The 57671-nt window shown below is 56.3% G+C and carries 44 protein-coding genes, 5 pseudogenes and 1 other annotated feature (1 of these 50 only partly in view); of the genes and pseudogenes, 25 read left to right on the forward strand and 24 right to left on the reverse strand.

Annotation, left to right across the window (positions count from 1 at the left end):
- From FLP30_RS12960 to FLP30_RS12980, 5 genes and pseudogenes are all read right to left on the reverse strand, one after another.
- Window positions 1-1807 carry the 5' portion of an ATP-dependent helicase gene (locus tag FLP30_RS12960; protein ID WP_149280444.1) on the reverse strand. The gene continues 170 nt to the left of window position 1, outside the view, so the window shows 1807 of its 1977 coding nt (coding positions 1-1807); the start codon lies at window positions 1805-1807; its stop codon lies beyond the left edge, outside the window.
- Window positions 1785-2513: a hypothetical protein gene (locus tag FLP30_RS12965; RefSeq protein WP_149280445.1), complete on the reverse strand. Its 729-nt coding sequence runs from the start codon at window positions 2511-2513 to the stop codon at window positions 1785-1787. Before FLP30_RS12965 ends, FLP30_RS12960 begins: the two co-directional genes overlap by 23 nt.
- A 12-nt stretch (window positions 2514-2525) precedes the next feature.
- The gene (locus FLP30_RS12970) at window positions 2526-3497 is read right to left on the reverse strand and encodes a DUF3991 and TOPRIM domain-containing protein (RefSeq protein ID WP_149280446.1); all 972 of its coding nucleotides are present in this window, start codon (window positions 3495-3497) and stop codon (window positions 2526-2528) included.
- 425 nt (window positions 3498-3922) lie between these two features.
- Window positions 3923-4197 (reverse strand): annotated as a pseudogene (locus FLP30_RS14305) (hypothetical protein); the annotation flags it as partial.
- A gap of 1157 nt (window positions 4198-5354) precedes the next feature.
- Complete coding sequence (locus tag FLP30_RS12980) at window positions 5355-5702, reverse strand: hypothetical protein (RefSeq protein WP_149280448.1); 348 nt, start codon at window positions 5700-5702, stop codon at window positions 5355-5357.
- Window positions 5703-6279: 577 nt separating this feature from the next.
- Here FLP30_RS12980 and FLP30_RS12985 point away from each other — a divergent pair.
- Window positions 6280-6825 carry a recombinase family protein gene (locus tag FLP30_RS12985; RefSeq protein WP_246856673.1) on the forward strand — a complete coding sequence of 182 codons (546 nt, stop codon included), beginning with the start codon at window positions 6280-6282 and terminating at the stop codon, window positions 6823-6825.
- A 5-nt stretch (window positions 6826-6830) separates the two neighbouring features.
- On the forward strand, window positions 6831-7007 hold the full coding sequence (locus FLP30_RS14155; protein ID WP_168200136.1) for a hypothetical protein: 177 nt from the start codon (window positions 6831-6833) through the stop codon (window positions 7005-7007).
- Window positions 7008-7376: 369 nt separating this feature from the next.
- Here the strand turns inward: FLP30_RS14155 and FLP30_RS12990 are convergent, their stop codons facing one another.
- From FLP30_RS12990 to FLP30_RS14160, 6 genes and pseudogenes are all read right to left on the reverse strand, one after another.
- Window positions 7377-7646 carry a hypothetical protein gene (locus tag FLP30_RS12990; RefSeq protein ID WP_246856674.1) on the reverse strand — a complete coding sequence of 90 codons (270 nt, stop codon included), beginning with the start codon at window positions 7644-7646 and terminating at the stop codon, window positions 7377-7379.
- Complete coding sequence (locus FLP30_RS12995) at window positions 7643-8566, reverse strand: DNA/RNA non-specific endonuclease (protein WP_149280450.1); 924 nt, start codon at window positions 8564-8566, stop codon at window positions 7643-7645. Before FLP30_RS12995 ends, FLP30_RS12990 begins: the two co-directional genes overlap by 4 nt.
- A 53-nt stretch (window positions 8567-8619) precedes the next feature.
- Window positions 8620-8835, reverse strand: coding sequence for a hypothetical protein (locus FLP30_RS13000; RefSeq protein ID WP_149280451.1), 216 nt, complete (start codon window positions 8833-8835; stop codon window positions 8620-8622).
- 43 nt (window positions 8836-8878) lie between these two features.
- Entirely contained in the window at window positions 8879-9379 is a 501-nt protein-coding gene (locus tag FLP30_RS13005) for a thioredoxin domain-containing protein (protein ID WP_149280452.1), read from the reverse strand.
- Between the two features lie 289 nt (window positions 9380-9668).
- Window positions 9669-10592 (reverse strand): annotated as a pseudogene (locus tag FLP30_RS13010) (IS5 family transposase); the annotation flags it as partial.
- A gap of 36 nt (window positions 10593-10628) precedes the next feature.
- Complete coding sequence (locus FLP30_RS14160) at window positions 10629-10805, reverse strand: hypothetical protein (RefSeq protein WP_168200137.1); 177 nt, start codon at window positions 10803-10805, stop codon at window positions 10629-10631.
- Between the two features lie 224 nt (window positions 10806-11029).
- Here FLP30_RS14160 and FLP30_RS13015 point away from each other — a divergent pair, with 224 nt between their 5' ends.
- The 7 genes from FLP30_RS13015 to FLP30_RS13045 all read left to right on the forward strand — a co-directional run bounded on the left by FLP30_RS13015 (window position 11030) and on the right by FLP30_RS13045 (window position 20719).
- Window positions 11030-11251, forward strand: a complete 222-nt coding sequence (locus tag FLP30_RS13015) for a helix-turn-helix domain-containing protein (RefSeq protein WP_149280453.1) — start codon at window positions 11030-11032, stop codon at window positions 11249-11251.
- Window positions 11248-13425 (forward strand): N-6 DNA methylase, encoded by a 2178-nt coding sequence (locus FLP30_RS13020; protein WP_149280454.1) that lies wholly within the window; start codon window positions 11248-11250, stop codon window positions 13423-13425. Before FLP30_RS13015 ends, FLP30_RS13020 begins: the two co-directional genes overlap by 4 nt.
- Complete coding sequence (locus FLP30_RS13025) at window positions 13422-14651, forward strand: restriction endonuclease subunit S (RefSeq protein WP_149280455.1); 1230 nt, start codon at window positions 13422-13424, stop codon at window positions 14649-14651. Before FLP30_RS13020 ends, FLP30_RS13025 begins: the two co-directional genes overlap by 4 nt.
- Window positions 14648-15799 (forward strand): ImmA/IrrE family metallo-endopeptidase, encoded by a 1152-nt coding sequence (locus FLP30_RS13030; RefSeq protein WP_149280456.1) that lies wholly within the window; start codon window positions 14648-14650, stop codon window positions 15797-15799. Before FLP30_RS13025 ends, FLP30_RS13030 begins: the two co-directional genes overlap by 4 nt.
- Window positions 15796-16293, forward strand: coding sequence for a DUF4411 family protein (locus FLP30_RS13035; protein WP_149280457.1), 498 nt, complete (start codon window positions 15796-15798; stop codon window positions 16291-16293). The genes FLP30_RS13030 and FLP30_RS13035 overlap by 4 nt, the downstream gene beginning before the upstream one ends.
- A 202-nt stretch (window positions 16294-16495) precedes the next feature.
- A complete protein-coding gene (locus tag FLP30_RS13040) occupies window positions 16496-17407 on the forward strand; it encodes an Abi family protein (RefSeq protein WP_149280458.1) in 912 nt (303 codons plus the stop codon).
- 18 nt (window positions 17408-17425) lie between these two features.
- Window positions 17426-20719, forward strand: coding sequence for a type I restriction endonuclease subunit R (locus FLP30_RS13045; protein WP_149280459.1), 3294 nt, complete (start codon window positions 17426-17428; stop codon window positions 20717-20719).
- A 217-nt stretch (window positions 20720-20936) separates the two neighbouring features.
- Here FLP30_RS13045 and FLP30_RS13050 read toward each other — a convergent pair whose 3' ends face one another.
- From FLP30_RS13050 to FLP30_RS13065, 5 genes and pseudogenes are all read right to left on the reverse strand, one after another.
- Window positions 20937-22016 (reverse strand): IS5 family transposase, encoded by a 1080-nt coding sequence (locus FLP30_RS13050; protein ID WP_149280460.1) that lies wholly within the window; start codon window positions 22014-22016, stop codon window positions 20937-20939.
- Between the two features lie 39 nt (window positions 22017-22055).
- Window positions 22056-23693: a hypothetical protein gene (locus FLP30_RS13055; protein WP_456304226.1), complete on the reverse strand. Its 1638-nt coding sequence runs from the start codon at window positions 23691-23693 to the stop codon at window positions 22056-22058.
- Between the two features lie 56 nt (window positions 23694-23749).
- Window positions 23750-24691, reverse strand: a pseudogene (locus tag FLP30_RS14410) (lactate dehydrogenase); the annotation flags it as partial.
- A gap of 38 nt (window positions 24692-24729) precedes the next feature.
- Window positions 24730-25940, reverse strand: a protein-coding gene (locus FLP30_RS13060; RefSeq protein ID WP_149280461.1) for an IS3 family transposase whose coding sequence is annotated in 2 segments (ribosomal slippage) — window positions 24730-25655 and window positions 25655-25940 — 1212 coding nt in all. Because the reading frame shifts where the segments join, the coding sequence is not laid out codon by codon here.
- Window positions 25546-25662: a sequence feature (AL1L pseudoknot), on the reverse strand. (Overlaps the previous gene by 117 nt.)
- A 14-nt stretch (window positions 25941-25954) precedes the next feature.
- Window positions 25955-27409, reverse strand: a complete 1455-nt coding sequence (locus tag FLP30_RS13065) for a class I SAM-dependent methyltransferase (RefSeq protein WP_149280462.1) — start codon at window positions 27407-27409, stop codon at window positions 25955-25957.
- 261 nt (window positions 27410-27670) lie between these two features.
- On the opposite strand from FLP30_RS13065, the gene FLP30_RS13070 reads away from it, so the two are divergent.
- Together FLP30_RS13070 and FLP30_RS13075 are read left to right on the forward strand one after the other, a co-directional pair.
- Window positions 27671-28318, forward strand: coding sequence for a ParA family protein (locus FLP30_RS13070; RefSeq protein WP_149280463.1), 648 nt, complete (start codon window positions 27671-27673; stop codon window positions 28316-28318).
- The gene (locus FLP30_RS13075; RefSeq protein ID WP_149280464.1) at window positions 28311-29018 is read left to right on the forward strand and encodes a hypothetical protein; all 708 of its coding nucleotides are present in this window, start codon (window positions 28311-28313) and stop codon (window positions 29016-29018) included. The genes FLP30_RS13070 and FLP30_RS13075 overlap by 8 nt, the downstream gene beginning before the upstream one ends.
- Window positions 29019-29068: 50 nt before the next feature.
- Here FLP30_RS13075 and FLP30_RS13080 read toward each other — a convergent pair whose 3' ends face one another.
- Entirely contained in the window at window positions 29069-29992 is a 924-nt protein-coding gene (locus tag FLP30_RS13080) for a replication protein RepA (protein WP_149280465.1), read from the reverse strand.
- A gap of 827 nt (window positions 29993-30819) precedes the next feature.
- Between FLP30_RS13080 and FLP30_RS13085 the strand changes: the two genes are divergently transcribed.
- From FLP30_RS13085 to FLP30_RS13090, 3 genes and pseudogenes are all read left to right on the forward strand, one after another.
- On the forward strand, window positions 30820-31062 hold the full coding sequence (locus FLP30_RS13085) for a type II toxin-antitoxin system RelB/DinJ family antitoxin (protein WP_149280466.1): 243 nt from the start codon (window positions 30820-30822) through the stop codon (window positions 31060-31062).
- Window positions 31059-31238 (forward strand): annotated as a pseudogene (locus FLP30_RS14310) (type II toxin-antitoxin system RelE family toxin); the annotation flags it as partial. The gene FLP30_RS13085 and the pseudogene FLP30_RS14310, both read left to right, overlap by 4 nt.
- A gap of 69 nt (window positions 31239-31307) precedes the next feature.
- Window positions 31308-32387 carry an IS5 family transposase gene (locus FLP30_RS13090; protein ID WP_149279216.1) on the forward strand — a complete coding sequence of 360 codons (1080 nt, stop codon included), beginning with the start codon at window positions 31308-31310 and terminating at the stop codon, window positions 32385-32387.
- Between the two features lie 703 nt (window positions 32388-33090).
- Here the strand turns inward: FLP30_RS13090 and FLP30_RS13095 are convergent.
- The gene (locus FLP30_RS13095) at window positions 33091-33498 is read right to left on the reverse strand and encodes a hypothetical protein (protein ID WP_149280467.1); all 408 of its coding nucleotides are present in this window, start codon (window positions 33496-33498) and stop codon (window positions 33091-33093) included.
- Window positions 33491-34312 (reverse strand): hypothetical protein, encoded by an 822-nt coding sequence (locus tag FLP30_RS13100; RefSeq protein WP_149280468.1) that lies wholly within the window; start codon window positions 34310-34312, stop codon window positions 33491-33493. Before FLP30_RS13100 ends, FLP30_RS13095 begins: the two co-directional genes overlap by 8 nt.
- A gap of 365 nt (window positions 34313-34677) precedes the next feature.
- Here FLP30_RS13100 and FLP30_RS13110 point away from each other — a divergent pair, with 365 nt between their 5' ends.
- The 9 genes from FLP30_RS13110 (at window position 34678) to FLP30_RS13150 (ending at window position 46784) form a co-directional block, all read left to right on the forward strand.
- Complete coding sequence (locus tag FLP30_RS13110) at window positions 34678-35655, forward strand: helix-turn-helix transcriptional regulator (protein WP_149280469.1); 978 nt, start codon at window positions 34678-34680, stop codon at window positions 35653-35655.
- A 338-nt stretch (window positions 35656-35993) separates the two neighbouring features.
- Complete coding sequence (locus tag FLP30_RS13115) at window positions 35994-37013, forward strand: tyrosine-type recombinase/integrase (protein ID WP_246856661.1); 1020 nt, start codon at window positions 35994-35996, stop codon at window positions 37011-37013.
- A gap of 123 nt (window positions 37014-37136) precedes the next feature.
- On the forward strand, window positions 37137-37706 hold the full coding sequence (locus FLP30_RS13120) for a hypothetical protein (RefSeq protein ID WP_149280470.1): 570 nt from the start codon (window positions 37137-37139) through the stop codon (window positions 37704-37706).
- Between the two features lie 44 nt (window positions 37707-37750).
- Complete coding sequence (locus FLP30_RS13125; protein WP_149280471.1) at window positions 37751-38512, forward strand: hypothetical protein; 762 nt, start codon at window positions 37751-37753, stop codon at window positions 38510-38512.
- A 429-nt stretch (window positions 38513-38941) separates the two neighbouring features.
- Window positions 38942-39514, forward strand: a complete 573-nt coding sequence (locus FLP30_RS13130; RefSeq protein ID WP_149280472.1) for a recombinase family protein — start codon at window positions 38942-38944, stop codon at window positions 39512-39514.
- Between the two features lie 43 nt (window positions 39515-39557).
- Complete coding sequence (hsdR, locus tag FLP30_RS13135; protein WP_149280473.1) at window positions 39558-42935, forward strand: type I restriction-modification system endonuclease; 3378 nt, start codon at window positions 39558-39560, stop codon at window positions 42933-42935.
- Window positions 42936-44402, forward strand: coding sequence for a class I SAM-dependent DNA methyltransferase (locus tag FLP30_RS13140; RefSeq protein ID WP_149280474.1), 1467 nt, complete (start codon window positions 42936-42938; stop codon window positions 44400-44402). It begins immediately after the preceding gene.
- A complete protein-coding gene (locus tag FLP30_RS13145; RefSeq protein ID WP_149280475.1) occupies window positions 44399-45862 on the forward strand; it encodes a restriction endonuclease subunit S in 1464 nt (487 codons plus the stop codon). Before FLP30_RS13140 ends, FLP30_RS13145 begins: the two co-directional genes overlap by 4 nt.
- A 4-nt stretch (window positions 45863-45866) precedes the next feature.
- A complete protein-coding gene (locus FLP30_RS13150; RefSeq protein ID WP_149280476.1) occupies window positions 45867-46784 on the forward strand; it encodes a restriction endonuclease in 918 nt (305 codons plus the stop codon).
- A 302-nt stretch (window positions 46785-47086) separates the two neighbouring features.
- Here the strand turns inward: FLP30_RS13150 and FLP30_RS13155 are convergent, their stop codons facing one another.
- The gene (locus FLP30_RS13155) at window positions 47087-48463 is read right to left on the reverse strand and encodes an IS1182-like element ISGdi16 family transposase (protein WP_149280477.1); all 1377 of its coding nucleotides are present in this window, start codon (window positions 48461-48463) and stop codon (window positions 47087-47089) included.
- A gap of 320 nt (window positions 48464-48783) precedes the next feature.
- Window positions 48784-49632 (reverse strand): hypothetical protein, encoded by an 849-nt coding sequence (locus FLP30_RS13160; protein WP_149280478.1) that lies wholly within the window; start codon window positions 49630-49632, stop codon window positions 48784-48786.
- A 483-nt stretch (window positions 49633-50115) separates the two neighbouring features.
- On the opposite strand from FLP30_RS13160, the gene FLP30_RS13165 reads away from it, so the two are divergent.
- The gene (locus tag FLP30_RS13165; RefSeq protein ID WP_149280479.1) at window positions 50116-54153 is read left to right on the forward strand and encodes a helix-turn-helix domain-containing protein; all 4038 of its coding nucleotides are present in this window, start codon (window positions 50116-50118) and stop codon (window positions 54151-54153) included.
- Between the two features lie 447 nt (window positions 54154-54600).
- Here the strand turns inward: FLP30_RS13165 and FLP30_RS13170 are convergent.
- The 3 genes and pseudogenes from FLP30_RS13170 to FLP30_RS13180 all read right to left on the reverse strand — a co-directional run.
- Window positions 54601-54876: pseudogene (locus tag FLP30_RS13170) on the reverse strand (transposase); the annotation flags it as partial.
- A 65-nt stretch (window positions 54877-54941) separates the two neighbouring features.
- Window positions 54942-55634, reverse strand: coding sequence for a hypothetical protein (locus FLP30_RS13175; protein ID WP_149280480.1), 693 nt, complete (start codon window positions 55632-55634; stop codon window positions 54942-54944).
- A gap of 683 nt (window positions 55635-56317) precedes the next feature.
- Complete coding sequence (locus tag FLP30_RS13180; RefSeq protein WP_149280481.1) at window positions 56318-56680, reverse strand: winged helix-turn-helix transcriptional regulator; 363 nt, start codon at window positions 56678-56680, stop codon at window positions 56318-56320.
- A 115-nt stretch (window positions 56681-56795) separates the two neighbouring features.
- Here FLP30_RS13180 and FLP30_RS13185 point away from each other — a divergent pair, with 115 nt between their 5' ends.
- Window positions 56796-57662, forward strand: coding sequence for an NAD(P)H-binding protein (locus FLP30_RS13185; protein ID WP_149280482.1), 867 nt, complete (start codon window positions 56796-56798; stop codon window positions 57660-57662).
- Window positions 57663-57671: the final 9 nt, after the last annotated feature.

Here is a 57671-nt window from a genome sequence, read left to right on the forward strand (position 1 = left end):
CTTCCGGATTGGCTGTCCCCGGTGCGGGGAAAAGCGTCTCCTCCCAGCCCATCAGAAAGACATGGGCATATTCCAGCCCCTTGGCGGCATGGATGGTCATCAGCCTGACCCGCCCGACCTCCTGATCACCGGCCGGGGCGGAGCCCAGGGCCGCATGGTCCATAAGGTCTTCCACCGTACTGAAGCCATCGGCCAGACCGTACAGTTCTTCAAGGTTCTCAAGGCCGGTGCTGCCGTCCTCTGCAGCCAGGCGCAACATCGGCAGGTAGCCTGAACGTTCGCCAAGCCCCCGCAGCCGCGCCCCCAGGCTCGGCTCACCCCCCAGCCCTTCCCGGCGGATCAGCATCAGGAACGCCCGCACCCCCTGAGCCACCTGCCCGGTCGCCTGTATGTACAGATCCTCGGCCGCGGCAAACAGGGACAGGGCCCGCGCCTGTGCCAGGGCTTCGATTTTCGCGAGCGTCTTCGCACCAACGCCCCGGGCAGGAACATTGATAACACGCCGGAACGCCTCATCACTCTGCGGATCATCCGGGCTTTCCGCCAGGCGCAGCAGGGCCAGTGCGTCACGAATGCACGCCCGTTGCCAGAAGCCGGTATCGTTGACCAGTTCGTAGGGGATTTTCAGGCGGAGCAGCTGTTCTTCAAGCTGGCGGGAGAGAAAATTGTAGCGATAGAGAATGGCGATCTCCTGGGGAGGCACGCCCGCCAGAAGGCGACGACCGATCTCAAGAGCAATGCCCTGAGCCTCATCCTGCGCCCCGGTAAAGGCCACCACCTCGACAGGCTCCCCAGCGCCGGCACGGGTAAACAGGGTTTTCTCCAGACGTTCGGGATCACGCGCTATCACCGCATTCGCAGCCGCCAGAATATGCCCCGTGGAACGGAAATTCTCTTCCAGGGCAATCAGCCGCGCACCGGGAAACTCCCGACTGAAATGGCGGATGAAGCCCACATGCGCCCCACGCCAGGAGTAAATGCTCTGCGCGTCATCGCCAACAGACAGGATCTGGCCGTGGTCACGGCTGAGGAGTTTGAGCCACAGGAACTGCAGACGGTTCACATCCTGGAATTCATCGGCCAGCAGGGCATCGAACCGGGCGGCCCAGTCACGACGGTAGGCCTCATCGCGCATCATGGCCACTGTCGGGTAGAACAGCAGGTCACCGAAATCCGCACGGTTGGTTTCGCGCAGAACCGCCTGATACGGTGCGTAGAGGGCGGCGGCCATCTGCCACAGGCTCTGATCCTCGGCATCTGCCTGCCCGTAGCGCGCCACAAATGTCTGCACCACGCCCATGGCCTGTTCGGGCAGCACCAGATCGTCCTTGAACAACGCAATCCGGGTTGTAATCCCCTTGATGCGTTTGCGCAGTTCGTCGCCCCCACCCGCCTCCAGCGCGCCTGCCTGCATGGCCTCGCCCAACAGGCGTTTGATGATACGCCGACTGTCCTCGGCGTCACAGATGTCGAAACCTGCACGCAACCCTGCGATCTCGGGATCCTGCCGCAGCTGGCGCCTGCCATGACCGTGGAAGGTGCCGATCCACGACGGGGTCTGCTCCGCACCCAGAGCCTGGGCAATCCGGACACGCATTTCGTCCGCGGCACGGTTCGTAAACGTCACCGCCAGGATACGGGATGGGGGAAGACCTCGACGTCGTATCCGGTCAACGACACCGGCGACCAGTGTCCGGGTCTTGCCCGTACCAGCACCCGCCAGAACCACGACCGCCCCGTCCTGTCGGGCTGCGGCCTGTTGCACGGCCGTCAGCCCGGTAATGTCAGTGTCGGCGGCTAAGCTCATCGGCCCTGTCCCCCTCCACCAGCATCTCGATATGGCTGGCCTGGCCGGCATCGAGGTCCACCAGACGACCGTCAGTGCGCAGGAGGGTGATCACGGTGGAGAAATCCCAGGCTCCGTCCTCGTCCAGTGTACCGTCAACCACCAGACCCCGCTGGACGTCACCCCTGAAGTTCAGGGACACAAACGTATCCGGGAAAGCCTCTTCACCCCGGACCGCCGCAAAACGCGCCCAATGCGCCACCAGGGCAGGATTACGAGCCCAGAGCCCCGTCAGATGGCTCAGTTCGCGCAGGAGTTCGCGGGCATCAGGCCGTCCCTCACCCAGGCCCGGGCAGAAGCAGCTGATCCGCATGGCGGTGGTCGCCCCATCAAGGGTGAAGAACATCTCCCCTGCGGGCCTGTCCGGGGCAAACAGCATCAGCGTGCCCTTTAGATTCCAGTTACGGCCATCATGAGCGCCCCCGACGACCAGAGCCGCATGATACTCAGCCCCCTGCCGGTAGCTGACCGAGGTCCAGGGCAGGGTATAGCCAAGCGCGGGGGTGCGGTTCTGCCAGATCCCGTAATCGGGGTGGGACAGGAAACTCTCGATCAGCGCTTCTAGAGCTTCTCCCGCGTTGGTGAGCAGGGACATTTCATACTCCGCCCGTTTGCGGCGGGCCTGGTCATCCTCATGCGGGGTCGGGGTTGGTGATGCTGTCGTCATGGGTGAATCCTTTCAGGCGGCCTGTGCGGCCATGTTCTTGAGTGTCTGGTTGAAATCTTTTGCCCGATCGGGAGGCAGGCGGCGCAGAACCGCCACCCCGGCCTCATCGGCGAGGTCGTAGAGGATGTCAGCGAAACCATCGCCACCCTCGTCATCATCAGTGCCGATCTCCAGCACCGCACCGGGCACCTGGCTGAGGGCGGCCAGTGTGCTTTTCAGGGCGGCCAGCGTTTCCGGACCCATCCCCCCGGCTGTGGACACGTAGAGCGCGTCCAGCCCACGTCGGCCGTCCAGAGCAGCGCAGGACAGCGCGTCAATGGCGGCTTCACATACCACCAGCCTGCGCACAGTCCGTTCACTGCCGGGCTGGAAACGGAACAGGGTCTTGGTGCTGCCTCCCAGGCAGATATGTGTCTCCGGGCCACGCAGTTCGACCCCGCAGACCTGCCCCTGGGCATCCGTATGGGCAAACCAGGCGGCATGATACCCGTCTCGCACGCACCCCGTGGACATGGCCCGGCGCACGATCCAGTCGGGCAGGCACCGTTCCTGCGTCAGATACGTCCACACCTTGCCATTGCGATAAAGCGGCTTCTTCTCGGCCCAGCGTTCAGCCGGACTGCGCATGTCGTCACGCGGGGCACGCTCCTTGACGAACTCAGCCCCTGCCGGTTCCACACCCACGTAACGCCCCAGTGTCTGGCAGACTTCAAACCACCTCAGGTCGGGCTTCAGAAACCGCAGCAGGGTAAACGCATCACCACTGCCTTCAGGGGTGCCGCGTGACGCCTGGGGGTTCCACCAGCCCTTGCCCTGATGGGTGATGATGATGTGAGTATTGTCCTTGCGATACTTCAGGCTGTTGCGGGTGCTTTTCTCCTTCACCAGGAGAAACCCGTGATCTTCGAGAAGGCTGGCACAGGACACGCCCCCCAGAATGGTCTGGCGATCCTGCTCTGTCAGTTCGAAACGCTGGTAGGCCATGGTGGTGTCTCCTGAATACTTCAAGTCATACCCATGTCTTCTGTCTTTACTTGTAGCACAGACCGCCAATACATCAAAGAAAAACTTTGTATTTATAGCAATAAAAACACGATATTTATTGCACCGCACAGAACGAATATTGCATTGACGCACAAGGAAGACCCTGCACCCTCTCCCGTCCTGAGCAGAAAGGCCCTGTCCCGGCACAAGGGCCGTCCCCACGACAGAGCGAGCGCAGAGCGGGAGCCGCGTAGCGCGCCGAAGGCGTCTGGCGTCAGCGCACAGGCTCACGGCTGCGTCGTCCCCGCTTTGTATCAAGGGCTGATTTCTAACGTTCGCATTCGGGCCGGGCGGCCTCGATCAACTTCCGGGCCTTCGCTTCCAGCCATGTACAGGCTTCATCCAGCTCGGGCCGGTTCCTCCGGCAACACCTGATGATCTGTATCGGTTGTATCCGCCGTCTCCGCACATTCTATCAGGATTGCGATGGCGGTGGTCAAATTCTCGTGCAGTTCTTCTGTACGATTAAAACGGATGGAACGGTATTTCGAAGCGTTGCCATAAATATTCGTGCCGTCGATCGGCATCATGCAAGGCCGCACCAGCCCGTCTCACGTAACTGTAGGAGCACATGCACGGAAAATGTCTTCTGCGGGTCCCGATCCACCGCCACCACAATAAAATGCGCTACATCGTCCGACGCGGGATGACGCTACTTATCCTGAAAACTTATCCCAGATAGCCAGCGGCAGGTAACCAACCCGACTGTCTGCTAGGACGTGATCATAGAAATCTCGAACGCTTCCAACAGAAGCAACGAAGCCCGCTATGAACACATCCTGAGGGTTAGATTATCAGGACTTGGCACACGCGCTGCACAAGTCTGTGGCCTATCCTTTATATTTTTGTGTCAAGTATTTTTGTGAGCGGGAGGAGGCCATTTAGCATGAATTCTGCTACAGTTTTTTTCAGGGAACCGTTGCAGATCGACCTTATCGTTACATAACATGGTTTGGTTGCATCATATCTGACGATGACGTCCGACGGCACCCCACGTTGAATAGCTATCTTCACTTCCTGAGATGTTCCTCGCAGAATAGAAAAATAGTTCATTAGTAAACTCCTCTGATTAACTGGTTGCAACACTTGCACAGACGACCGCTATGGTCTTGCTGATAGTCTGTTCATTTACAATCTATCAGGTATCTTGGTCTCAGCGCGGACAGACGAACCTGATACCCTGCCACCAGGAATATGGCCAGCGTCAGCCACACGCATTCATTTCTCCGGCGCGTATCGCGGTAGATACAGACGAATACGGCCACAGGTTTCCTATCCCGGCGTTTGGAGGTCAGTGCGGCCTAATCATCAATGAATACCGCGACAGCTACGCAGAGCGCCGATAGAGACGACAAGATCGCCGCGTAGCTATTAAAATGACCGGAAAGGTGATTGAGAGCCCCAACAAGGTGGCTCGTGGGGCGATCCATGGCGAGGTTTGCATTCTGCGCAGAAAGCCACCAAAGCCCACCCGAAAATATTGCCACGAGAGCTCCTGCCGAACTGAATATTTTTACAAACAGTTTTCTCAATATCTTATCTTTTCTTCGGGGGTTTAGGTGCCAGTTACAGTTAGGACAAGATAAGCCCGCTTATTCTCGGTGATGGTCCATTGGTCAGCGATCAAGTCCGTGTCATACTCACACTTGGCTCAGACAAACTGGATGACCTTTTCCCGGCCGGGCAGGAGGCCAACGTTGGCGCCTTCATTCTTGTTATGCGCATCCAACACGGCAGGTCACAATTCGGAAACAGCGCTTCGTTCACAGCAGTATTCGAGGGTCTTGCATTCGTGGGTTACTCATTATTACGCCAGTAAGTTACGCCATTATCACACGAATAGGCCGTTTGAGATGGCGTCTTGGTGTCAGTGCTTCCAGACATAGCCGCCAGATGACCACTTGTCGTTAAGCCTACACCGCTAGTGGCGCCAACACTACTATAGCCTTCCTTATATGCTATAACTTTACAGTGATGCGCTACAGAAAAACTCTGCCATGCTTGTTGTTTTTCATTCAGTGCTTCTTGTTTTTCTTTCAGTCCATGATTGTTGTGGCCAAGCACAAAAACAATCATGAGCATGAGGAAGCAGCACATGGTTAAAGCACTAAGACAAAGAAGAAATTTATAATAATATTCTATCATAACGGCGGTTCCTTTATAGTATGAACTATGAAACTCGGGGAAAATGGGTCGGCCCGGCATCATCTCTAAACAAACGCAAATTATCTCAGTCTTGAGTAGGACTGAAAATTTCTCTCGCCACTTCGGCAGCAAGGTAGACCGTTTCACACTAATTGCATGGTCTTACCAATCAAAAGAAACGATCTCGATCATGTCCTCTTAGTCGTAGATTTCTAGTGTTGGGATCATCCTAAATTGTGCTGCTGCTAAACGATGTGATTTTTCAAAACCATGTAGCAATCGCCGCAATCAACCACTCTAAATATGGGTGATCAAAGTAACTGCATCTGGCTCACAACCTGCGCCGTTTCCAGCGTGCCGGATATTGTAGCGGTCTGATCGTCGGACAGGCTGATGTTCAGCATGGTCACTCTCCGTTGCGTATGTTGTCATCATAGGTTACAGCTCCTGACCTGTAAACCAAGTTGACAAGAAAATATCTGCCGCGATATAAAAAAGTGTCTTACCGAACAGGGTTTTGAAATTGTCCGATTGTCCACAGGAGCCTATCCATCGTACGCTAATCGGATATGCCCGCGTGAGCACGAGCGACCAGAACAATCGCAGCCAGATCGACCGGCTGACCGAGTTTGGCGTCGAACCGGCTGCGATCTTTCAGGATAAGGCCAGCGGGAAGAATATGCATCGTCCCGGCTGGGAACACTGCTGGAAGGAGTTGCGTGACGGCGATATTCTCGTTGTCACGGCAATAGACCGGCTCGGCAGAGACCTCGTTGAGGTAGTACAGACGGTCAAGGCCCTGCACGACAAAGGTGTTGACTTGAAGATTTTATCAATGAACCTCGACACACGGACGGCCACGGGGAGGCTGATTTTCTCGATTATTGCCGCGATGGCGCAATGGGAACGCGAGTTGATTGTGGAGCGGACGGTCAACGGTCTCGCTGCGGCGCGGGCGAGGGGCAAAACCGGAGGCCGCAAGGCCGTGTTGTCCGATGAGCAGGTGGTCGAAGCTATGGCGCGGATACAGGCCGGGGAGAAATCAGCCGATGTTGCGGCAACTTATGGGGTGACACGGCAAGCCATCTACCGGCGCGCCAGAAACATGAGAAAGGAGCCGTAAAACCAATGATCGACAAGCAAACGACCGCAATTGCATGGAGATTCCTAGGCAATCACTTTGTCCTGATCGCCGCAATGATCGCAACCGTCATTTTCGGTGTCCCGAAAGCCTTCCACGCAGGGCAGGTTGCAGGGAAATTTAGTGCAGAATGGCTCTGTCAGACGTTAGGGATAATGGAATGACTGACACGAAAACGACCACACAAGTCCGTCGATTTTTGACGACCGATGTAGCAATACGATCTTCTATCGCTGGTAGTATGTCGGCATTCGCTATGCTGATGGCGTGGGCAAAGATGGGCAGTCTTCTTCTCGTCGGGTTTTTCTTCTTGATGGCTATAGCATTTATATTCTGTGTGATTTTAGCACCAGCGATCGAGGCAATGAGGAAATGACTGACACTCAGACGATCGTCACTAAAATCCAGGATGAGTTTCTAAACAGGGTTTAACCTAAGTATCCCGCATGATAGCGACTGCTGCCTATCTGCTTTACGAACAGGCAGGCAATCGCTCACTCAGCCTGCTCACGTCCGCGCCGCCGGTTATGATCCTACCCGAACGGGTTTCTCACCGGATGGGTCTTAAACCCCTCTGAGACCACGGGAGGCAGATCACTGCGGGCTTCCAGCACGGCAATGATTGCCTCCATCTGTGCTTTCAACAGGCGGGCCGCCTCAAGACCCACCTGATCCTCCCGGATCTCCAGACGGCCATACAGGCTGACATGATCGTCCGCATTCTCAAGGGTCAGACCATCCAGACTGACACTCTGCGCGCCCTCCCCAAAGGGCACAAAAACCTCGGCTGTGGGTCGGTTCACTGGGCGTTCTCCATCACATGGCGCAGTACCTTCCATCCCTCACGGATGAGCGTTTTCTGCAACTGGCGTAAAAGCCGTGCCTCCATCTGGTCTTCACTCCGGCCCCGCTCCCCGTAAGGGCTGGCCATGGCTTCAGGCAAAGGCATGGCCCGGTCTTTCACACTCTGGGCAATCCCCGGAAACGGATCAATCCCGATCCGGGCCTCAAGGGCCGCCACACTCATCTGCTTACAGGACGGTGCCTGCGTATTGGTGCAGACATACGCCCCTGCCCCGTTGCGTTCGGGGTCATAGACCGCCTTCCAGCTCGCGGACGGCACCAGCACTTCCTGCCCGATTGCCTGAATCTGCCCCTCGAACAATGGTCCTGTCACCACATAGAGCGCCCCATCCCGCCGGGCGAGAGCGCGCACACCCATTTCCACCCCGGCCCAGATGCCCTGGTTCAACCGGGGGGTCTGTGGCACGATATTGCTCAGACTGAATGTCTCCTCCTGGGCCTCCAGACTGCTCGCATCCCCACTGGGCACCTGATGTCCCCGGTCATAGCCAGACCCCCTGTAGTCAGCCAGCCGTGCCCCATCCCCGGCCGGGAGGCGGGTTTCCTCATGGAAATTATTGGTGCTGCGGCCAATGCGCTTCGCCGCCTCCACATCCTGCCGGGTCAGATATTCTGCCGCCCAGAGTGGTTCGTGCGCCAGCCCGGAGTGAAGAACCGCATAACCCCGGTTGCACAGCAGGACCGTGCGCGGGGCCAGCTTCGGGTTGAGCAGAACCGGCAGCTGATCCTCCGCCCCGAACTCGGGACAGCTGTCCTGCGCCAGGGCAGGTCCAGCGCCCAGAACCGTGCCCAGCACCAGCACCATCATGGTCACCCGACCCCGCATGGCCTCTCCTTGTGGTCTTGTCTGTCGTCTCATCAGACGTATCCTGCCCGCAGGCGTGCTCCGGTACAAGCCCCGTCCGGGCACTCTCATGCGGCCAGGTCCCGCAGCAGCCGGGACGCCCGCAAACCCGCGCGGGCAGCCTGCCGTCGCAAGTCCGCCTGCATGGCAGCTTTCAGACGCCCGGCGCGGACTTCATCTTCAAGCACGGTTTTTTCTCGAAGGAGACGGCGGGCATTGCCCATCCGCCGCACAGAGGAAGCCCGGAACGGAACCGGGCGGACAACTGTCTCATCACGCATCATGGTTTTTCTCCGAAAGGGGGCCGCTTTGCGGCCCTGATGTCACTCAGAAAAGACTGGCCTGAACAGGGGGAGAAACAGCCTGTTCCACAGGAGGCAGGCCATGGCGGGCCAGAAGCTGACGCAACTGCGCCTGTTCCGCCGCATCCCGTTCCTGCACGCTGGCCCGCCGATACGCCGCCTCCAGCCCCCACTGGCGCACACGCTGGGCAAGGACGTGTTCAACATCACACCAGCAGAACTGTGCCTGCCCGTAACAGGGAGCGGTCACGATCTGGTGGATGAATGCCCAGCGCCCGGCCGCTGTGGCCCCATAGCGCTGGAAAAAGCCGTGTCGGTCCACGCAGGCGATAAACCCCCACATCTGGCTGATCTGCTGATAAAGCGGGGTGGTAAACGCCTGCTCGGGCATCCCACGAGCCACGAAGGACAGAATGGCAATCCCCACGGTGGCTTTCTCCCCGGCACTCGCATGAGGGGTCGCGCAGAACTGCGTCGCCACGAGAGGTGGCAGACGCAGGCCCGGACACTGCACTGCAGCGCTCATGCCGCCAGCCCCTGCGGGCAGGGACGATACGCCTTGTGGAAACGTCCGACATCGGGGAGCCCAGGGTAGGCTCCCCCACCCTGGGCCTCATCCACATGGAGCAGACGGGCCACCGCAATCTGGAGGGATCGAAGAACCGTTGATTGATGTGCTTGGCGGGTAATTTCTGGCTTTTGGCGATTTGATTGACGGTTTTTGCGATGGCATCCGGTCTGCGTTTTGAGCAGATTGGGAGCTGTTACCCGCTTGATAGCTACGCTGTGGTGCTGATCCGCTGCAGGAAGAGGAAGCGGATCATGGACTTTCCTGCATTGGACCGCTGGATATGGAGTGGCATGGGTTTGAGATGCGGCTTCTTCCTGTGAACCTTTGAGACAAAGCCATGCTTTTCCATGAAGTCTTCATTGGCTTTTGAGCGATACGCTGTATCAGCCCAGACGCTTGAGGCCGTATTGGTTTTATCCAGCAGCCCCTCTCTCAATCGCGCACCATCACTGGCGGCGGCATCCGTCGTCTTCCATTTTCGGATGAACCGAAACTTCCGATCGATGGAGACGTGGGATTTGTAGCCAAAGAACGGGATGGCAAGATCGCTGGATGGCATGGTTCCATCATCCTGCTGCTTCGCCTTCGTGAACTTCAGCGTCCATCGTGCATGCCTGTCCTTGTGCGACAGTTTGGATGGCTTGTCCTGCCAGTCTTCAGGAATACGGCCTGCTCGCAGATCCGCTTTCTCTGCGTTTGTATTGCGCTGCTTCGGAGCCGCTACGAGCGTGGCATCCAGGATCTGGCCTGACATCGGCAGATAACCAGCGCTGCGCAGGGTCGCATCAAAGCGCTCAAACAGTCTTTCAATGGCCCCCGCCTGTGTCAGGCGTTCACGGAACAGCCAGATTGTTTTGGCATCAGGCACCCGATCTGAAAGTCCCAGACCAAGGAAATGCATAAAGGAGAGGCGATCGTTGATGAGATACTCTGTCCGCTCATCAGACAAATTGTTGAGCGTCTGGATCACCAGGATCTTGAACATCAACACCGGATCAAACGGCGGTCGCCCGCCCTTGCTTCCATCTGAATAGGCCAGAGCCTTCTCCAGATCAGGGCGGAACACCTCAAAATCCACAGTCCGGGAAAACGCTTCAAGCTGATCGCCAAGACCGCTCAAACGAGCAAGCCGCTCTTCAACATCAAAGAAACCAGGCTGTTTCATTATTCATTCATCCACCCAATCACCACAGGAGGTATGGAATCACAGATACGCACTCAAAACCATGGAGTTTTTAGAACCCTCCACGTGGCCCCAGTGGATGGCGTCCGGGTCGTGACCGAAGTGGTCGTCGGCCAGTTGCTGCAGCCGGGTCAACTTGAGGTGGATGGCGGCGGCGCGTGCGAGATAGGCATCGAGGGCGGTGGGCTGGGTGTTCATCGCGGGGCTCCTTGGTTGGTGGATGACACCACCATTCGCGCGCTGAATGATCAAGAAGCCAAGCTATCTGGGTAACGGCCATCAAAAATGGGATAACGGGGCCAGCAATTACCCCAATCGCCACACCGCTAAGCATGGCCATTTCAAGGTAGCTGCCACCGTGACCGTCTGGTAGACTGGTGACGATTTAAAACGACTATGATGCCTCTGTGAGTGCCAATGCCATGAACGCCGAACCGTGGGTTACTGCCATCGATGTTGCCCGGCATCTGGGCGTGGTGAAGGACACCGTGTATCGCTGGCGGGAGCGCAAGGGGCTGCCCGCGCACAAGATCGGGCGGCTGTGGAAATTCCAGCTCTCCGAGGTCGATGAATGGGTGCGTGCCGGGGGTGCGGATGAAGACTGCAGCGCATCCGCTGAACAGAACAATGAGAACAACGTATGAACGTGCAGCAACTCGAAAACGAACTGTGGGAAGCCGCTGACCAACTGCGCGCCAATTCCAGGCTCACCGCCGCCGAATACTCGATGCCGGTGCTGGGCCTGATCTTCCTGCGCCACGCAGACAACCGATTCAAGGCCTACCTGCCCGCCATCGAAGCGGATATTCCGCCGCAGATGCCCGCCGCCCAGCGCGAAGCACTGATCAAACTCGGTTTTCAAGGTAAAGCCGCCATCTATCTGCCCGAGGCGGCGCGTTTCGACCGCATCGTCAGCCTGCCGCAAGGGGCCAAGGTGGGCGAGATCATCGACGCTGCGATGGACGCGGTCGAGGCCGATTACCCGGTGCTGTCCGGTGCCTTGCCTCGTGGCTATGCGGCCTTCGAGCCCGATCTGCTGGCCGAGCTGGTCAAGATTTTCGACCGCCCCGCCATCAAGGCCGCCATCGGCGATGTGTTCGGGCGCATTTACGAATACTTCCTCAACAAATTCGCCATGAGCGGTGCACAGGAAGGCGGCGAGTTCTTCACGCCGCCGTCGCTGGTTCGCATGATCGTCAATGTCATCGAACCGGATCACGGCCTCGTACTCGATCCGGCCTGCGGCTCGGCCGGCATGTTCGTGCAGACCGGCCACTTCATCGAAGACGTGCGTCATGCCGTGGTCAACGATTCCGTCACCTTCCACGGACAGGAAAAAAGCGACACCAACACCAAACTGGCGCGCATGAACCTGGTGGTGCACGGGCTGGATGCCTCCAACATCCGCCAGGGCAACACCTTCTACGACCAAGCTGAACACCTGATCGGCCAGTGCGATTACGTTATGGCCAACCCGCCCTTCAATGTGGACGGCGTGGACACCAAAAAGGTGGAGGCTCAAGTTGATGAGGCGGGCCGTCTGCCCTTTGGCCTACCCGGCACCAATGCCAAGACCGGCGCCATCAGCAACGCCAACAGCCTGTGGATTCAGTACTTCTACGCCTACCTGAACGACACGGGCCGCGCCGGTTTCGTCATGGCCTCCAGCGCCTCGGACGCCGGCAATAAAGACCGCGACATCCGCGAGCAACTGGTCAAAACCGGTCACGTCGATGTGATGATGGCCATCGGCAACAAGTTCTTCTACACCCGCAGCCTGCCGTGCACCTTGTGGTTCTTCGACAAAGGCAAGCCGCAGGATCTGCAAGACCAGGTGCTGATGATTGACGCGCGTAACGTTTACCACGTGGTCTCGGCGCGCTCCCATGTATTCACCGATGAGCAACTGGCCAACCTCAACGCCATCGTCTGGCTGTACCGGGGCGAGCGCGAGAAATTTATCGCCTTGGTGGCCCGCTACCAGCGGCAGGTGGATGACTGGCTAGCCTCCCTTCCCGTACGCATCGAGGCCGACACCGCCGCCGTGCGGGCCTTGGCTGCGCCGCTGCAAACCTTTGCCAGCCAGACCACGCTTGCTGAATTGAACGCAGACCAAGCCGAGGACGCGCTGATCACACAGGCCCAGCTCGACACCTTCAAGGCCGAGCTGGCTACTGCCCAGACCGACGCGCACGCGGCGGACAGCATCGCCGCGCTGCTCACCGCCTGTACCCAAGCCCGCGCTGCCATTGGGCAGGCAGACTTGAGCGACCACGCCGCACAAGTGGCACTGCAAGCCACGCTCGATGCACTGGCCCCGCAGCTCAAAGCCACCGGCAAGCTGCTAGAAGCCCGCCACAAGCAATGGCTCAAGCTGCTGGACACGGCTGAAAAACAGCTGCGCGCCCGCAGCAGCAAGGCTTTCGATGGCAAAGCCGCCCGCGACGCCAAGCGCGCCCTGCTGCCCGCCGACAGCAAAAAGAACGAAGCCCCCACGGTGCGCGACGCGGCGCTGGAAGCACTGAAGCAAGCCGCCTATTTCATCCACCAGGTGCACTGGCTGCACAGCCGCTTTCCGCAGGCCTTGTTTGAGGATGTGCCCGGCTTGTGCAAAGCGGTCAGCATTGATGACATCGCCACCAACGATTACTCACTCACGCCGGGGCGCTACGTGGGCGTGGCTGCCGTCGCAAAGGACGATGAAGACGACTTCGCGGAAACCCTGCGCGGCATCCATGCCGAACTGACGGAACTGAACGACAAGGCCGTGGAACTGGCGGGGCGGATTGCTGGCAACTTCGAGGAGTTGTTGGGATGACACGGCTAGGTGACGCGTCCAATATGCTCGTGGGCTTCGCATTCAAGAGCGCGGGCTTCTTGGATGGGGATGCAGATGGCGTTCGTATTTTGCGTGGCGACAACGTGCAACAAGGTTACATACGTTGGGGCGATAAGACTAAGAAGTGGCCCACCGCGCAGTGCGATGGGCTTGAGCGCTACCAACTCGCTGAGGATGACGTGATCCTCGCAATGGACCGCCCCATAGTCGGTGATGGGCTGAAGATGGCTTGGATCAGACCCGACGACTTACCCGCGCTCCTCGTCCAACGAGTTTGCCGATTACGTGGGAAACCGGGCGTAGCGCTAACGAAATTCATCCGCTACGTTTTGGCGGCGTCCGATTTTTCCGATCACATTCACCGAATCACAACCGGCGCCAATGTTCCTCACATCAGTGGCAAGGACATTGCAGCGTATGAGTTCGAGTTACCTGATCTTGACGATCAGACGCGCATCGTGGAGTGCTTGTCTGCTTACGACGACCTGATCGCCACCAATCAGCGCCGCAGTGCCTTGCTCGAAGACGCCGGCCGCCGCCTTTACCGCGAATGGTTCGTGCACCTGCGCTTCCCCGGCCACGAGTCGGTGCCGGTGAAGGATGGGGTGCCGGAGGGGTGGCGTAAGAAACCGATGACCGGCGTCGCTGATTTCGTCAACGGTTTTGCTTTTAAACCTGAGCATTTAGGCGATTCTGGCTTGCCTGTTGTGAAGATTCCAGAGCTGCGAAGCGGCATCACGAGTAAGACGCCCTATAACCCCGGGAACATTGTTCCGCAACGAAACCACATCAATACAGGGGATGTGCTTTTTTCGTGGTCGGCAACATTGCTGGTTAACGAATGGGGTGAAGGTCCTGCGCTGCTCAATCAGCACTTGTTCAAAGTGATTCCTCACAACGAGTTGCACAAACGATTGGTGCGCTTCGCCGTCGAAGCGGCAATACCTGAACTCATTGGTCATGCTGTTGGAGCCACCATGCAGCACATCCGCCGTTCGGCATTGGATAACCATTTGATGTTGGTGCCTGACGAGACAACCGCTGTGGCTTTTGCTGCGCAGGTTGATCCGATGATGGATGCGGTTCTCAACTTGACTGCGCAGAATCGAGAGTTGGCAAAAACCCGCGACCTGCTGCTCCCGAAACTGATGTCCGGTCAACTCGACGTGTCCGGCATAGCCTTGCCCGATGAGGTCGCAGCGTGACCACGGTCGCGGCCTCCATCCCGGTGCTGCGCTGGGCCGCGCAGCGGGCACGCCTGCACGACGAAGACCTGTCGGCACGTTTTCGCAAGTGGCCGCTGTGGTTGACCGGCGAAGCCCAGCCCACGCTCAAGCAGTTGGAAGATTTTGCAAGGCTGACCCACACCGCCATCGGCTATTTCTTTTTACCCGAGCCGCCCACGCTGGCTTTGCCAGTGCCGGATTTCCGCACTCTGCGCGATGAGGAGCTGCGCGAGCCCAGCAGTGCCTTGCTCGATACGCTGTATCTGTGCCAGCAGCGGCAAGACTGGTACCGCGATTACGCCCGGGTGCATGGTCTCTCCCGTCTGGCATTTGTGGGCAGTACGCAGGTGAACGAAGCGCCGCAGGCCGTGGCCGAGCGCATGCGTGTGGCGCTGAATCTTTCCACCCAAGAGCGACGCCAATTGCCCACCTGGACGGATGCGCTGCGGCAGTTGATCGCCAAGGCCGAAGAGGCCGGGGTGATGGTGATGGCCAGTGGCATCGTGGGTAGCAACAGCCACCGCAGGCTGGATGTGGGGGAGTTCCGTGGCTTTGCGCTGGCCGATGATCTCGCTCCTCTGGTGTTCTTGAATGGCGCGGACAGCAAGGCCGCGCAGATGTTCACCCTGGCGCACGAGTTGGCGCACGTCTGGCTGGGGGCGACCGGTGTTTCGGACACCGAAGCAGGCCAAGTGCCCGAGCTGCACACCGAGCGTTGGTGCAATCAGGTGGCCGCCGAACTGCTGATGCCCTTGCAGGCGGTGCGCGCAGCCTACCAACCCGGCACGCCTGTGCCGAATGAAATCCAGCGGTTGGCGCGGGAATTTAAGGTGAGCACGCTGGTGGCACTGCGGCGGCTGTTCGATGCGGGGTTCCTCGATCAGGCCCGGCTATGGCAGCACTACCGCGACGAGCAGGCCCGCTTGGCGCAACTGGAACGGCGCGGCACCGGCGGTGGGGACTTTTACCGCACGCTTGGCGCACGCACCAGCAAGCGCTTTGCCCGTGCCATCGTCACCAGCACGCTGGAAGGGCAGACCCTGTTCCAGGATGCCTTTCGCATGCTGGGCGTGCGCAAAACCGCCACCTTCTATGAAGCCGCGCGCGAACTGGGGGTGATGGCATGAGCTATTTGCTGGACGCCAATGTCTTCATCCAGGCCAAGAACCTGCACTATGGCCTGGATTTCTGCCCGGCGTTCTGGCAGTGGTTGATCGACGGCCATGCCGACGGGTGCGTGTTCAGCATCGACAAGGTGGCCGATGAGATCGCCGCCGGTGCAGACGAGCTGACCCAGTGGGTGCACGATCACGGCACAGGTCTGTTCCGCAAGACGGATGCCGCCGTGGCCGCCCAATTCGGCAAGGTCAGCACCTGGGTGACCGGCCAGCAGTACGAGCCAGCAGCCATCAACACCTTTCTGCAGGTGGCCGATTTCTACCTGGTGGCACATGCGCTGGCAGGCGGGCATATCGTGGTCACACACGAGGTGGCCGCGAATTCGGTCAAGCGGATCAAGATTCCCAATGTGTGCATCGGGCTGGGGCTGCGATTCATGACGCCTTACGAGATGTTGCGCGTGGAAAAAGCCAAGTTCGTTTTGGGAGGCGGACAGCCGTGATCGAAGCCCCGCATCGCGCCACGTTTGCCCATGGCCCTGTTCCCGCTGCCAGCCGGCTGGGTTGCCAAAACGCGCGCATTGCGCGTATACTTCGACCTAACAAAACCCGCCAAGGCTATGCGCGCGAGCGTATCCTCAAACCGGCGGGTTACTTTTTTGTGCGCCCGAAATCAGCAGCGCACTGCGGTTTGGGAGGCGCACAATGAAGCGCCCCTTCGCCAAGCCTGCCACCACCCACGCCCAACAAGTAGTGCTGCTTCAGCAGCGCGGCATGGTCATAGCCGACCCGGTTGCCGCCGAGTTCTACCTGCAGCACCTCAACTACTACCGGCTGGGCGCCTACTGGCTGCCCTTCGAGGACGACCACGCCACGCACACATTCCGTCCCGGCACCCACTTCGCGCAGGTGCTCGACCTTTACGTGTTCGACCGAGAATTGCGCCTTTTGGTGTTGGACGCGATTGAACGCGTGGAAGTGTCGGTGCGAAGCCAGTGGGCCTATCAGTTGGCGCATCAGCATGGCCCGCATGCACACCTGGATGTCTCACTGGCGTTCAAGCCCCACCTCTGGCAAACCAACCTCGACAAACTGAGCGACGAGGTGGGCCGCTCTGACGAGGCCTTCATCAAGCACCTGCAGAACACCTACTCGGAAAGTTTGCCGCCGGTGTGGGCCGTGTGTGAGGTGATGTCGCTGGGCTTGCTCTCACGCTGGTACAACAATCTAAAACCCATGCCCACGCGCCGCGCCATTGCAGCGGCCTATGGCGTGGACGAGAAGGTGCTGGAATCCTGGCTGCGGCACCTCTCACTGGTACGCAATACCTGCGCGCACCACAGCCGTCTGTGGAACCGCGAGTTCACCATTACGCCACTGCTGCCGCGCAACAAGCCTGCAGGGTTGGCGGCACAGTTTCAAGCGGGTTCGCGCAAGCTTTACAACGCGCTGGTCATCCTGCTGCATTGCATGGATGTGATCGCGCCACAGCATCATTGGCGTACTCGTCTGAAAGATCTGATCGCCCGGCACGGTGTGTCCGTGGCGGCCATGGACTTTCCAGCCAACTGGCAAAACCTGCCCATCTGGCAGGACCCAAAGCCAGGCACGCCATAACAAGAATCAGGGGAACCAATGGCCAAGAAGGACTATTCCGAAGACCTGTTGATTCAGGCGCCCACAGCAGAACTGTTGGAAAAGCAGCTCGGCTGGGAGAGCGTGTTTGCGCAGGACGAGGGAGCCAAAGGTGGATGGGGGCCAGACAGTCTGCTGGGCCGTGCATCGGATGCGGAGGTCGTGCTGACCCGTGACGTGCTGGCAGCACTCAAGCGCTTGAACCCGGGCCTGCCTGATGCGGCCTATCAGGATGCCTTGGCCGTGGTGGTTCAGGATGACATCACCAAATCGCTGATCGCGCAAAACGAGGAGAAGTACAAGCTGTTGCGCGATGGCGTGCCGGTGAAATACCGCGACGCTACGGGTCGGCTGGTCGACAAACGCTTGCGCTTGATCGATTTTGATGAACCCAAGAACAATCGCTACCTGGCGGTGCGTGAGTTGTGGGTACGTGGCAAATTGTGGCTGCGTCGCCCGGATGTGATCGGCTTCGTCAACGGCTTGCCCCTCGTGTTTATCGAGCTCAAGCGGTTTGAGGTGCACATCGACAGCGCGTACAAGAAAAACTACGCCGATTACCTGGACACCATCCCGCATCTGTTTCACTGGAACGCGCTGGTCATCATTTCCAACGGCCACGATGCGCAGTACGGTTCGCTGACGTCTAGCAAGGAGCATTTCTATCGCTGGAAGCGGCTGGATGAGGATGATGCGGAACCCGGCAAGGATCAGCCCCTGTTGCCGATTCTGTTGCAGGGCATGCTGCATCAGCAGCGCCTGCTGGATATCGTCGAGAACTTCATCCTGTTTGATGCCTCTGAGGGCAGCACGCACAAGATCGTGGCGCGCAACCACCAGTATCTGGGGGTGAATCGCGTAATTGACCGGCTGACCTCCGCCGATCCCAAGATTCAGGCAGAGGTCGCCGCCGGGCAGTTGGGCGTGTTCTGGCATACCCAGGGTTCGGGTAAGTCGTATTCGATGGTGTTTTTGACCGAAAAAATCCATCGCAAACTGTCGGCATCGTGGTCGTTCGTGGTCATTACCGACCGCACCGAGCTGGATGATCAGATTGCATCGACCTACACCAACTGCGGACGCGCCAATAGCAAAACCGATCAGGCCAAGAATGGCGTTGCGCTGCGCTCGATGTTGCGTGACCAGAACCGCCGCTATGTATTCGGCCTGATTCAGAAATACCGCGAGCGCGTCACGGAAGCCTATTCCGAGCGTGACGACATCATCGTTATCAGCGACGAGGCACACCGGACGCAATATGGACGCCTGGCGTTGAATATGCGCAAAGGGCTGCCACGCGCCAAGTTCCTGGGTTTCACGGGCACTCCGTTGATCGACGCCGGCGAGAAGCAGCTGACCCGTGAGGTGTTCGGAGACTATGTTTCGATCTACGACTTTCAGCGAGCGGTGGCCGATGGCGCCACGCTGCCCTTGTTCTATGAGAACGCTGGCGAAAAACTGAAGATCATTGATCCCAAAGTGAGCGAACGCATCGCCCAGCACATCGAAGCGGCAAAGCAGGCTGCCACCCTAGATGATCCGTGGACCGACGAGAAAGAAGAAAAGCTCTATCGCGAGTTGGCGCGGGATTACCCCATCCTGACCTCACCCACGCGACTGGACAAGGTGGCGCAAGACTTTGTTGACCACTTTCACCAGCGCTGGCGTGTGGTCGAAAACGGTGGTGGCAAGGCCTTGATGGTGTGCCTGGACAAGATCACCTGCGTGAAGATGCACGATCTGATCGTGGCCAAGTGGCAGGAAAAGGCCGCCCAGTTGGAAACGGCCGTGGCGGCGGAAGAAGCTTTGTTTGCGGCAAAGGGCAAAGCTCCGACCGGACTTCTCAAGCAGCGGCGAGAACAGGTGGAGTGGATGAAAGCCACCGAATGCTGCGTGGTGGTGTCGCAGGAGCAGGGCGAAGTCGCGGAGTTTGCCAAGTGGAAGAATTTCCGTGATGAGCCACTGGACATCACGCCGCACCGCGAAAAGATGGTCAAACGCGACCTGGAAAAGGAGTTCAAAAAAGCGGACAACCCCTTCCGTATTGCGATTGTTTGCGCGATGTGGTTGACCGGCTTTGACGTGAAATGCCTGGCCACCCTGTATCTGGACAAGCCGATGCAAGGCCATACCCTGATGCAGGCTATCGCCCGCGTCAATCGGGTTGGCGGCGGCAAGAAGCATGGGCTGATCATCGATTACAACGGCATGATCAAAAGCCTGCGACGGGCACTGGCGACTTTTGCCCAAGGTGATCGTGCTGGCACAGGCAAGGGAGAGGCCGAACAGGATACGGTGCGGGACGATGCGGAGGCTCTGGCGGAATATGCAGATAGCCTCAAGGCTGCGACGGAGTTCCTGATGGATTTGGGTTTTGATGTTGACGAATTGGTCAATGCAAAAGGCTTCGATAAACAAAAGCAGATCTTGGTGGCGGTTAACCTTCTCTGCGAAAGTGACGAGCGCCGCAAGACCTATCAGGTGATTGTTGAGGATGTGCAAGCGCGCCATCGTGGCCTGTTTCCGCATCCGGGCCTGTTCGATTTCGATGCAGTGGAGAGTGCTGTCACCGCCATCTACAACAAGATGCAGGATGCGCGTGTATCACCGGATGTCAGTAGCTTGCTACAAGATTTGTACGACGTGGTAGATGTGGCAGTAGCAACCGACGCTCCGTCAGTCCGCGAACCTACAGCCCGGTATGACCTTTCCAATATCGACTTTTCTCGCCTGCGTGCCGAATTCGAGAAGTCGCCCTTCAAGAATGTCGTGGCGATGAACTTGATGGAGAAGATCGAGGAACGTCTGGCTGCGATGGTGGCGCGCAACCCCACCCGCGTGGACCTCTATGAGCGTTATCAGGAAATCGTTCAAGAGTACAACAAAGACAAGGACGCGGCAGAAATACAGAAGGTGATGGATGACTTGTTTGCCTTCAATGACGATTGCAGTGAAGAGGAAAAGCGCTACCTGCGCGAAGGGCTCGCTAACGAAAGTGAACTGGCCGTGTTCGACTTGCTTCAGAAGGAGTCACTCACCAAGGGTGATCGTGAAGCGATCAAGAAAGTCGCCAAGGACTTACTGGGAAAATTGGCAGATCAGCGTTTCGCGTTGGAGCGCTTGCGCAGCATGGCGACCGTGCAGGCGCAAATGAAGGCTGAGATCATCAAGCACTTGTATGCCCACCTGCCAGCCACCGCCTATGACCCTGACGAAATCAACATCAAGGCGGGTGCCGTGTTCGCACACATCTACAGCGCTGGCCTTGGTGGGGGGACGCCAGTGTACCACTGAGGGAAAACGGCTACGTGGCACATCGGCCTCTATGCTCAAAAAGGCGAATGCTGGGCAGTTGTTCGAAATTTTCGAATAACTGCCTGGAGGGATCGAAGAACCGTTGATTGATGTGCTTGGCGGGTAATTTCTGGCTTTTGGCGATTTGATTGACGGTTTTTGCGATGGCATCCGGTCTGCGTTTTGAGCAGATTGGGAGCTGTTACCCGCTTGATAGCTACGCTGTGGTGCTGATCCGCTGCAGGAAGAGGAAGCGGCGCATGGTGTAGACGATATTGGCCAGCCCGATCCTCATGGTGGCCCGGGTAATACCGACAGTTCGGATGAACAATCCCGTCTGTGATTTCTGGTCGGCAAAAACATGCTCGACACGCGAGCGGATCATGGACTTTCCTGCATTGGACCGCTGGATATGGAGTGGCATGGGTTTGAGATGCGGCTTCTTCCTGTGAACCTTTGAGACAAAGCCATGCTTTTCCATGAAGTCTTCATTGGCTTTTGAGCGATACGCTGTATCAGCCCAGACGCTTGAGGCCGTATTGGTTTTATCCAGCAGCCCCTCTCTCAATCGCGCACCATCACTGGCGGCGGCATCCGTCGTCTTCCATTTTCGGATGAACCGAAACTTCCGATCGATGGAGACGTGGGATTTGTAGCCAAAGAACGGGATGGCAAGATCGCTGGATGGCATGGTTCCATCATCCTGCTGCTTCGCCTTCGTGAACTTCAGCGTCCATCGTGCATGCCTGTCCTTGTGCGACAGTTTGGATGGCTTGTCCTGCCAGTCTTCAGGAATACGGCCTGCTCGCAGATCCGCTTTCTCTGCGTTTGTATTGCGCTGCTTCGGAGCCGCTACGAGCGTGGCATCCAGGATCTGGCCTGACATCGGCAGATAACCAGCGCTGCGCAGGGTCGCATCAAAGCGCTCAAACAGTCTTTCAATGGCCCCCGCCTGTGTCAGGCGTTCACGGAACAGCCAGATTGTTTTGGCATCAGGCACCCGATCTGAAAGTCCCAGACCAAGGAAATGCATAAAGGAGAGGCGATCGTTGATGAGATACTCTGTCCGCTCATCAGACAAATTGTTGAGCGTCTGGATCACCAGGATCTTGAACATCAACACCGGATCAAACGGCGGTCGCCCGCCCTTGCTTCCATCTGAATAGGCCAGAGCCTTCTCCAGATCAGGGCGGAACACCTCAAAATCCACAGTCCGGGAAAACGCTTCAAGCTGATCGCCAAGACCGCTCAAACGAGCAAGCCGCTCTTCAACATCAAAGAAACCAGGCTGTTTCATTATTCATTCATCCACCCAATCACCACAGGAGGTATGGAATCACAGATACGCACTCAAAACCATGGAGTTTTTAGAACCCTCCACCTTGTCCTCGGTGAACCGCTGACGGCTGACGGCCTCCAGCGTGATGGCAAACCCGCCGATGCGGCCCAGCGTCCACTGGCCTTCCTGCGCGCTCCTGACTGCCAGACGGAGCTGGGACAGCAGGAACGCCCCCGCCTTCTCACGCTCGCCAATCACCCCGCGTTCGCTCTCGAAGCGGAAGGCATCGCCGCGCGTGGCCACACGGGTCGCCAGATCAGCCTCGATCAGCGGGAGCCGTGCCTGCGCCCAGGCGATGTCACGCCCGGCCTGCTGGACGGCCCGGCGCACCGCGAACTGGTCGTCGTAATGGGCTGCAAAGAGGCGTTCGAGCCGCGCAAGCTCTGCTTCCAGACCGGCTTTCTGCATAAGCCGCATATCACCCGAGGCCAGTGCCTTAGCCATGGCGAACTGGTTGCCCTCACTGTCCAGATCTTCCACGCGCCGGATGGAGCGATCACCAGACATCGCCATGGCAATGAAGCGCAGCTTGCGTTCAAGCAGCTGCCAGTTGGTGGCATCCACCGATCCTTCCTGCGCATAGGCGAAGATCCGGATTTCGGGGTTCTGGTTGCCCTGCCGCTCGATCCGCCCCTCGCGCTGGATGATGTCCGAGACCAGCCAGGGCACATCCAGATGGTGCAGGGCCAGCAGACGCTGCTGCGCGTTGACGCCCGTGCCCATGGTCTGGGTGCTGCCGATCAGGATACGCTTGCGCCCGGCATTGAGGTCACCAAACAGGCGCTGCTTGGCTTCGGCCTTCTTGTAATCCTGCATGAAGGCGATCTGCTCGCGTGGCACGCCCATGCGCACCAGCTCGTCCCTGACCCACAGATAGGCGGAGAAGCCCCGGGCCCCTTCTGCCCCCACGGTGCCCAGGTCCGAGAAAATCATCTGCACGGCACCAGGCTGGGCGTAAGGCTGGCGGGTCTCGGGGTTGGTGTAACGGTTCTGCGCACTCTCTTCCCAGATGGCAAAGACGTTGCGGATCATCAGGTCGAGCTTGCTGTCTCCCCCCTCCCCTCCCTGGGCCCAGCCGACAAAGCGCAGATCAAGGGCGGCATGGCGGGCATCCCCCATGACCGAGAGCAGGATATCATCCCCCTTCTGGGGTTTACCTTTACGACGCTCGATCGCCGTGATCCGCTCGGCCAGCGTCTTCTGGTAGGCGCGGAAGCGGGCATGCACCGGGGCCACGACGATCTGGCGGTGTCCACCGCGCACGACTGGCAGACTGACATAGCGCCGGAGATCATCCTGCTGCACCACATCGGCGAAGTCACGGTAGAGCGCCATGAGGTCGGCGACATTCACAAACTCGGTGAAGCGCGTAACCGGCTTGTAGAGACCGCTGGGCTGCAGTTCGAGTTCAGTCCGGGTCTCCCCGAAATTGGCCGCCCAGGCATCGAACTCATGCAGGCCGCGACTGCGCAGGGCATCGAGCACCATGTAACGCTGGACCGAGTAGAGCTCGCCCAATGTGTTCGTGATCGGGCTTCCAGAGGCCAGCACCAGCGCACGGCCGGGATTGACCCGCTCCAGGTAACCGGCCTTGACGAACAGATCCCAGGCGCGCTGCGAGCCTTCCGGAGCCACGCCCTTGAGGTCGCCCTGATTGGTGGCAAAACTCAGTTTGCGGAACTGCTGTCGTTGCCGTTTGAATCTTTAACCGTGTCCCAGATTTTCGGGGACGCCTGCGTGAGTGCATCCTCCAGCAGCTCTCCGGCATGACGGCGTTCCGTGCCCCAGACTGACGTTGCTTCGGCCCGCCCCAGAAAAGCCCGTTTCTCGACACTCCAGCAGGCCACCTCGGCGGTATGGCGGATGGTGGTCTCAACCCCCAGCACCTCGCGGGTGAAGGCTATGATGTCGCTCACAGGCAGCCAGGGAGCCCCCAGACGGGCCGTAATATCGGACGGCCTCAGATCCTCGGGTTGTGCCCGTTCCAGCGCTGCCGCCGTGCGGGCGAAACGCATGTCGCTCTTCGCCGCCTCGCGCGCTGCCACGAGCCTGGTGCGCACGGCCCCCGACAGCAGCTCGTCCGCCGCCACCCATACATCGCCTCCCAGGCGTGTGGCTTGAGGATCGAGATAAACAGCCTCGCCCAGTGCGGTCAGGGCGTCCTCCACGCGACAGCCCGCCAGCTCGGCGATCAGGGGCAGATCGACACGGCCCACGTCATGCAGGCAGACGGCCAGCGCATCATGGACCGAATGGATTTCGGGTTCGACCGGCGCATGAATGACGCGCTCGGTAAACAGCGGCCCCGGCCGGGCGGTCTGGGTGGCCTCGTCATACTCCTCGATGGAGGAGACCAGCCAGACATCGGGATTGTCATAGAACGGCTGGAGGTTGGGCCTGCGGCAGCTTTCGGTTTCCTCGCCGGTCGTCGGGTTAACCCGGACGGTGGTGTTGGTGAGATTGATCGGGCCGAACTGGCGGGTGAAGCTCTGCCAGGCCTGCCGCAGCCGATGCTGATGCCGTCCGAACGGCTGGTTGTCCATCTGGGCGCGCAGGACCGCCTTGGCCGCGTCGCGCACGGGGATCAGGGCTTCGATGATCCGGGCATGTTTCTGGAAGAGCCCCTCTTTCTGAATTGCCCCGGGTTTTGTGGAGACGTTTTTTATCTGATTTAAGCGGCTAACGCATGTGATTTCTGTTGTGCGTAAAAGCGTGCCTCAGCTTCTGCTGGCGGAATGTTTCCAATGGAGGACAGGAGCCGCCGATTATTGAACCAGTCGACCCATTTAAGTGTTGCCAGCTCAACAGCGTCCCTGTTTTTCCATGGCCCTTGCCGATAGATCAGTTCGGTTTTGTAAAGTCCGTTAATGGTCTCCGCCAGGGCGTTATCATAGGAATCCCCAACACTGCCGACAGAAGCAACAAGGCCCGCTTCAGCCAGTCTTTGCGTGTAGCGAATGGACACATATTGACAGCCGCGGTCGGAATGGTGGGTCACTTTTCCCTCAGGCCGCCTCTGGCACAGAGCCTGTTCAAGAGCATCCAGCACGAAGTCGGTATGGGCAGTGGACGAGACGCGCCAGCCTACAATCACGCGGGCAAACACATCAATGATGAAGGCCACATAAACAAAGCCCTGCCAGGTGGAAACATACGTGAAATCCGAAACCCACAGTCTGTTGGGGGCTGGTGCATGAAACTGTCGCTGTACCAGATCCTGTGGACAGGGCCGCGCCGGATCAGGCCGTGTGGTTCTGACACCCTTACCACGAATGACGCCTTTCAGTCCCATCCGGCGCATCAGCCGCTCTACCGTGCAGCGGGCGACATCCAGACCTTCACGTCTGAGCTGATGCCAGACCTTGCGCACTCCGTAGACGCAGAAATTATCATTCCACACTCTACGGATGTCATCGCACAGCTCTTTGTCTTTCTGGCTACGCATACAAGGATTTTTCTGTCTCGCCCGATAAGCATAATAGGCAGATGGTGCAATCGACAGAACCCTGCAGATTGACCCGACACCATATGTCTGCCGATGCTCCTCAATGAAGCGTGTCATGGTCTGAAGATGCGGTCGAGCTCCGCTTGGGCAAAATATGCCGATGCCTTGCGCAGGATTTCGTTAGCCTGCCGCAATTCGCGGTTCTCTCGCTCCAGTTGCCTGATCTTCTCTTGATCTGGCAGGTCACTCACCGCAGGCGCATTGGCCCGCTCATGCATACGGGTCCATTTTGACAGCGTGTCAGGATGAATATCCAGCTTTGGCGCTATCATCATCACTGCGGACCAGCGTGATGGATGGTTCTTCTCTTCCTCCAGAACCATGCAGGCTGCACGTTCGCGAAATTCAGGCGGAAAACGCTTCGATTTGTTGCTCATGAATTTTTCTTACCTCACGGGTCGTTCTGTCTCCACAAAACCCGGGGCAATTCATTCTGCTCCCCCTTGCGGATGGGCACGTCCTGGCCTGCGCCACCAATGATCTGATGCAGGACACGGTTGTGCAGATAATAGCTGCCTTCTTTGAGGTCAGCCCCTGAAGCCGCTGTGCCCACAGACAGCCCGTCCAGTTCGGGTCGGGTAATGCGCTGCTCTGCAGGAGGCAGAAACCGGCTCTCGGGGGCAATGCGGGCCAGAGCTTCGGGCAGAGCGGTTTGAAGATCCACGCCCGCCACCGGCAGACAGCAGTAATCCAGTCCGAACTGACTACTGCCCCAGCCATGCTGGCCGAGCACCTGTGCGGGGTTATCGAGGAGATAGCGGTTGATCCATAACGGGCTGCGCCCTTCATCACTCTCTGGCACGACAGCCGTTTCCAGCCATCCCTGGTCGCCGGGCAGATCGCCGATCATGCGCTTACGGAACACCAGCAGATCGAGCACGACCTCGGTGCCGGCGTCAGCGCTCATGGTGCCTGCGGGCAGACGCACGGCTCCCAGGAGGTCTGCCTCTTCGGCGATGTGCCGCCGGGCCCGGGGGTCACTCTTGTCCAGCGTATGGCGTGAGGTCACGAAGGCTGCAAACCCACCGGGCCGTAGGGCACCTATGGCACGGGCGATAAACCAGTCATGCAGGCTGAAGCCCCGCAGTTCACGATGCTCGGGGACAGAGACCGTGCGATTGGAGAAGGGGGGATTACCGCTGGCCAGATCGTAGTCACTGGCCAGCGTGGCCTTCGTGAAGTCTTCCTGCCTGATCCATTGTTTAGGGAAGAGGACCCGCGCGATCCTGGCGGTCACGCTGTCCATCTCGATCCCGGTGAAAGCAATCCGGCCGTCGAGACGCTGGGGCCGTCTGGCGATGAACTGCCCGGCCCCGCAGCCGGGTTCGAGGACGGAGCCCCCCTGGAAGCCACGGGCCATGAGCATGTCCCACAGGGCGGTGACGATGAAATCCGGTGTGAAGTGGGCATATTGTGTGGCCCGGGCGAGGGAGGCGCGTTCTGCTGCGCTGCTGGCGTCTTCCAGAGCCTTGCCGATGTCTTCCCATCCTGCGCGATAGGTTTCTCCGGCACGGGGGAACAGGCTGTTTGCCAGGGCACTGGCCCCGAAGCCCAGATACCGGCTCAGCACGGTCTGCTCGTCCGGTGTGGCATTGCGCTCTTCGGCTTCAATAACCCGCAGGAGAGCCATGGCGGCGATATTGTCCCGGGCCCGGTCTTTCCAGGTGGTGGCCAGTCCGCGTGGGCCTGACAGGTGGAAATCGGTCTGCGGGATGACCAGAGGCTCGGGGGCAGACGGGGAGGGCAGGGGCGCGTCTTCGCCGTCGAGATCGCCCCAGAAAAGGTCTGGCGCACCACTGAGGGCCGAGGATGAGAACAGGCTGAGCTGATCACCGAAGAGGGACATGGAAGGCTCCGGACAAACGCCGACAGCCGCCTGCGCCGGGATCGGGCTGGCTTCAGACAGACCGACCCACCCTTTGCGCACGACGCTCAGGGCTGGTCCGGAGTGTTTTATTGTTGGTTATTGTTTTAATTTTCGTGGGAATTTTTTGGAAATTAGACATGTCTAATTAAAATTAACAGATTGATCGTCGTGACCTGAGTATGTAAACAGCACATGATAAACAGAATTAGACATGTCTAATTTTATAAAGGATGTAGCTACATGACAAAGATCGTTTTGGTGTCATCCCCCAAAGGTGGCAGTGGAAAGTCGGTGGTCACTAGGCATCTTCTGGTCGCGGCTGCTCAAGCATGCCAGAAAGTCATTGGGATAGACTTTGATCGTCAAGGGACAATCGATAAATGGGGGAAAAGACGACACGCACTCCGATCCAAAATGCCGGAGTTTATAGATGTCCCTATTATTGGCGCGCAACTTCAGGATTGGCGTGGAGGCCTTAGCCACTCGAAAGGTTATGACCTTGCTGTAATTGACACACCACCGAGTGTGGAAGATCACATGGCTGCCATTACCGGCTTGGCACAAGCAGCAGATATTGTGGTGGTTCCTTGTGCCTGTACACAAGACGATGTCGACAGTATTGCCCCTTGGATAGATGTTTTAAATCAAGTCACAAATAACACCGTCGTTGTGTTGAATAGAGCTAATCGCCGTACCAATTCATTCGCTCGGGTTCGTGGGCGGCTTATTAAAGTTGCCGATGTTATCCCTGTGGAACTACCTCAATTAGAGGATGTGCACGTGCCAAGCGGAAAGGGACTGACTCTCCTCGATTTTACAAAGAGCCGGGGTCAAGAACCGTTTGAAGAACTTTGGGCGTTCATAAACAGGAAAATCAACAATGTCTAAAACACACAGGGTATCACGCACGTCATTCCGATCGGTGATGGAAGAAGACGATAGTCTGAGTGTTGGTGATAACCGCGCCGAAATGTTAATAGAGCGAGTTGTCATTGATGATAACATCATGACAACAATAGAAGACGTCTTCGCTGGCACATCAGTAGTTTCGGACTCAGTAAAAGTTTCTCGTATTCTGGCGGTTCGTGCCGAGGTCAATCAGAATTGGAGCCAAGCTCGCGATTCATTTCTTGCGATCGGGCGTGCTCTGCTTGATTTGGAAAATGTCCTTTCAAAAGCAGAGTATATTAAATTGAGGCATGGCTCTGAACGATTGTTTCCATTTTCTGACGCCACAGCAACGCAGTTAAGACGAATTGCCAAAGCAGTTTCGGATGGGGTGATTCCTTTGGATGCTTGCCCAGGAAGCTACGGAACCGCTTACCAGATTACTTTGTTGAACGATTATCAGCTTCGGGTGGCGAAAGAGCGTGGCCTCATTCGTCCAGATGTAACTCGTCGTGAAATTGCCTCTCTTCGAAAAGAGACTGTTATTAAGCAGGAAGTCTCTGGTCGAGTGGATGTCAATTCACTAAAGGACGAATACAGAAAACTTTTACGGCAGCGCGAAAAACTTGAATCTGAAATGGCTTCTGTAGATTCCAAAATTCAGGATATCAGGGGACTCTTGGGGGATTTGATAGAATAACTGCAGCACGATAATGGTGATGACCCGCTAGAGTTCCCATATCGGGAACTCTAGCGGGATAACCCATGAATTTTAGGCGCTATAGGTGGCCTGGATGGATGTAAAATGACCCCAGTCTTTGTCACTTCGGTTTTAGCTGCTGGATAAACAGCGAGAGCTATTTTTAGGTTATCTATGAATTTCGGTCTGAAATGGTCTAAGCGCACTACTCCAGCGCCGAATTGTGCTTTTAGAGCAGACCATGTGATTGCTGTAGGCCCTTTCAATGCATGAAGTCGATATGCGAGCCAGCAGTAGATGTCTAATGCCTGACTATGCCCATTTAATGCTCGGATGGCAGCTTCTTCGATTGGAATTGGATGTTTTTGCAGCTGATCGTAAAACAGTTCTGAAAGTTTTACCCGCTCCAGAAACTGCTGCTTACCGTTATCTTTATGATCATCTGTAAAGATGGCAGCATCCACAATATTTTGGTTTATCAGCCCGCTAGAGTTCCCGGATTGAAAATGAAAGGAAATTCTACATCTGAAAATTCGTTCAGCTTGCTCTTTGACATCTTTGATAGATTTCCCGCCTTGTGGAATACCCATCCTTTTTAGCCAGTCTCTTAGCGATTTTCCAAGTTCAATTTCTCTATTTTGCGTCTTGATAGCTTCGGTCTGTAAATAAAGCATTATTAATCGTGCTTTACTTCCGTAGGGCACGCCAACAGATACAGGGTTTGTACCACGTATTGCACGTCTTCCAGGCTCGACAATCATCACTGCTCTGTCGGTTTCAATTTGCCAGACAAGGTCATCGGCTAAGCGTTTATGAGGCAGACCTACATGAGCAAAACCACTGTATAGGAATCCAATGCCGGTATCTTCATAAGCCATGTAGTCAGCAGCAATTTCTATGATCTTACGATCTTCATCAAAGGACAGAGCCCCTTGTTTGCCATGTTCTTCTATAAGCTTGTGAATAGTCCCCACAAGAGAACTCCTTTGAGCAGGATCAGTGAACACTAGCAGTAATTCTGATCTTGAAAAGCGGGAACTTTAGCGGGATTGCGATGGGCGAGGTGGCCTAATATTCGAAGTGTTATTTTAGATATTAGTTTGTCCCGCTAGAGTTCTCGGGACAAGTCAAAAAACGATAGAGTTTCCGGCATCTTGATCCGCTAGAGTTCCCACTTAATCCCGCTAGAGTTCCTATCCGATCCCGCTAAAGTTCTCAGTAATCCGCCAAAGTTCTCGGGATAACTGACCATCATTTCCCTCTAAAGTTCCCGCCTTATTTTCAAACTCAACATTTCCAACCCGAGTCTCTGTGACAGATGTAGAGGCTAAAGTATTCGCGGTTTGCTGCTATGGAATCCAGATAGGCCAGAGATGGGAACTCTAGCGGGGATATGATCTTGGGATTGGCTGCTAAATCATTATAAATGAGTCTTTAAAGTAGTGGGCTAACGTATGTTCTGCCTAACTCCAGATAATCATCCAGCGCTGCATACATCGTGTGTCGTGCAAGGTGCTTGAGTTTTATGGGGTGCGCGCCAGCATCCATTCTGGTCTTCAGCGTTCCCCGTTTCAGGCTGTACCCGCCAAAGGTCTTTCCTTCCAAACCGTCAGCACTGGCCCGAGACTGGATGATGCGGGCGATCGAGCTCGAAAAACCCACTGATTTTGGTCCTCTCTGTGTGATTCCATTTCCCCTGAGTTGATTGGGGTATGGATCATGAGGCAATCTAGATGCAAAATAATTGCCTTTACATACGTAAAGGCATATTTTGATTCTGTTCGTATAGGGAGAACAGGCGATGGCTTCCATTAACCTGAGGATTGATAGCATTCTGAAAGATCAGGCCTATGCTCGTCTTGCAGAACTGGGTGTTACACCATCTGACCTGATCCGGCAGACGTTCGAATACGTTGTGCAAACTGGGAAACTCCCAGTCTCACGGCATGTACTCTCTGACGAAGATACTAAGTTGCTGCAGATTGCCCGTGAACGTCTGGCATCTCCTCTACCTCCCATTACGGTCAATCTGGAAGACTTGTGAGCGGGTATGTTCTGCAGTTTGATCCTCGGGCCCTGAAAGAGTGGCGTGCGCTTGATCAGACTATTCAAAGCCAGTTCAAGAAGGCTCTTGCCAGAAGGCTTGAATCTCCACGTCTGGAGACAGCCCGGTTATCTGGTGAACTCAAGGATTGCTACAAGATCAAACTGGAGGGTTCGAAAAACCCTCTGTTTTTGAAGCTTTCTATGTGATTCCCTTCCTTCGGTTCTGGTTGAGGGAATGGCGCTATGAAACAGCCTGGTTTTTTTGATGTTGAAGAGCGGCTTGCTCGATTGAGCGGGCTTGGTGATCAGCTCGAAGCGTTTTCCCGGACTGTGGATTTTGAAGTGTTCCGCCCTGATCTGGAGCAGGCTCTGGTCTATTCAGACGGCAGCAAAGGCGGGCGTCCCCCGTTTGATCCCGTGTTGATGTTCAAAATTCTGGTGATCCAGACGCTGAACAATTTGTCTGATGAGCGGACAGAGTATCTGATCAACGATCGCCTGTCCTTCATGCGTTTCCTTGGCCTGGGGCTGTCGGACCGTGTGCCTGATGCCAAAACGGTCTGGCTGTTCCGTGAACGCCTGACCCAGGCGGGGGCCATTGAAAGACTGTTTGACCGATTTGACGCGACCCTGCGGAACGCGGGCTATCTGCCGATGTCGGGCCAGATCCTGGATGCAACACTGGTAGCCGCTCCAAAGCAGCGCAATACCAACACTGAGAAAGCCGACCTCCGGGCAGGGCGTATTCCTGAAGACTGGCAGGACAAGCCATCCAAATTGTCCCACAAGGATCGCCATGCGCGCTGGACGCTGAAGTTCACAAAAGCAAAGCGGCAGGATGATGGGACGATCCCGTCAACGGATCTTGCCATTCCGTTCTTTGGCTACAAATCGCATGTTTCCATCGATCGAAAATTCAGGCTGATCCGCAAATGGAAAACGACGGATGCCGCCGCCAGTGATGGCGCGCGATTGAGAGAGGGGCTGCTGGATAAAACCAATACGGCCTCAACTGTGTGGGCCGACACGGCCTATCGCTCGAAAGCAAATGAGGACTTCATGGACAAAGAGGGTTTTGTCTCAAAGGTTCACAGAAAAAAGCCGCATCTCAAGCCCATGCCCCGCCATATCCAGCGGTCCAATGCAGGGAAATCGGTGATCCGATCACGCGTCGAGCATGTCTTTGCGGATCAGAAATCACAGACAGGGTTGTTCGTCCGAACCGTCGGCATCACCCGAGCCACCACGAGGATCGGACTGGCCAATATCGTCTACAACATGCGCCGCTTCATCTTCCTGGAACGGATTAGCACTACAGCATAGCAATCCAGAGCAGGAGGCCTTCTCTCTACTCAAAACGCAGAGCGAAAGCGACCCAAAGAACCGTTAATCAAATCGCCAAAAGCCCAAAATCAGAACCAAGACACATCAACCAACGGTTCTTCGATCCCTCCACCTGGCATCCGCCCGTGAGCAGGTACTGCGTCTGCTGGAAAAGGCGGCCCGAGTGCCCCTGGCGTCGGTCACGGAAACTCTGGAGAGGTTGCCTGAGGGTAAAAGGCACTCCGGACATTTGCACTGACGGGCAACCCTTGCAGGGTCCATTCCACGCCAGTCTGGAGTTGGCCAAACAGGGCGAGGCCGTGCTGACACAAGATGGGCTCTTTGTAGAAGCGTTCATCGAAAGAGTGAACACTTCTGAACTGCGGGACTCGAACCCTCACTAACCCGTAGGGTCAGTCGCACAACACCTTGAAAAGACAGCGGATAATGACATGCGGTCTTCTGGTTGAATTTTTTGATTTTGGTTAAACACTCTGGGGGCGTCAAGCCAAAAGAGAGAAGAGGCCATGTCTGGCGTGAAGCTGGCTTGTTCAAAAAAGAGGAGAGCCAGCAGTGCAAACCAGCGGACACGTTGTGTCGCGATGGTTTGCAAACTGGTCAGGAGGAGAGTATTCCTCTCCCCCGTGAACCCCCTCTGGATGTCAGAATAAGGGGACACTTTTTTCTCCTTAAATTTTTTGTGTTACAATTTTAGTTTTGAGATTATTCTGATGCTCTTATAATGGCTATCAGAATAATAGTATGTGTCTGGTGTGGGTAAAGAAAAGGCCTTCCTTATGGCTTGCCGAGCTGCTTCAGTCAGTAATTTTTGGTCAGCATAAACTATAAATTTTTCTTTTTGAGTTTGATAAATCACACGGCCCCGCGGCCATTCGTCATATTCAGACCAGGCGGGTACCTGTGTCCGTGTATGAGGTAATTTCTGGGAACGTAAGCCCTCCCAGAAATTATAGTGTTCGCCCCAAGTGATGGCATCACCATAAAGTTCCCCTTGGATAAGGGGAACTTTGTCACATAAAAGCAGGGAGTGTCCGCGCTCTGTAATGCCCCAAAATATTCCAATAAATGGATTTAGGACGTCTTTATTCACCGTCTTGAAGGTCTTTTTTAATCAGCTCGATCAGGTATTTGCGGGCTTGCTGAGAGCTTAAAAATGCTTCCATATCATTACTTTCAGCAGATTTCTTTACTCTGTTAGCAGGGTGGTTAATGCGATAGCATTTGATTTTCCCGTACAAAACAAAGCTCTCCAGCTCTATTTTTTCTATCTTCTGGTCGAGATAATTGACCCACGGAGCGGGTGTTGCGGCCAGTTCTCCGTCAATCGGAAAAAACTCTCTTCTCACCTTCGCTGAAGAAGACCCATTTGCAAAAATGATAATGTCCGGATCCAGATTCTGAATTGCAGCTTTTAGGAGTAGGCCAGAGAGTTCCTTGATTGCTTCGTAGTGCGGTGTGCTTTTCTGGTTGGGGGTGCTTCCGTTCCAGTCAAAGCAAAACAAATTAGCCCAGGCAATATTGCCAGTGCCAAACTGATTTCCTAAATCCCTTAAAAAATTATAAAACGTAAAGCCTTTATCTTTTTTTTCTTCAATGTATTTCGCAAGAAATTTCTTTTGCTTGTCCATAGCCTCAGCAAGGTAGGATGGTAAGTCAGTGTAAGGTTTTTTCTCGTTTATAACATTCCAGCCTCTGGTTTCCCGGCCAACAACCAGAATTCTTTTCCCCAGTTCCCATTGCGTGGGGGATGCCGTTACAAACAGGCCTGATAACTTTGAATAATTTTCTGATTTTTTAGTAAAAAGTTCTTCACTGTAGGTTTTTACTATATCCAAATAGGATTGGTAGAGCTTCGATTCAATCGAAGTGTTGATAGATGTCGGTTTTTCTACAATCTGGTCCATGTTTTCTTCCAATTTAAAAGAAAAAATTTTAACGAGCAGTTTGCTGCACTGCCTTTATAAGGTTACCGCGCAGGGATAGCTGATTTCTGATGGCTACGCTCGTCATAGATGTAGATGTAGATGTAGATGAAGCTGCCTTTTCTAACACTGACAGTTGTTGCCGTGTAGCCTTGTAAACCGTCATGGCTTCCTCCGCCTGCAGCAATTGTTGTCAATTGACGACCTTGCTCATCATAAACATAAACAAAGTTACCTTTTCGCACTGCACTTGCAATAGCCGTTTTCGCTTCCTCTCACTTGACCTCATCCCCTCTTATACCATCTGGTTACGACAGAAACGGTCGTAGTTAAGAGAGGGCGTTGGTATGCGTTTCGAGAAAGTGGGCGTAGTCATTAACCTGGCACGCCTTTTGGCAGCCAGCGCTGAAGGAATGACTCTTGATGAGATCGCTCTTGCTCTTGATGTCAGCAGGCGGACTGCTGAGAGACTGAAAGCTATAGTCGAAGATGTGTTTCCTCAATTAGAGTCTAGGCCCGATGGGCATAGACTTCGTTTTCGAATTACCGGCGGGATTAACGGGTTTTTCCACTCTCCAACGTCAGACGAACTCGCCGAACTTCATGCAGCCTCTCTTGCCTTACAAACGGCAGGCTGTGCTGAGCGGGCGGACCTACTCGTATCGCTTGCTACCAAAATCAAGGGTGCACTGAGAGGGACAGAGCAACGCCGTCTTGCGCCTGATATAGAGGCTCTGACCACTGCCATTGGGTATATACCGCAAGTAGGCCCGCAACCTCGTGTTGACCGTGATACCTTTGAGTGTATTCGAACGGCTCTGAAGGGTGGCAACATGCTCTCTTTTCTCTATGGGGAAAACAAGACATGGCGTCGTAAGGTCTCTCCGTGGGGAATCTTATACGGGCACGCCTATTATCTTGTTGGCCCTGTAGCAGGGAAAAGAAAACCCGTACTATGGCGTTTTGATAAAATAATCGATATTCAAATTGCAGGCCGTGCAAGCCTCCCCCCTGCGGGCTGGTCCGTGGAAGCATTCGTATCGCAGGCTTTTGGCGTTTTTCAGGAAAAGCCGGAACGTATTATTATGAGGTTTAATGCTGGCGTTGCACAGGATGCTGGCCGATTTTTATTTCATCCTGCCCAGAAATTAAAAAAGCAGGCTGATGGCAGTTTAGTGGTGGAATTTGAATCAGGTGGGGCTGTTGAAATTGCCCATCATGTTTTCACATGGGGAACATCTGTTGAAATCATTGAACCTGCTTCTCTGAAAAAGCGCTTATGTGACATGCTGACTGACGCTCTAAAACACCATCAAAAATATTGATGAGTTTTGTGCTTTAGGGGGTTAACGGGGGAGGTTTCTCCCCCTTGCCAGCTGTTGAATGCTACTGTCGGGTCGCTTAATTAATGCGACTCAAAACCAGCGTTTTTTCAATGGCTTGCTTGTGTTGTGCTTAAGTGGGCATTCCCTTGTTCGTGCGACTTTTCCCTGATTGATGCAACCGGCTGATTTTATTCTGAAACGACGATGAAAGCCTGAAAATCTGTTGTAGACCCCACCTAGGAGCGATAAACGCCTTTCTCGCTCCTAGTGAAATTAGTTGTCAGGAAAACATGCCCAGACTAGGATTTCGCAGAGCATAATGGGTGTAGAGGCGTTGAGTGCACGACCAGGATGGGACTGATCTGACTGTGGCGGACGGCCATGGGGTGCCACAGAAACGGCAGCAGTCTGCGCTCTCCGTAACGGACGAGGCAGCAGTACAGGCGGCGTTCCAAAAAGCGGATTCCTATGCGCGATCGGCGGATGCGCCCGCGACACTGCGCGCCTATCGGGCAGACTGGGAGGGCTTCGCCGCTTGGTGCAGCACGCATGGCTTCCTTCCTGTACCAGCGGAGCCACGGGTGGTTGGCGCCTACCTCGCCAGTCTGGCGGAAACGCATGCGCCGGCCAGCCTGCGTCGGAAGTTGTCCGCAATCGGCAAAATGCACAGGTTCAATTCTCTGCCATGGAACCCGGCTCACCGCGACATTCAGCAGCCACTCCGGGGTATTCTTCGCCAGCACGGTCGACCGACCCGACAGGCTGCTGCGCTCACCATGGACATCCTTAAGCAGCTGGTTGCAACCTGCGACCTTTCGGCCCGAGGACGCAGGGACCGGCTGATGTTGCTACTTGGATTTGCCGGTGCACTCCGGCGATCCGAGCTCGTCGGTCTGAACGTCAACGATGTTGCGCGGACCGCTGATGGTCTGACCGTGACGGTACGACGCAGCAAGACGGATGCAGACGGAGAGGGGGCCAGGGTCGGCATTCCACGTGGCCGTCATCCCCAGACCTGTCCCGTCCTTGCGTTCGATGCCTGGCAGGCTGTGGCGTTACGGAACTCAGGACCTCTCTTTCGGCGGATCAGTGTTGCCGGCCGGATCGCGTCCGAGGCTCTGAAGCCTTACGCCGTGCAGCGCATTCTTCTCCACCGAATGTCCCTCGCCGGCATTGAGATGAAAGCCCTCAGCCCTCACGCAATGAGGGTCGGTTTCATCACGGAAGCCTATAACCGGGGTGTACGGGACGAAGATATCATGAAGCACACCCGCCATAAGGATCTCCGGACTATGCGTGGCTATGTGCGGCGCGCAGGCTTAATCACCGATAGCCCGGCTGGTCTTGTGGGGTTGTAGATGGAGATCCGCTTTCCCTGGGAACCACGGTCACCGCAGCCAAAGCCGGATCTCCTCAGTGAGGAGGGCGGGGATGAACGGCGGCCAGCCCGTGGGCGAAGGCGACTGGACCGTTATAAAGAGTTGGCCAATGCGGACACGACCTTTCTTTACGCTCACCTGACCGTAGCGGGCCCTGAGAGAGAGGTGGGAGAGTTTGAGCGTCGTGCCCGCGGCCCAGGAGTTATCCCCTGGTATTTCGATGGGGATGTTCTGGAAGAAGATATTTTTCTGATGGCGATACAGGCCCCAGACCGGTCACTGACCGTCGAGGGATGCCGTATTCTGGCTCATCAATTCCGGCTACGGGCCGAAGAGCGGCATAGTCAGGTTCTGGCTTTGGTGGAAGCCGGTGATACACGGTGTCCGCTGGATCTGCATGCGTTGCTCCCTGTACCCGAAAGTCTGCTCCGCCGGGGGCTGAGTGATTCCCGTTCACGGGCCTGGCTGCGGGAGCAGTGGGGCGTCGAAACTGCTTTGCGCAAGGTCGTTGTTCTCCCGGAAAAGAAAAACCGATCGACGAAAAGTATAAAAAGTCGCGCACTGCAGTATGGTTTTTTTTCCGAAAAATCGCTGCCTGAACGCGCCGTGAGGCGCCTGACGGCATTGTGGCCTGCGTTGCACTTCACTCTTGTAGAACGTGAGGCCTTTTGAGCCCTGAGGAGCCCGGTCCGGAGAGCGATGGTTCTCCGGACATCATGACATCCGAGTTTCAGGGATCTCTTGCGCGTCTTGTGGCGCTTGCCCGGTCGCACCGGATCGACGTGGCGGCGCTTCCGCTCGATGAACTGATGACACAACTGGAGCATGCCCTGGCGACGGAAATGAAAGTGTCTCTCAGCCGCTCTGGTGAATGGCTTATGCTAGGTGTTTGGCTGGTGTGGCTTCGTTCCACGCTTCTGGCTCCGCAGGACGGTAACGTGTCGCCCGATACCGTGGTGACGGCCGATGCGTTGCGTTCGCGCCAGGATGATCTTCAGGCGGGGAGGGCGCTTGCGGCATGGCTGGATCGTCGACCGCGACTGGGCTCCGACGTCTTCCCACGTGGACGTCCGGAAGAACAGTGCATGATGAACCCGAACGCCGAACCCAGGATTGATGTCATTGAGTTTCTATGGACGGCAATGCAACTGTTGGGACCTCCACCTGATCCGACGTTGTTTGAAAGTCATTATCGTCCGGCCTCATTGCCACTGTTCACGTTCAGCCAGGCTCGGGAGTGGGTGAGGGTAGCTCTGGATGCCGACGGCGCCCGTATCCGGCAATTTCGTGATTTTCTGCCTGAGGTCACTTCTCCCCCCGGGGGAAAGGACAGCGACACTTGGCTGCGTTCCCGATCAGCCGTCACCAGCACATTCAGCGCTTGCCTGGAGATGGTTAAAATGGGTGACATCATCCTGTCACAGCCCGAACCCTGGCAGGAGATGACTGCCGAGAGAAGAGGGGAAGCTGATCGTTGATTTTGACTCAAAACCTGAAGTCTACACTCTGTGGAAGGCAGCAGAAATCAACAACACGTTTATGACCGTGTTTTCTGTCGGAGAGCCGCCATTGAAGCGATTTCGAGTGGGAAAGAGTGTATTGATTATAAAGGTCTGTCTGCTGAACGTGTCTGGGGAGGAATTATGGCTTCCGGGTGAGTGAGATAAGCAGCTGACATACAGTGGGTGCTAGCGTGGGAGCCTCTGACCAGACATTCAGTTTTCGCCTCATGTGAGACACGCGTCATAGCGATTTGGTTTCCGCATAGCGGACAGTCTGGAAATGGCCTTCGAATGTCCATTCAACGGTCATTTTCTGGACAGGTTGAAAATGGGCGTTCCGGACTAGCCGAACGGCATCCGTTGGGTTAGCATTGGCGTCAAGTTTTCAATGTTCCGGTTTCGTCAATGAATCAGCGTATTGGATATGCGCGGGTCTCCACGGAAGACCAGCATCTGGATCTACAGCGCGACGCGCTTCAGAAGGCCGGGTGCGGTATCATCTATGAAGAGGCCGCGAGCGGTAAGAGCGCCACACGCCCTGAGCTTGAGCAGTGCCGCAAGGCTCTTCGTAGCGGCGACACGCTCGTGGTGTGGCGCTTAGACAGGCTCGGTCGCAGTCTACCCGACTTGGTGCAGATTGTGGCCGATCTTGAACGCAGCGGCATCAGCTTCGAAAGCCTAACCGAGAAAATTGAAACCCGCAGTGCTGCTGGAAAGCTCGTTTTTCACGTGTTTGCTGCCCTGGCGGAGTTCGAGCGTAGCCTGATCCGCGAGCGCACCCATGCTGGCCTAGCCGCAGCGCGCGCTAGAGGCCGCTCCGGTGGCCGCAAACCTAAGCTTGGGGAGAAGCAGGTCCGCGAGATCAAGGCGCTCCTGCGCGACCCAGAAATCCAGGTTGCTGACGTGGCCCGACGTTACGGAGTTTCCCGGACCACGCTTTACAAGCACGTAGGCGTCGTTGCCCCGAGGCATTCATGACTTTTGCGGGACATCAACACTCGATCAAGAACCGAGGTGTACGATGAATTCGTTGAACTTCGGTTTTTTAGCGCCGCACAACAAACAACTAGTGACTCTTGGTGGTCTCGCGGAAAGCTATTTCCCTAGCGATCCCTCCACGGCGATCGTGAAGCTGCGACAGTTCGCAGAATTGATGGCGAAGCTGGTCGCTGCCCATCATGCGGTTTATCGTGATGAGCGTGAAACATTCGAAGAAACCCTGCGACGCATTTCTTATGATCGCCTGATACCGAAAGAAGCCGCTGATATTTTCCATGCCTTGCGGAAGGCCGGAAACAGCGCGGTGCATGAAGCAACGGGCGACCACTCTACCGCCCTTACGGCGTTGAAACTCGCTTGGTCGCTCGGTATCTGGTTTCATAGGACTTATGGCCGTGCAGCAAACTTTCGGTCCGGTGCCTTTGTTCCGCCGCGCAAGCCCGTCGATGCGACGGTTGCGCTGCGCGAAGAGATCGAAAATCTTAGGCAAAAAGTAGCGGAAACTGAAGGTGATGCGGCGCGCGCTCGACTTGAGGCTGACGAACACGCTCACGCGCGGGAGGCAGTAGAAGAGAGGTTGACGCGCGAGGCTGAGGAGCGTTCCGCTTGGGAGAAGATCGCTCAGGACATCGATGCCGAGAAGGCCGAGGTCATTGCCAAGCTCGCTGCGCTCCAAGCCGAGGCGGAGGCCACCCCTCGCGCTGTCGCTGCTCAGTTGGTGGAGCGAGGCGAAAAGGCTGCGATAAAGATCGACCTCGACGAGGCGGAAACACGCGCGCTCATAGACCAGCAACTTTGTGACCGTGGATGGGAGGTCAACACCCGCGAGCTTCGATATGGCAAGGGTGTCCGCCCGGCTAAAGGCCGTAATCTTGCTATCGCTGAATGGCCTACTGCAAATGGCCCGGCTGATTACGCCTTGTTTGTTGGAACCACCCTGGTCGGGGTCGTGGAAGCGAAGCGCCGCCGGAAGAATGTTTCCGCTGCAATCGATCAGGCTGAGCGTTATTCGGTCAGCATCAAGAATAGCGCCGATTTCATTTACGCCGGTGGCCCTTGGGGTGAGCACAGAGTGCCATTTGTGTTCAGCGCGAATGGCAGATCTTATCTCAGGCAAATCGAGACAGAGAGCGGCATCTGGTTCCGTGACACCCGGCGCACCGCGAACCATCGCCGCGCATTGGTTGACTGGCCAACGCCGGAAGGTCTGACCGGCCTGCTTGAAGTCAATCAAGATGCTGCTGATGCCGCGCTACAGGCGCAGCCGTTCGAATTCGGCTTTCCGCTTCGCCATTATCAGGAAAGCGCCATCCGGTCCGTGGAAGCCGCCCTGTCGGCTGAGCAGCGAGCTGTTCTGGTCGCGATGGCAACCGGAACTGGAAAGACCAAGCTGGCCATCGCCATGCTGTACCGCTTGCTCTCAGTGAAGCGGTTCCGGCGCATATGCTTCGTGGTTGATCGCAGCGCCCTTGGCGATCAGACTGAGGGAGAGTTTTCGACAACCAAAGTCGTATCCGGCAAGACATTCGCGGAAATCTTTGGCCTAAAGGGGCTGGGAGACGTGACCCCGGATGTGGAAACCAAGGTCCACATCTGCACTATTCAGGGCTTGGTAAAGCGTGTGCTGTTCGCCGCCGATGCCGCATCCGTGCCGCCTGTGGACCAATATGACCTGATGGTCATCGACGAATGCCATCGGGGCTATCTGCTCGACCGGGAAATGTCTGATGCCGAACTAAGCTTCCGGGGGCAGGACGACTACATCTCCAAATATCGGCGCGTGCTGGACTATTTCGACGCGGTCAAGATCGGCCTGACGGCCACGCCTGCACTTCACACCACGGATATTTTCGGTGATCCAGTCTTCACCTATTCCTATCGCGAAGCCGTGGTGGATGGATTCCTAATTGACCATGAGCCGCCAATCCGCATCGAAACAGCGCTGGCGCGCGCGGGTATCAAATTCGAGAAGGATGAAGAGCTTGAGTTGCTCAACACCCGGACCGGCGAAGTCGATCTGACCCATGCGCCGGACGAACTCCGTTTTGAGGTTGAGGCATTCAACCGAAAGGTCATCACCCCAGACTTCAACCGCGTTGTGGCAGAGGAACTAGCGCGGCACATCGATCCAGCGCTACCCGGTAAAACGCTGATCTTCGCAGCCACCGATGCCCATGCGGATATAGTGGTCAGCGCGATCAAAACCGCGTTTGCTGAGCACTATGGCGAGATTGACGACGCAGCCGTAAAAAAAATCACCGGTAGCGTGGACAAGGTGAAGAACTGGATTCGTTCGTTTCGCAACGATGCCAATCCGCAAATCGTTGTGACCGTCGACCTCCTTACCACTGGCATTGACGTGCCAAAGATCACCAATCTCGTGTTCCTGCGCCGGGTGAACAGCCGTATCCTCTATGAACAGATGATTGGCCGCGCAACGCGCCAGTGTCCGGAAATAGGCAAAGAAATCTTCCGGATTTTCGACGCGGTCGATCTCTATCCTCACCTCCAAAACATGACCGACATGAAGCCGGTCGTCGTCAACCCCTCGATCAGCTTCGCCCAGCTCGTCCACGAGATGACGGAAGCGCAGAATGATGAGCAGCTGGAGGCCATTCGCGAACAGCTCGCCGTGAAGCTGCGTCGTCGGATCAAAAAGCTGACCGATGATGCAAGACAGCAGTTTGAAGCCTCAGCGGGCGAAACGCCGGAGGAGATGCTGCAACGGGTCATGTCTGGCGATGCACCGGGCCTTGCCGCATGGCTGAAAGATCGTGCCGCGATAGGCCCTATCCTCGATTGGCAGGCTGATGGCGACAATGCCAGCCACGTCCCGATTTCCAAACACGCGGATCATATCGCTGAAGTGTCGCGTGGTTATGGCAGCGGCGCGAAGCCTGAGGATTTTCTGGACAGCTTCGCCGCCTTCGTGCGCGACAATATCAACACGATCGCAGCACTTAAAGTCGTCGTGCAACGGCCTCGGGATCTCACCCGTGCCGATCTAAAGGCATTGCGCCTTGCCCTCGACTCCAAGGGCTTTTCCGACGCCAATCTGCGCCGTGCTTGGGCGGATGCGCGCAATGAAGAAATCGCCGCGTCTGTCATCGGTTTCGTCCGACAGGCCGCCCTGGGTGATGCCCTGATCCCCTATGAAGACCGTGTGCGACACGCGATGCGCGGCATCATGGCGAGCCGTGCATGGACGGACCCACAGAAACGCTGGCTCAAGCGGATTGGCGAGCAGATCGAAAAAGAAATTGTGGTGGATCGTGTCGCTATCGACAAGGAGCCGTTTATCGCCGATGGCGGCTTCAATCGCCTTAATAAAGTGTTCGGCGGAGAGCTGGAAAGCATTCTCGCCGGGATTAACGAAGAGTTGTGGAAGAAGACCGCGTAAATGAGCACGACCACTGACATCGTCGCCAAGCTTTGGAGCCTGTGCAACGTCTTGCGCGATGATGGCGTCACCTACAACGAATATGTGACAGAGCTGACTTACCTTCTTTTCCTCAAGATGCTGGAAGAGACAGGTAGGGAAGAGCGTTTGCCGAAAGATTGGCGATGGGGCCTGCTTGCCAAACGAGAAGGCTTGGAACAGCTAGATTATTACAAGGCGATGTTGCTGGAACTCGGCAAGGCAAAAGATGCGCTCGTCAGCGCAATCTTCATCGACGCCCAGACCCGTCTGCGTAAGCCAACCAACCTCAAAGCACTAACGTCCAACATCGATCAGCTCGACTGGTTCTCTGCCCGCGAAGAGGGGCTGGGCAACCTCTATGAAGGTCTGTTGGAAAAGAACGCGGCCGACAAGAAATCCGGTGCAGGACAATACTTCACGCCCCGCCCGCTGATCGACTGCATCGTGCGCCTGATGCAGCCACAGCCGGGCGAAGTGATCCAGGACCCAGCCGGTGGAACGGCGGGTTTCCTCGTCGCGGCCGATCGCTACATCAAGGATCACACGGACGATCTCTACACACTGACCGAGCAACAAGCCTTCTTCCAGCGGCACAACGCATTCTCTGGCGCAGAATTGGTGCCGGATACCCATCGCCTGAGCATGATGAATTTGCTTCTTCACGGCATCGAAGGCGGGATGGAGAATATCGACACGCTGTCCCCCGATGGGGAGTCGTTGCCCAAGGCTAATCTGATCCTGACCAATCCGCCTTTCGGCACCAAGAAGGGTGGAGGACGTCCGACCCGTTCCGACTTCTCGATCACGGCGGATACGTCGAACAAGCAGCTTGCCTTTGTCGAGCATATCGTGCGCGCGTTAGCTCCCGGTGGCCGCGCCGCTGTGGTTATCCCCGATAACGTACTGTTCGAGGATAATACCGGTCGCCGCCTGCGCACTTGGCTGATGGACTTGTGCGACCTGCACACCATCCTGCGCCTGCCGACCGGAATTTTCTACGCGCAGGGCGTCAAGACCAACGTGCTGTTCTTCCGGCGTGGCAAAAGCGCCAAGGGCAACACCAAGGCGGTCTGGGTCTATGACATGCGGGCGAATGCTCCGGCCTATGGCAAGACACGACCGCTGACCGTTGCCGACTTTGCGGATTTTGAGAAGGCGTATGGCGCGGACGCCAATGGCGGATCCAAACGGCGAGATGGCGGGAAGGACAGCCGTTGGCGCAAGTTCGATCGTGCCGCCATCAGCGGTCGTAATGACAACCTCGACATAAGCTGGCTTCGGGACACCGAAGCAGAAGCGGAAGAGACGTTGACCGAGCCGGAGGACATCGCCGCCGCTATCATTGGCCATTTAAAAGCAGCGCTAGAGGAAATTGAAACGCTGTCGGAGGAACTTGAGCCGGATAGCGTTGAAGAGGCCTCTGCTGTTGCGGAGGTGGCGGAATGAGTGATTTGCCGCAAGGGTGGATAAATATGACGCTTGCTGAAGTTGGCCGGTGGGGTAGCGGTGGTACACCCAAGGCGTCGACTTCGTCATATTACGGTGGAACCATACCGTGGATACGCAGCGGGGATTTGCCGGACGGTCTAATAGTGGGGCATGAGATCACCCTCACCGTTTCAGGCATCGAAAATAGTGCTGCCAAATGGGTGAAAGGTGGCGCTGTTCTTGTCGCGATGTATGGTGCGACAATAGGTAGGCTGGGTATCACGACATATCCAGTGACGACAAACCAAGCTGTCGCTTTCATTGAACCTAGCTCCAGCATTGACGTGCGCTATCTGTTCGAAAACTTGCGATTTCGAAAGCCAGATCTTGTTGCCCTGGGGCAAGGCGGAGCACAACCGAATATCAGTCAGGAAATATTGAAAGCGCAGGCGTTCCCACTCGCACCACTTCGCGAACAGCGACGGATCGTGGCGAAGATCGACAGCCTCACCGGCAAATCCAGACGCGCCCGCGACCATCTCGACCACATTCCCCGCCTCGTCGAGAAATACAAACAGGCCATCCTCGCCGCCGCCTTCCGGGGCGATTTAACACGTGACTGGCGCGAGGCACACGATGACATAATTCCGATATCGCAACGGCATCATTCAGTTGAAAAATTCCGAAAAAAAGCGGTTAAAATTGTTCGCCGCAAATCACCCCTATCGATACCAAATCATCAATTACCTGTGCACTGGGGGTGGCTTTCGCCTGATCAAATTGCTGATGATTCGTCGTATTCGCTCGGAATCGGACCGTTTGGAAGCAATCTCGTACGCACGGATTATCGAGATAGCGGCGTCAGACTGGTGTTCGTTAGAGACGTCCGACGCGGGATTTTTGGAATCGATGACGCCAAATACGTCACGACTGAAAAAGCAAATGAACTAGCACCACATTTGGTAATTTCAGGGGACGTGCTGATTACCAAGATGGGTGCCCCTCCCGGCGACACTGCCATATATCCTTTAGGAGAGCCACCGGCGATCATTACCGCTGACTGCATTAAGCTCCGTCCGCATCCGGGCTTAACCTGTGCAAAATATTTGATGCACTGTATCCGCGACGAAATCGTGAAACTTCAGCTTGAAGCAATTACGAAAGGCGTTGCGCAACAAAAGGTTAGCCTCGACGGGTTCCGTCAACTCGCCTTACCAATCCCACCGCTTGAAGAGCAAGATGAAATAGTCAGTCGTATCGAAACCGCCTTTAGGTGGATCGACCGTCTCGCTGCCAACGCCACCAGCGCCCGCAAATTGATCGACCAACTCGATCAATCAGTGTTGGCCAAAGCCTTCAAAGGCGAACTCGTTCCACAAGACCTTGCTGACGAACCCGCCAGTGCTTTGCTCGAACGCATCCGGGCAGAACGTGCGGCCGCGCTAAAGGCCAAGCGCGGCCGCAAGAAGGCGGCCTGACCCCATGGCCATTCCTGATTACCAGACATTGATGCTGCCGGTCCTGCGCCTCGCCGCTGCTGGCGAGCAGCGCGTGGCCGATGCCGCCGAGCAGATTGCCGATGATCTCGGCATCAGTCCCGATGAACGCGAAGAAATGCTACCCAGCGGACGGCAACGCCTGCTTCACAACCGTATCCATTGGGCAAAATTCTATCTGTCCAAGGCGGGCCTCGTGGCGTCGCCTAAGCGGGGACGCTTCGTTGCGACCGATACCGGACGGGCGCTGCTGGCAACCAATCCCACACGCATCGGTGTGAACGAACTGAAGGACTATGAGGGCTTTCGTGAGTTTTTCAGCGGTCAGAAATCTTCTGACGACGATGCTGTGCCTGTTACCATCGCCCCGACAGTCGAAACCGGCACGCCGGAGGAACAGATTGAGGCGGCCTATCAAGCCGTTCAATCGGCCCTCCGCGCGGACCTGTTGGAACGCATCGTCCAGAACACGCCAGCTTTCTTCGAGCAACTGATCGTCGATCTGCTGATCGCCATGGGCTATGGCGGGTCGCACAAGAATGCGGCCACCCAGCTCGGCCGTTCGGGCGACGGCGGCGTGGACGGCGTCATCAACGAGGACCGGTTGGGACTGGACCGGGTCTACGTTCAAGCCAAGCGCTACGCTGAAACAACGGTCGGCCGTCCTGATGTGCAGGCCTTCGTCGGCAGCTTGGTCGGCCACGGTGCCACGAAGGGCGTGTTTGTCACTACCTCGACCTTCAGCAGTCAGGCGAGGGACTACGTTAAGCACCTCGCCCAGAGAGTCATCCTGATCGATGGGGAGCGGCTGACCGACCTGATGATCGAATATGGCGTCGGCGTTCGTGTTAGTCGCAGGATTGAGTTCAAGCGGCTCGACGAGGACTTTTTTTCGGAGGAATAGCTCAGCAGTGCGCTACCGGATCAAGACTGTACCGTGCCAACGAGTATTTTTTCCGGAAGGGGTATTTTTCATGGCATCGATGTCAATCGGAAATATAAATTACTGATTTTCCTATAGAAGTTTCTGTAATTTATAATCGAGTGGGAATTGTAGTTACGATTACTTCGAGATCTTGAATGTTCAGTTTCTCAAGTTTCCATCCGAAACCGGACAGTCCGTTTGCCCCCGATAGTGTTGAAAAACTCATGGTGAAGAGTGAAAGTGTTGCCAAGCCATTTCGACATAAGTGCAGCTTTCTTGCCTCAGGTGGATAAGGTAGGCGCTCCGGGAGGTATCAGTTTCGCCATTTTGCGGAGATTTTGGGCAGCCGCGGCGAGATGGAACTCATCACGGGCGCCGTTTGGTCCTCTGAGCCTCAACCGATCGATCTTCAAAATGCGCTTGAGGTGAGCAAACAGCATTTCGACCTTCTTTCGTTCTCGTCTGGAGATAATATAGGCGTCGGTTAAAGCAATGTCGCGGGCCATATCACGAGCGCCTTCATGAATAGAGCGCAGAACCTTACGATTGGGCTGATTGGGGCAGCATTTTGGTTTGAGAGTGCATACGTCGCACGCCAGTTTCGACGAACGGTATCGAAGTAGGTTGTCGGGAGGGGCATTTGGTTGATCCGAGTTGATCTTGCGCCACTGCTGCTTCAGTTGCTGTCCTCCAGGACAGATGTAAAGATCGTGCACGTGGTCATATGTGAAATCTCGACGTTCGAAAGTCCCGTCCTGCCGGGCAGATTTGTCGAAGACCGGAATGTGAGGTTCGATGCCACGCTCATGAACCAGCCACGCAAGATTTTCAGCGGATCCATAAGCTGTATCCGCAGCAAGCCTTTCGGGCCATATTCCAAATGTTTCCTGCGTACGCTCTATCATTCTGCGTTGCGCCGTAACCTCGGCCTGCCGTATGGCTGTCGTGGTTTCTACATCCATGATGACAGCCGATTTAAGGTCAATGAGGTAATTTGTGCAGTAGGCATAATAAGCAAGGCCACCGCTTGCAGCGTTCCAACGTGCAGCAGGATCGGCCGGAGAGATATATTTTGGTTGCACGGACGTAGCAGACCCAAATGCAGCATCGTCCAGCACCGAGAAATACTCCCGCACAGCACGTTGGGCTGCCTCGATCGGCAGTTTATCTGGGCTCGGAACACTGCGCTGCCGATTAGCGTCGGCCTTAATCGTGCTGGCATCGACCGCAAAGCCGTCACCGCCCACCAGTCCCTTGGCGATGCACTGCCGGACGGTCATTTCGAACATTTGGCGAAGCAGATCACTCTCCCGGAAGCGTCCGTGCCGGTTTTTCGAGAATGTCGAATGATCTGGCACAGGGCCGTTAAGACCAAGGCCACAGAACCACCGGTAGGCCAGGTTAAGATGGACTTCTTCACATAGCCGTCGCTCGGATCGAATACCCATCACGTAGCCAACGATTAACATCCTGATGATCAGCTCGGGATCGATTGAAGGCCGCCCCGTGCCGCTGTAAAATGGGCGAAGATGCTCACGCAGACCGTCCAGATCAACAAAGCGATCAATTGAACGCAAAAGGTGGCCAGTTGGCACATGATCTTCAAGACGGAACTCGTAGAACAGTGCCTCCTGTATTTTCGTTCGATCACCCATCATTTGCAGGTTCCTCCTGCGAAGAGTGAATCAGTGCTTCACTCTCAAAGCAAGCACGACTTTTTCAACACTATCCCCCCTAATCTGCCTGTCCGCTCAGTGATGCAGAAGCAGACAGGCGGCAGTCGCCCTCATCTCGGCCATTCGATCAAACTAAACATTTCCAACAACCAGACATAGCTGCATGGCGCATGGGCCCTGAAAATTTCATTAAACCAAACAAACCTATAACAGCGTATATAAAGCTCATTCCGATAGTCTCGCATTTTAGCAAGCTTTAGAATCGAAGAAAATTTTCATCCACCTTCAGGGTAGCCTTGGCGCTAACCCAATATAGGAATGCGAGTAGGAGCCGGTGGTATCAAGGTAAGCAATTCGCCTGGTTTAATTGTTTTGGATTTGGGCCATGATGTTAATATATTATTCAATTCTGGCATACATGATGCTATGCTAAAAATATAAAGTCCATCATAAAAATGAACGAGTGACGCGACTAAACTTTTATTGTCAGAATTATATCTATAACCAAACTTACCTACAGAATTGTATTTACCTTGCTTAAGTATACCGTATGCAGGAAGTATGCGAATAATATTATCTGCGTATTTCTGGGAAAGACCAGCATTCAAAAACCAAGAAAACGTTACAGTGCCATGAAGTGGTAAAGCGTGTCCTGTATGTTCACGGTATAGTGCCAAACCTAGCTTTGCGCTGAACGCATCAAGATAACCACGTAATATTGGGCCGTCAGTTGTTACTTCGACTGCTGGTTGAAGTATACCACCATGGCTCGGCCTGAGAACTTGACGGTTCCTCGCAGGATGAGTGAATTCCTCCCATACGCCTGGCGCCCTCGCCATTACCGTTGGACGGTAGGCCAGAGCTTCACGGAACAATGGATCGTCTCTATTTGGCATCATTCTGAGTCTGGCAAAAACTGCAGCAACTACGTCGGCTCCTCGAGTGCCGTTGTTACAGGCTAAACAAGTAGCAAATTCTAATCCGCTAAGGCGCTGACCTTTGGTAAACATACACTTTGGCGGCATATGCTCAACAGTGGAAGCCGGGTTTTCACAGTAGATACACCGTGGTTTCCCTTTCAAAATTTCGGCTTTGCTGCGGCTTCGATGTTTTGCTTCTCCCATAGTGCAACAATAATCTATTTTGCTCATGAAGGGAATTGGCAGTAGCCTAGACTGCTTTTTACTAATCCTGCTCAAAAGCCGACCTTCTGCTTTCCCCCCCCCTAATTTGCCTGTCCGCTCAGTGATGCAGGAGTAGACAGGCGGCAGTCGCCCTCATGGCAGACATCCAAATGGTTGTGACGGTTGCCCGAAAGCCGACATCGCAGTGCGAAAGAAGCTGGGCCGGCCTCCGGCAGGCTGCTTTCGAGCGGTGATGCGCAAAAGCCTGACATTTGTCCAAAACGCAGCGGGTTCCGCCGATACCCCGAATCAGCAGTTCCGAGTTCCCTGCCTTCTGCTCACTTACCCGGTCAGCCCCGCCAAAACCCGTCCTTCCTGACCCGCGATGAGGCGTCCCGGACTAGGGATGACAAGAGATGCTGAACACGCATTTTGACTGAATACCAAGTTTTATACCTGCATAAAAAATGATGTTTGAAATCTGATATCATATTTAATATATGATTTCCTATGCCAAATATCGACCTCCCAACACCTCGTCAAGTCAAGGCCGCCCGTGCGCTGTTGGCGTGGACACAGACCGAACTCGCCAAGGAAGCAAAGATCGCAACCTCGACGCTTGCCGATTTCGAGCGCGGAGAACGGACGCCGATCGCCAACAATGCCGAGGCGATCGCTGCAGCGCTGAGGCGTCAGGGCATCACATTTACGCGTGGTGGCGCCGTCACCGGGTCCTCTCACATAACTGGGAAAAGCGTACCGAAGCCCGACGTCAGCGGAGGAGCGTTGCGCTGGATCACCGCGCAAAATCTCATCGAGTGGGCCGGACGCCGTGACGGCCCCGCCGGGCTGCCGGAACTTTTGACCCGGCTGATCCTGGTCAGCTGCGGTCCGGTCGCGCTACGTTTCCCCGCCGATGACAGCATCGCGCATTCCGGCTGGGACGGCGTCGTCGAGTCCCCCGTCGCCACGCCTTACGTGCCGCAAGGTTTGTCCGCTTGGGAGTTCGGCGCACAGCGCGACGGTATCAAGGGCAAGGCTGACAAGGATTTCGAGAAGCGCTCGGCCGATCCCCAAGGAATCGACCCGGCCATGTCGACCTTTGTGTTCGTGACCCCGCAGCGCTGGGCGAAGAAGGACGAATGGGCCGCCGCCCGCCGTGCCGAGGGTGTCTGGCAGGATGTCCGCGTCATTGACGGCGACGAGCTCGTCCATTGGCTCGACTGCCATGCCGGCGTCGCCGAATGGCTGGCGGCGCGGATCGGCCGCCGCCCTGCGGGCCTGCGCAACCTACCCGAAGTGTTCGACGAATGGTCGCTTGCAACGCGTCCGCCGCTCACCCCTGATATCGTCACCGCCGACCGAGACGACGAGGTGGTCAAAGTGCTGCGTTGGCTCAATGCCGAGCCGAGCGTGATGCCGCTCCAGGCCGAGGCGGTCGATGAGGCGGTCGCGTTCCTCTATGCTGCGGTCAACCAGTTGCCCGAGCCGCACCGCTTGTTCTGGATGAGCCGGATCGTCGTCACGGATAGCAACACTATCGCGCGCGAGGTCGCCGGGTTGAGCGACAAGCTCGTCGTCGTGTTGACTGGCGGTGATCCCGGTCTTGCCGCTCGTCTGGTGCGCGACGGCCACCACGTTTTCGCCGCCTACGGCTCGGACGTTGGCGCGCCCGCGACGGTGCTGCGGCTGCCACGGGCCTGGCGGCACACAATTGAGACCGCGCTTGAAGATGCCGGAATCGAGCGCGGCGAAGCGCGCCGCTATGCGAGTGCCGCCGGCCGCAGTCTTGCCGTGCTTCGCCGGTTGATGCCCGCAGCCCCCGCCCGTCGCCCCGTTTGGGCGCAAGCGCCGCTCGTGCCGCCGCTGCTCGGAGCAATGCTCTCGGGCGCATGGGATCGCGATTATCCTGCCGACCGTGCGATCGTCGCCCGATTGTGCAACCTGCCATATGATACAGTCGAGGAAGCGCTCGCTCCACTAGCTGCTGCGCTCGACGGGCCGTTCCGTCGTTCGGGCTCGGTGTGGAAGCTGACCTCGCTGCGCGATAGCTGGTTCCTGCTCGCGAGCCATTTGACCACAGCGCAGGTCGAGACGCTGATCGCCGTGTTCCTCGAGGTGATGGGGGAAATCAGCCCGCGCTACAACGATCCCGATTATCGCTTCCGCTTTGATCGCAACCCGCCGACCGAGGCGTCGCCCAATCTCCGGCGCGGTTTGAGCGAAGCCGTGATCGCGCTGGGCATCTGGCACGATCAGGTGAGCGGCGTCCCCGGTGCTGTGCATTTGAGCGAGCGCGCTGTTGCCGACCTGCTCGACGGCGCCGACGAGGCGCGTTGGTGGTCTCTATCGAACGACTTCCGACGGCTCGCCGAAGCAGGACCCGACGCCTTCCTCTCGGCGATCGACCGAGCACTTGACACCCAGCCAAGCCCGATCGCGTCCCTGTTCCGCAGCGACGAGGGCCTGCTCCACGCGCAGGAATATCTTTCCGACCTGCTCTGGGCGCTAGAAATTCTCTGCTGGAGCCCCGACCATGCCGGGCGTGCGACCTTAATCCTCGCGCGCCTCGCTGAAGCGGATCCCGGCGGCAAGATCGCCAATCGTCCCAAGGAAACGCTTGCGCGGATCTTCCTTCCGTGGCGCCCGCAGACGTTCGCGTCGCCCGCCGAGCGGATCGCGCTGATCGACGTAATCGTCAAGCACTGGCCGATGGTTGGCTGGAACCTTCTTGACGCCATTTCACCAACCGTCGTTGGGGGCATTACACATCCGACCGCCAAGCCGCTGTGGCGCGACTTCTCTACCGACGCACCCGAGATCATCACCAACCGGTCGCTCTCTGAAATGTATGCGGCGATCGGCAAACGGCTGCTCACCATGGCCGGAGGCGATCCTTTGCGCTGGGAAAAGGTGCTCGACCATTGGGCGAGCTTCGACGCCGCATGGCGCGTCAGCGCCGAGCGGGCCCTGACGGCGGCGGTTATAGGGTTCGATGCCGATGCGCGCCAGATTTTCCGCGAGAAGTTGCGGCTGTTCATCGCCAAGCATGCGCGCTTCCCCGACGCGCATTGGTCGCTCAATGTCGAGGAGTTGAAGCCGCTCGAGGATATTTTCGCCGATCTCGAACCAAGCTCTGTGAAACATCGCCATGCGTGGCTGTTTGGACACGCCAATCCACGGTTCGATACGAAGTTGAGCTGGCAGGAGCAGCAAGCGCGAACCGAAGCCGAGCAGATCGCGGCGGTCGAGGAACTCGCGCAAGGCCTGACCGACAACGACTTGGTCGACTACGGGTTGACCGTCGAACGGCCCGACTTCTTGGGCAGCGCGGTCGCGCTGAGCACGCTCGCACCCGCGCGGAAAGAGGCGATGCTCCGCTTGGCGTTCGCACGGGGCAAGGGCAATATCGAGCGCTTTGTCAGCGGGCTGCTCTGGGGGTTGAAACGTCAGAGCGGCGAAACAGCGATGCGCGAGCGGCTGGTCGAAGCGATCGCGGCCACGCGGCCCGCCGTCGAGATCGCGACGATCGCGTTCACACTCGATGCCGTCGCAGACACTTGGAATCTGATCGCGAGCGCAGGTGACGAAACCGAGCGGCTCTATTGGTCGCGGCTCAACCTGCAGATCATTTCTGAGCAGGAAGACGTCACTGTCGTCGTCGATAAGGCGCTCGGCGTTAACCGCGGGCGCGCCGCGTTAAGCTATATCGCAGGGCACGAGAACCTGACCGTCGCGCGTGACCTCATCGTGCGCGTAATGCGCGATCCCTCAACGATAAGCGGCTCGGGCAATGCCGAGGACGATAATGATAGCAGCCTGTTCGGTTGGTATGTCGGCAAAATCTTCGAGCGCCTCGATGCCATTCCGGGGTTCGAATCCGAGGTGGCCACGCTCGAATGGATCTACTTCTCTGCACTCCAGCACTCAGAGCGGCCTCCGCGCGCCTTGTACCGGCTGATGGCGACGGACCCCGACTTCTTCGTGATGTTGCTGAAGGCGCTCTATAGCAGCGAAGGTGGCAATGAGACCCCGCTTACCGGCGAAGCGCTCGAGAATGTCGAGAGGATAACATCCCAGGCCTTCCACGTTTTCGAGGATTGGTCGCGGATCCCGGGGAGCAATGACGACGGCACGATTGATGGGGCGAAACTATCGGCTTGGGTCGAACGTGCGCGCGCTGCTTCGGCCGAAGCTGACCGCGGCAGGATCGCCGACTATCGCATCGGCGTGATCCTGTCCGCCGCGCCGCGCACCGGCGGCCAGGCCTGGCCGCCCGAGCCTGTCCGCGACGTGATCGAAACGGTCGCAAACGACGATATCGACCAAGGGTTCTTGATCGGGCGCTTCAATCGTCGCGGGGTCACCACGCGCATGCCGAACGATGGGGGCGATCAGGAACGCGATCTCGCAGCGCGCTATCGTGCCGACGCCAAGGCTAGCGCGTTGCTCTGGCCGCGAACCCGCGCTGTGCTTGAAAAGATCGCCAAGGGCTATGAGGCCGATGCAGTGCGCGAGGATCAAAGCGCCGAGCAGCGCGACTGGTAATGCTCCATCCTCAAGATTTTACGCCACCCGTACCAGAGGAAGGTTCTAACATCGCTAGACATACAGTTTAGACGAACAGGAATGTCTGCCATTTTATGCTCGAGCGAAGATACCGGACATTCCGCTTCCCCCCTGATCTGCCTGTTTGCTCAATGATACAGAAGCAGACAGGCGGCAGTCGCCTCATAGGCGACATAGCCAACGGATAGTGTAGCTCCGAGAAGCGGACGTTCGATTATACGTTCCAGTCTTGGTAGGCAGTCAAAGCACGCCTCTCGATACAGCTATCTTGGCAGTCAGATAATAGTCGCCGTTATGTATGCTCCAGAAAACCCAGCATCTGCGTGGTAAAAACCTCGGTTGTATAGACATTGGAGATATGAGATGCCTCTTCTATCAACACGAAATCTGCGTTTGGAACGTAATCAGCCATCCGGAGACCAGCCTCAGACACCGACGCATCAGTCTGCGGAACCACCAGTAAATGGTCTGCCACGGACCAAAATGAACCGGCAACATTTTCCAGCTACAGCCCGAGCGGGCAAGATAGCGCAGCACATTGGTGAGCTCACGAAAATCGGTCGTCCGTTTCCAGCCGTGCCTGTTCGCATGAGGCATCAGGGGCGCTAATCGTTCCCATTCTTTATTAGTCAGGTTAGGCAGATAACGCTTCGTTCTGCGGGTGATGTCGGCCATCCAGACCCGCTGCTCTGGCGTCCAAATCCAGTGCTTGAATCACACGCCAGACTCCCTGAAAAGCCCCTCATGCTGAATTTCCAAAAGGGCTCTTAGAATCCTACACCTGCGAGATCATAATAAGATTCTATAATGCTAAACTCAGTGTCCTCAACAGTTATATCATTTTTTTTCAAACGAGTAAGCGTTTTGTTTAAGATTTTCCTATTAAAAAGCTCTTCCCGCAATGATAAATCCAAATAAGTGGATAAAACATTTATATAGAAAATTTGGCTTGGCTGCCCGTTGTAAATGGCATTTTTACCAACACTCACCGCTCGCTCTAAGCATACAATGTATTTTATGATGCTTTGTTCTTCAGTTAATCCACTAAACAAAGATCGATGCGCGGCTAAAATCGCCTCTTTTTCCCTTTGAGGAGTAAGTGGTGTTATAATAGGAAGAGTTTCACATCGTTCTATAGATGAAACATGGTTTCTATAGACATTGTTAGCATCCGAAACAAGGTTGTGAATAATCTGCACTAAAGTTGAACGCTCGGCGATAACCGCGGAATCTTTAGATATCCCATTAGAACTTTCAGCGATTATAGATGTTTTTCTGGCCGTATAAATTACTGCCAGAAGTGTAAAAACAGATATAAACGCCTGACTCCAATTAGAAATATCCCCATACCAGAGTGGATAATGATCTCCTCTTACATATTTCCGAATATAATAATAAGAGCCGATCCCTATCGGAAACAATACAGAAAACACAGCTATAAATATTTCAATAAAAATCAACCATCGATATCTTTTATTGTTCTTCAACGCACACCTCGACTCAGATTTGAGAATCTGAAAATGGTTTGCACGTCAAACCATGTTATCGCAATCCCCTAACATTAAAGCCTACTTGGAAATTGGGTATCGGATTCAAATCTATCACGGTGACGGAGCGGTCTGGAGGCTGAATATCCTTCCCAAGGTAATTTTCAAACAGGCTCTTGGAGCCTTTTGGAGAGCATTCCTGCCTAGCATAAGACTACTCATAGCGCTGTTAATCATCGTGTTCCGGTACGGGATGGTGGAGAGTGGAGACGTCCGCCTCCAAGTATCCGCTCTGCGAAGCAGACAGTCCATATCCCCCTGATTAGTCTGTCCGCTCAGTAGTGTCGGAGCAGACAGGCGGCAGTCGCCCTCATCCTCGACATACAAGGCGCGATAAAGATTTCCAAAACCGGACATGTGCGCGTGGCAAGTCCGACATACTCGCGTATGCCGTCACCGTTGTTCCCGTCTGCCAGTAATTTCCGCTCATGTGCCTCACGATGCTGCGCATATTGGTAATTATACTGTAGCAAAATGAACCGACATCTCTGGACAAACACCTGAGCGAGCGCATGGTTAAGTGGTTCAACTTGATGGAATGATGCCCCGCATGCGCCGCTGATTGACGGCGCGCTTCATCACACCTCAACGCCAGTTCAGTCCTGCGCGGCACGACGATCAAATGCGGCGCGGGCCTGTTCAAGGGCGGGACGGTTCTCGAGTGCCCAACTTGCCAGGGCTGCCAGAGGTCCTGTCAGGCTTTGCCCCAATGGGGTCAGACAGTACTCAACCTTCGGCGGGACGGTAGCATAGGCTTTGCGAGCCACCAGTCCATCGCGTTCGAGCCCGCGCAGAGTGATGGTCAGCATCCGGTGCGAGATGCCGGGGATGCGGTGCTTCAACGCATTGAAACGATGGGTGCCTTCTGAGAGATGGCCACAGACCATGACCGTCCACTTGTCGCCAATGCGTGCAATCACCTCTGCCAGGCCGCGACATTCCGCTTCTACATTTTCCATTGCTACTCCTTGGGCCGACAGGAACCTGGGTGTTCCTGACGCATGAATTCATGCGTACTTGTTAGCTTATAGGAACAAATTTATCCTAAAGAACCATAAATAACCATGGAATCTGATGATGAAAATAGGTGTGAGCGGTGCCAGCGGCCAGCTCGGTAGCGCAGTTGTTCAGGCGTTGGCGGAAACGGTTGCGGCCGAAAACTTGGTGGCGATTTCGCGCACCCCCAAGACCGATCGAACCTACGCAGGTCGCTTAGGCGACTACGACCAATCCGAGACATTGGTGGCGGCCTATCAGGGCCTGGATCGCCTGTTGTTGATTCCGGGGGCTGATCTGCGGCCGGGGATTCGTTCGCGCCAGATGTTGGCGGCCGTGGATGCCGCTGCACAGGCCGAGGTCGGTCACGTCTTCCTGTTGTCGGCAACCGGGACGCAGCGTGAGGGGGAGTCCGCCGTTGGGGCGGCGTATTGGCACAGTGAGCAGGCGTTGATCAAGAGCGCGATCCCCGCATGGACGATACTGCGTATGAGCTATTTTTCCGAGACGCTGGTCGAAGAGGTGCGGATGTCTTTGACGGCAGGCGGGCTTGCGATGCTTGAGGACAGCCGCGTCAGTTTCGTTTCGCGCGGCGACGTGGCCAAAGCTGCCGCCGCCGCATTGACCAGCGAGGGCCACGAGGGCGCCATATATCAGCTGACAGGCTCTGAAGCCCTGCGTGGTGAAGCGGTCTGCAGACTGGTCGCGCAGCAGATCCAGCGGCCCTTTGCCTTGAACGTTATGCCCGCCGAGGTGTTGCGAGCCGGGTTGCTCAAAACGGGTCTGCCTGACGTGGTTGCCGATGCCGTGGTATCGATGAAGGCGCGGCAGGCGCGTGGCGCCTACGACATCGTCAGCGGTGACATCGTGCGTTTGACCGGAGGCACGCCATGTTCCCTGGCCGAGATTCTGGCGAGTACCGCCGGAGGACTGGGGCAGTCGTAGCCCCGCACT

The sequence above is a fragment of the Acetobacter vaccinii genome (genome assembly GCF_008365315.1).
Lineage (GTDB): Bacteria > Pseudomonadota > Alphaproteobacteria > Acetobacterales > Acetobacteraceae > Acetobacter > Acetobacter vaccinii.

What these genes read in the sequence shown, in the direction of transcription:
- FLP30_RS12965 (WP_149280445.1), bottom strand. Translation starts at nt 2,513, where the DNA reads ATGACGACAGCATCACCAACCCCGACCCCGCATGAGGATGACCAGGCC.
- FLP30_RS12970 (WP_149280446.1), bottom strand. Translation starts at nt 3,497, where the DNA reads ATGGCCTACCAGCGTTTCGAACTGACAGAGCAGGATCGCCAGACCATT.
- FLP30_RS12980 (WP_149280448.1), bottom strand. Translation starts at nt 5,702, where the DNA reads ATGATAGAATATTATTATAAATTTCTTCTTTGTCTTAGTGCTTTAACC.
- FLP30_RS14155 (WP_168200136.1), top strand. Translation starts at nt 6,831, where the DNA reads ATGATCGACAAGCAAACGACCGCAATTGCATGGAGATTCCTAGGCAAT.
- FLP30_RS12995 (WP_149280450.1), bottom strand. Translation starts at nt 8,566, where the DNA reads ATGAGACGACAGACAAGACCACAAGGAGAGGCCATGCGGGGTCGGGTG.
- FLP30_RS13000 (WP_149280451.1), bottom strand. Translation starts at nt 8,835, where the DNA reads ATGATGCGTGATGAGACAGTTGTCCGCCCGGTTCCGTTCCGGGCTTCC.
- FLP30_RS13005 (WP_149280452.1), bottom strand. Translation starts at nt 9,379, where the DNA reads ATGAGCGCTGCAGTGCAGTGTCCGGGCCTGCGTCTGCCACCTCTCGTG.
- FLP30_RS14160 (WP_168200137.1), bottom strand. Translation starts at nt 10,805, where the DNA reads ATGAACACCCAGCCCACCGCCCTCGATGCCTATCTCGCACGCGCCGCC.
- FLP30_RS13015 (WP_149280453.1), top strand. Translation starts at nt 11,030, where the DNA reads ATGAACGCCGAACCGTGGGTTACTGCCATCGATGTTGCCCGGCATCTG.
- FLP30_RS13020 (WP_149280454.1), top strand. Translation starts at nt 11,248, where the DNA reads ATGAACGTGCAGCAACTCGAAAACGAACTGTGGGAAGCCGCTGACCAA.
- FLP30_RS13025 (WP_149280455.1), top strand. Translation starts at nt 13,422, where the DNA reads ATGACACGGCTAGGTGACGCGTCCAATATGCTCGTGGGCTTCGCATTC.
- FLP30_RS13035 (WP_149280457.1), top strand. Translation starts at nt 15,796, where the DNA reads ATGAGCTATTTGCTGGACGCCAATGTCTTCATCCAGGCCAAGAACCTG.
- FLP30_RS13040 (WP_149280458.1), top strand. Translation starts at nt 16,496, where the DNA reads ATGAAGCGCCCCTTCGCCAAGCCTGCCACCACCCACGCCCAACAAGTA.
- FLP30_RS13045 (WP_149280459.1), top strand. Translation starts at nt 17,426, where the DNA reads ATGGCCAAGAAGGACTATTCCGAAGACCTGTTGATTCAGGCGCCCACA.
- FLP30_RS13050 (WP_149280460.1), bottom strand. Translation starts at nt 22,016, where the DNA reads ATGAAACAGCCTGGTTTCTTTGATGTTGAAGAGCGGCTTGCTCGTTTG.
- FLP30_RS13065 (WP_149280462.1), bottom strand. Translation starts at nt 27,409, where the DNA reads ATGTCCCTCTTCGGTGATCAGCTCAGCCTGTTCTCATCCTCGGCCCTC.
- FLP30_RS13070 (WP_149280463.1), top strand. Translation starts at nt 27,671, where the DNA reads ATGACAAAGATCGTTTTGGTGTCATCCCCCAAAGGTGGCAGTGGAAAG.
- FLP30_RS13075 (WP_149280464.1), top strand. Translation starts at nt 28,311, where the DNA reads ATGTCTAAAACACACAGGGTATCACGCACGTCATTCCGATCGGTGATG.
- FLP30_RS13085 (WP_149280466.1), top strand. Translation starts at nt 30,820, where the DNA reads ATGGCTTCCATTAACCTGAGGATTGATAGCATTCTGAAAGATCAGGCC.
- FLP30_RS13090 (WP_149279216.1), top strand. Translation starts at nt 31,308, where the DNA reads ATGAAACAGCCTGGTTTTTTTGATGTTGAAGAGCGGCTTGCTCGATTG.
- FLP30_RS13100 (WP_149280468.1), bottom strand. Translation starts at nt 34,312, where the DNA reads ATGGACCAGATTGTAGAAAAACCGACATCTATCAACACTTCGATTGAA.
- FLP30_RS13110 (WP_149280469.1), top strand. Translation starts at nt 34,678, where the DNA reads ATGCGTTTCGAGAAAGTGGGCGTAGTCATTAACCTGGCACGCCTTTTG.
- FLP30_RS13125 (WP_149280471.1), top strand. Translation starts at nt 37,751, where the DNA reads ATGACATCCGAGTTTCAGGGATCTCTTGCGCGTCTTGTGGCGCTTGCC.
- FLP30_RS13130 (WP_149280472.1), top strand. Translation starts at nt 38,942, where the DNA reads ATGAATCAGCGTATTGGATATGCGCGGGTCTCCACGGAAGACCAGCAT.
- hsdR (WP_149280473.1), top strand. Translation starts at nt 39,558, where the DNA reads ATGAATTCGTTGAACTTCGGTTTTTTAGCGCCGCACAACAAACAACTA.
- FLP30_RS13140 (WP_149280474.1), top strand. Translation starts at nt 42,936, where the DNA reads ATGAGCACGACCACTGACATCGTCGCCAAGCTTTGGAGCCTGTGCAAC.
- FLP30_RS13145 (WP_149280475.1), top strand. Translation starts at nt 44,399, where the DNA reads ATGAGTGATTTGCCGCAAGGGTGGATAAATATGACGCTTGCTGAAGTT.
- FLP30_RS13150 (WP_149280476.1), top strand. Translation starts at nt 45,867, where the DNA reads ATGGCCATTCCTGATTACCAGACATTGATGCTGCCGGTCCTGCGCCTC.
- FLP30_RS13155 (WP_149280477.1), bottom strand. Translation starts at nt 48,463, where the DNA reads ATGATGGGTGATCGAACGAAAATACAGGAGGCACTGTTCTACGAGTTC.
- FLP30_RS13160 (WP_149280478.1), bottom strand. Translation starts at nt 49,632, where the DNA reads ATGAGCAAAATAGATTATTGTTGCACTATGGGAGAAGCAAAACATCGA.
- FLP30_RS13165 (WP_149280479.1), top strand. Translation starts at nt 50,116, where the DNA reads ATGCCAAATATCGACCTCCCAACACCTCGTCAAGTCAAGGCCGCCCGT.
- FLP30_RS13180 (WP_149280481.1), bottom strand. Translation starts at nt 56,680, where the DNA reads ATGGAAAATGTAGAAGCGGAATGTCGCGGCCTGGCAGAGGTGATTGCA.
- FLP30_RS13185 (WP_149280482.1), top strand. Translation starts at nt 56,796, where the DNA reads ATGATGAAAATAGGTGTGAGCGGTGCCAGCGGCCAGCTCGGTAGCGCA.